Origin of the sequence: Burkholderia crassaminum (genome assembly GCF_964265005.1) — a bacterium.
Taxonomy (GTDB): domain Bacteria; phylum Pseudomonadota; class Gammaproteobacteria; order Burkholderiales; family Burkholderiaceae; genus Burkholderia.
In genome coordinates this window covers 2,170,504-2,225,667 of the sequence record NZ_OZ183799.1, presented here as the reverse complement: position 1 = coordinate 2,225,667, position 55,164 = coordinate 2,170,504, and the positions used below count along the sequence as shown (strand labels likewise).

Sequence of the window (55,164 nt, the reverse complement as noted above, 5' to 3'; positions counted from 1 at the left end):
CGCGCTGCTGACACCGCGGCCGCCGGCGCTGATGGTGCTGAACGAGCCGGAGACGAGCCTGCACCCCGATCTGCTGCCGGCGCTCGGCCGCCTGATCGCGCAGGCGGCGCAGCGTTCGCAGGTGCTCGTCGTGTCGCACGCGGCGCGGCTCATCGCGACGCTCGAGCGCGAGGCCGGCTGCGAATCGCTGGTGCTCGACAAGCAGCTCGGCGCGACGGGGCTCGTCGATGCGGACACGCGCGACCTGCCGGCATGGAAGTGGCCGTCGCGCTGACAGGCGGAGCGGCATGCGTCCGGGCACGCTCGTCGCATCGGGGGCCGTATCGGCCCGGCGGGCGGAATGTATCCAGCCTGTAACAACATCCATAAAATGCAAGACGGGCGGTTCCAGGTAACGGGATCGCGAATAATGAAGAGATATCCGGCTGGCGCTGCATGGGGGCAAGCAGGGCGCGAAAGCGCAAGGGCCCGCCGGCCGTGCCGCAACGGACAGGACACAGGAGACGTGGACCATGAGAATTGCCCAGATCGCGCCGCTGACCGAATCGGTACCGCCGAAGCTGTACGGCGGCACGGAGCGCGTCGTGTCCTACATCACCGAGGCGCTCGTCGAGCTCGGTCATGACGTGACGCTGTTCGCCAGCGGCGATTCGACGACGCGGGCGAAGCTCGAGCCGGTCTGGCCGCGTGCGCTGCGGCTCGATTCGTCGATCCGCGACCGGGTCGCGCCGCACATGCTGCTGATGGAGACGGTCGCGCGCCGCGCGAAGGACTTCGACGTGCTCCATTTCCACATGGACTACTACTCGTTCTCGGTCTTCAACCGGCAGGAAACGCCTTACGTGACGACGCTGCACGGCCGGCTCGACCTGCCCGAGCAGCAGCCGGTGTTCGACACGTTCAACACGGCGCCGGTGATCTCGATTTCGAACTCGCAGCGCCAGCCGTTGCCGCAGGCGAAATGGCTGACGACCGTCTACCACGGGCTGCCCGATACGCTGTACATGCCGCAGCCCGTCGAGCCGCGCTATCTCGCGTTCCTCGGCCGCATTTCGCCTGAAAAGCGCGTCGACACGGCGATCCGCATCGCCCGCCAGTGCGGGCTGCCGATCAAGATCGCCGCAAAGATCGACGCGGCCGACCAGGAATACTTCGAGCGCGAGATCAAGCCGCTCTTCGCGTTGCCGCATGTCGAATACATCGGCGAGATCGCCGATCACCAGAAGGCCGAATTCCTGTCGGGTGCACATGCGTTGCTGTTTCCGATCGACTGGCCGGAGCCGTTCGGCCTCGTGATGATCGAGGCGATGTCGTGCGGCACGCCGGTGATCGCGTTCAATCGCGGCGCGGTGCCCGAAGTGGTGGACGAGGGTGTGTCGGGTTTCATCGTCGAGGATGAAATCAGTGCGGTGGCGGCCGTGAACCGGCTGCACCTGCTGCCGCGCGCGCGCGTGCGGCAGCGTTTCGAGGCGCGCTTCACGTCGCGCCGCATGGCGCAGCAGTATGTCGACGTCTACCAGTCGGTGATCCGCGCGCAGAAACGCTCGCGCTTCAAGGTCATCGATTCGACGACCTGACGCGCGTCGCGTGCGGATATAAAAAACGGCGATGTCCGCAAGGACATCGCCGTTTGTGCATGGCCCGCGCGCAATCCGCACGGGCCGCGTCAGCGTCAGATCTTCAGCTTCGAGACCTTCGTGCCGTTGATCGACACGTCGCCCATCAGGCCCGCGTTCGTCAGCACGACGACCTGGACCGGTGCGGTGGCCGTGGTCGTGTCGACCGCGCCGTTCGCGCCCATCTTCACGAGCGCGACCGACGCGCCGGCGCCGGCGGCCCAGCCGTCCGAGCCGCGGAATTCGTCGAGCGCTTCCTGCGTCATGAACAGGAACACGATCGCCTTCGACTGGGCACCGGCCTGCAGGCCGACCGACAGCGACGACGTGTTGTAGTAGCCGACCGTGCTGCCGCCGACGCGCAGTGCGCCGTTGCCGGACTGGCCGCCGACGATGAAGCCGGCCTGGATCACGTCCGGGAAGACGAGCACGCCGCGCGATTTCGCGACGAGTTCACGCGAACCCTTGACCGTGGAGTACATGCGCGACAGCGTGGCGTCGACGCTCGAGTCGATGGCCTGGCGCTTCGACGCGTTGGTTGCGGCGTTGTCCGGCTTGTCCGGGGTGGTGGTGCAACCGGTGAGCGCGAGGCTACCGACGATGAGTGCCGCGGCGGCTTTCAGCACAAGATTCCGTTTTTGCATCGTTCTTCTCCATCGGATGACGTTCGGAGTGAGTCTCGCTCAGGGAGCGGATCACGTCGGCAGTTATATCACAGCGGATTACAGCCTCTTTTCGTCGCGGCGTGAAAAAGCGTCAAATCGCTTGGGGATGTCGCGGCGTGCCAACGGACGAACCGGCGCCCGCACGCCGAGGCCGGGTCGGCATGCGGGAAACCGGCGGTCGATCGGATGGCCGCGCCTGCCGCGCGCATCAATGCGTGACGGGCGGAACAGGCGGCTTGATCGGTGGGCGGCGCAGCGCGCGGCGGATCAGCGCGATCACGACGCCGAAGGCGAACAGGAACGCGGCCGGCACGACCCAGTAGCCGACGAACGCATGCCACAGGTAGCCCGCGAGCGTATTGCGGCGCAGCACGTATTCGTCTCTCGCCGCCTGCTGGCGCGACGCATTGGCGGCGAGCACGTCGGCCGGGCAGCCGGCCGCGCGCGCCTCGTCAGGATCCCCGTGGCACTTCGCGGCGGCGCCGGCTGCCTGCTGCGCGTCGGTGAGCTGCCAGGTGGTCAGCGCGAGTTGCAGGTCCGCCTTGTTGTAGGCCATTTCCTCGCGGATCTCGCGGACGGCGACGATCGCGACGGGCACGGCCCAGAACACGATCACGATCAGCCAGCGGCGGAACCAGCGGTGTTGTCTCCATGCCATCCATGCCTCCGTTTGACGCGCGTGCGCGTCCGTCTCGAGGGCGGCCCGATGGCGCTTCTTGTACTTGGATGGGCCGCGTTGCAGCCATCATAGAAGAAAACGCGGCGAATTGCCGCACCATGTGGCGGCGGCCGGTACGGTGGGCCGGGAAAGCGGGGCGGGAAAGGTCGGGGCGCGTCGATGCACGTGCAACGAAAACAAAAATGCCGCGCCCGCCGAAGCGGTGCGCGGCATTCGATACGGGAGCGCCGGAACTCAGGCGGCCGGCTGGCTGCTCAGGCAGCTCTTCATGAACGCCTTGCGGTCGTCGCCCTTCTTGCCGGTGGCTTGCGTGTTGCAGGCCTTCATCTTGTCCTGCTGCGACATCGCCTTCGCGGGCTTCGCCGACAGGCAGTCCTTCATGAACGCCTTGCGTTCGTCGCCCGTCTTGCCGGCTGCCTGGGTGTTACAGGCCTTCATCTTGTCCTGCTGGCTGTTCGCCGCGAACGCGGGGGAAGCCAGCATGCCGCCGAGAAGCACTGCGGCTACGAGCGATTGGATTTTCATTTCGACACTCCCATGGGGTGAATTGCGTTTTATCGACGCCGTCACGAAGCACCGCGCGATGAGGATAGGGCCGCATCGCACGACGCGCTCCGATTATGGCAAATCAATGTGAAAACACCAAAACGGCACTTCCTATAACGTTGCGGATACCACGACCGTTGACGGCACACCCGGCCGGGCGATCGGGACAAACCATGAGGTGCGGCAGCCGGCCTCGGCCGCCGAGCCGGAACCTGCCGGATCCCGCCCGCAAGCCTTTACAATCGCGGCCATGAATACTCCGAATTCCGCATCTCCTTCGTCCGCGGCGGCCCTGCCGCGCATCGCCGTGCTCGCCACCGGCGGCACGATTGCCGGTGCCGCGCCCGACGCGGCCAGCACGGCCGGCTACCAGGCCGGCGCGCTCGGCGTCAATTTCCTGGTCGACGCGGTGCCGGCGCTCACGTCCGTCGCGCGCATCGACGCCGAGCAGATCGCCAGCATCGACAGCAAGGATCTCGCGCTGCCGCTGTGGAACACGCTCGCCGCGCGGATCGACGCGCTGATGGCCGACCCGGCGATCGACGGTATCGTGATCACCCACGGCACCGACACGCTCGAGGAAACCGCGTATGCGCTGCACCTGGTCGTCAAGGGCGACAAGCCGGTCGTGCTGACGGCCGCGATGCGGCCGGCGACCGCGCTGTCGTCCGACGGCCCGCTGAACCTGTTGAATGCGGTGACAGTAGCCGCGCATCCGTCCGCGCGCGGGCAGGGCGTGCTGGTCGCGTTCAACAACCGGATCCACGGCGCGCGCGACGTCGTGAAGACGAGCACCTATGCGGTCGACGCGTTCCAGTCGCCGGAACTCGGCGCACTCGGCTGGGTGCAGGACGGCCGGGTCGAATTCGCACGCCGCGTCACGCGTTCGCGCGACACGCAACTGGCGATCGCCGCAGCGTGGCCGCCCGTCGAAGTCGTCGCCAGCTATGCGGGCGTGACGCGTACGGCCGTCGACGCGCTCGTCGCAGCCGGCGTGCGCGGCCTCGTCGTCGCGGGCACGGGCAACGGCTCGATCCATGCGACGCTGCAGGCGGCGCTGGCCGATGCGGTGAACGCAGGCGTTGCGGTGGTGCGCGCGTCGCGCGTCGGGTCGGGGCACGTGATGCGCAACGGCGCCGCGAACGACGATGCGCTCGGCTTCGTGAGCGCGGGGTCGCTGGGCCCGTACAAGGCGCGGGTGCTGCTGATGCTTGCGCTCGCGAACGGCATTCATGGCCGCGACGAACTGCAACGCAGGTTCGATACGCTGTGAACGGCTGACCGATACGCGCGGCTCGGGCCGAGCGCGTCACCATGAAAAAAGGCAGGCCATCGGCCTGCCTTTTTTGCGTCGGTCAGTCCGGCACGAATGCTCAGGACTGCGGCGGAATCACGAGCTTCTGGCCCGGGTAGATCCGGTCCGGGCTCGACAGCATCGGCTTGTTCGCCTCGAAGATCGCCGGGTACTTGTTCGCGTCGCCATAGACTTCCTTGGCGATCGCCGACAGCGTGTCGCCCGGCTTCACGTCGTGGTATTGCACTTCCGGATCGTCCGGTTGCAGATCGTCGTCGTTGACGCCCGCGACGCCCTGCACGTTGCCGGCCGCAACCTTGACCTTCGCCTTCGTGTCGAGGTCGGCGACGCTGCCCGACAGCGTCACGGTGCGCGATGCGCCGTCGAACGCCACGGTCAGGTTCGACGTATCGAGACCCTGCGTGCTGATGTAGTTCTTGATGGCATCGGCCGCGGTCTGGTTCGCGGCATTGGGATCTTCCGCCGCTTGCGCGTCGGCATGACCCAGCAGTTTTTCACCCGCCTCTTTGATAAACGAAAGAAGACCCATCGTTGCACTCCTTAGGTGGTTGAAAAGAAAACGCGCCGTGAAGTGGCGAAAAAACACCGCGCTGGGCGCGGTCACCGGAGGTGAGCGCAAGCGCGGCGGTTTTCTCGAAAGGCGTGGCGAAAGTGTAGGCGTTCATGACGACGATTGCATGAAAAATCGCACGCTTGAACGTAAAGAAATGTAATACGCGAAATCCGACAGGCGGACACCCGACGACGACGTCTGACCGACCAAGGCTTCCCCGGCGTCGCCGGGTGCCGCTGCGGACCCCACCACGCCGCTCTCAGCCCAGAGCGGCGTTTTTCGCCCCGTCCCGCATGCCGTCGGCAGTGCAGGGCGGGGCGCCCCACCGTGATGCGCGCGTGTCTCGCGCATCGAAGCGACCGGCCGTGCCGGTCACGTGTGTCGTTCGCGTGTCCGTCATCGCGACGGACCACGCGTTACTGCATCTACTCAAGGCAGCCGCTTGCGGCGGCATGCGTTCAGCCTGCCGTCTTCTCGATCTCGAAGTTCGACATGATCTCGAGCGCGCGCACGAGTGCCGAGTGATCCCAGGCCTTGCCGCCGTGCGCGGCACACACGCTGAACAACTGCTGCGCGCTCGCGGTGTGCGGCAGCGCGAGGCCGAGCTTGCGTGCGCCGTCGAGCGCGAGGTTCAGGTCCTTCTGGTGCAGCTCGATGCGGAAGCCCGGATCGAACGTGCGCTTCGTCATCCGCGCGCCGTGCACTTCGAGGATGCGCGACGCGGCGAAACCGCCCATCAGCGCCTGGCGCACGCGCTCCGGATCCGCGCCCGAACGTGCGGCGAACAACAGCGCTTCGCCGACGGCTTCAATGTTCAGCGCGACGATGATCTGGTTCGCGACCTTGCAGGTCTGGCCCGCGCCGTTGTCGCCGACGAGCGTGATGTTCTTGCCCATCTTCTCGAACAGCGGCTTCGCGCGCTCGAATGCCGCCTCCGGGCCGCCGACCATGATCGTCAGCGTCGCTTCGCGTGCGCCGACTTCGCCGCCGGACACCGGCGCGTCGAGGTAGTCGCAACCGAGTGCGTTGATCTGCTTCGCGAATTCCTGCGTGTCGAGCGGCGAGATCGAGCTCATGTCGATCACGAGCTTGCCGGCCGTCAGGCCCTTCGCGACACCGTCGTCGGCGAACAGCACGTTACGCACGTCGGGCGTGTCCGGCACCATCACGACGATGACGTCCGCGTTCTGCGCGACTTCGGTCGAGTTCGCGACGACCTTGGCGCTTGCGCGCAGGTCGTCCGGAATCGGGAACGCGCCGTTCACGACGAGCTGGTGGTCGCCCTTGAGCAGGTTGCGCGCCATGTGCGCGCCCATGATGCCGAGGCCGATGAAACCGATGGTTGCCATGTGAAAGTCTCCTATAGGGGCGTATGCGGAAAGGGCGGATCTCAGGCGGCGCGACGCGCCGAACCCGGTGCGCAGCCGGCGACGCTTTGCAGCCAGCCGAGGCCTTCCGTCGTGGTGGTGCGGGGCTTGTACTCGCAGCCGACGTAGCCGGCATAGCCGAGCCGGTCGAGCAGCGCGAACAGGAACGCGTAGTTGATCTCGCCGGTGCCCGGCTCGTTGCGGCCCGGGTTGTCCGCGAGCTGGACGTGCCCGATCGACGCGAGGTTGCGTTCAATCGTCGCGGCCAGTTCGCCTTCCATGCGCTGCATGTGATAGATGTCGTACTGCAGGAACAGGTTGTCCGAGCCGACCGCGCGGATCACGTCGAGCCCTTCCGACGAGCGGTTCAGCGCGAAGCCCGGGATGTCGAAGCTGTTGCACGGCTCGACGAGCAGGCGGATGCCTTCGCGCTTCAGCGCATCGGCGGCAAAGCGCAGGTTGTCGACGATCGTGACGAACGTCTTGTCGCGCGCCGTGCTCGCCGACGGAATCCCGACGAGGCAGTTCAGCTGCGGCACCTTCAGCGCCTTCGCGTACTCGATCGCACGGCCGACACCTTCCTGGAATTCGCCGACGCGATCGGGTAGGCACGCGATGCCGCGTTCGCCCTGATCCCAGTTGCCGGCCGGCAGGTTGTGCAGCACGAGGCGCAGGCGATGCGTTTCGAGCCGCTCGGCGAGTTCCTCTTTCGCGTACGGGTACGGGAACAGGAACTCGACGGCGTCGAAGCCCGCATCGGCGGCCGCCTTGAAGCGGTCGAGGAACGGCACTTCGTTGAACAGCATGGTCAGGTTTGCAGCAAACTTCGGCATGAGCTAAGCCTCTTCGGTCGGTCAGTCAAAAATGTCGTGCGGTTCAGTCGAGCATCGAGATCGCGGTCGGCGCGTGCTCGGCCTTTTCGGCGAGATCCTCGAATTCGTTGATCGCGTCGATTTCGGTGCCCATCGAGATGTTCGTCACACGCTCGAGGATCACTTCGACGACCACCGGCACGCTGAACTCTTCCGCGAGCGTTTGCGCCTGGCGCAGCGCCGGCTCGATCTCTTCCGGCTTGAACACGCGCAGCGCCTTGCAGCCGAGGCCTTCCGCGACGGCCACGTGGTCGACGCCATAGCCGTTCAGTTCCGGCGCGTTCACGTTGTCGAACGCGAGCTGCACGCAGTAGTCCATGTCGAACGCACGCTGCGCCTGGCGGATCAGCCCGAGGTACGAGTTGTTCACGACGACGTGCACGTACGGCAGCTTGAATTGCGCGCCGGCTGCCAGCTCTTCAATCATGAACTGGAAGTCGTAGTCGCCGGACAGCGCGACGATCGGGCGGCTCGGATCGGCTGCGCGCACGCCGAGCGCGGCGGGGATCGTCCAGCCGAGCGGGCCGGCCTGGCCGCAGTTGATCCAGTTACGTGCCTTGAACACGTGCAGGAACTGCGCGGCGGCGATCTGCGACAGGCCGATCGTGCTGACGTAGCACGTATCGCGGCCGAACACCTTGTTCATCTCTTCGTACACGCGCTGCGGCTTGACCGGCACGTTGTCGAAGTGCGTCTTGCGCTGCAGCGTGCGCTTGCGTGCCTGGCAATCGGCGACCCATGCGCTGCGATCCTTCAGCTTGCCGGCGGCCTTCCATTCCTGCGCAACCGCGACGAACAGTTCCAGCGCGGCCTTGGCGTCCGACACGATGCCGAGATCCGGGCCGAACACGCGGCCGATCTGCGTCGGCTCGATGTCGACGTGCACGAACTTGCGGCCCTTTGTATAAACCTCGACGCTGCCCGTGTGACGGTTCGCCCAGCGGTTGCCGATGCCGAGCACGAAGTCGGACGCGAGCATCGTCGCGTTGCCGTAGCGGTGCGACGTCTGCAGGCCGACCATGCCGGCCATCAGCGGGTGGTCGTCCGGAATCGCGCCCCACGACATCAGCGTCGGGATCACCGGCACGCCGATCGTTTCGGCGAACTGGACGAGCAGGTCTTCGGCCGCTGCGTTGAGCACGCCGCCGCCCGACACGATCAGCGGCTTGTCCGCGTCGTTGAGCATCGTGAGCGCCTTCTCGATCTGCGCGCGGCTCGCCGCGGGCTTGTAGATCGGCAGCGGTTCATACGTGTCGATATCGAATTCGATTTCGGCGAGCTGCACGTCGATCGGCAGGTCGACCAGCACCGGGCCCGGGCGGCCCGAGCGCATCAGGTGGAATGCCTGCTGGAACACGCGCGGCACGAGCGCCGGTTCGCGCACGGTGACGGCCCACTTCGTGACGGGCTTCGCGATCGATTCGATGTCGACGGCCTGGAAGTCTTCCTTGTACAGGCGGGCACGCGGTGCCTGGCCCGTGATCGCGAGGATCGGAATCGAGTCGGCCGAGGCGGAGTAGAGACCGGTGATCATGTCGGTACCGGCGGGACCCGACGTGCCGATGCACACGCCGATGTTGCCCGGGGCCGCACGCGTGAAGCCTTCGGCCATGTGCGATGCGCCTTCGACGTGGCGGGCCAGCACGTGGCTGATGCCCCCCGACTTGCGCATCGCGGAGTAGAACGGGTTGATTGCTGCGCCCGGCACGCCGAACGCGGTCTGGATGCCTTCCTTCTCGAGCACGAGCACAGCTGCGTCGACGGCTCTCATCTTGGCCATGAATGTCTCCTTGAATGTGGCGGATTCTTGCGAATGGGTCTGTTGGGAACACTTTAGGGATGCGTGAAAGGTTTGATAAGATCAGCCGAAGTCGCTTTTTTCGAAACTAAAAGTATGGAATGACGGCCGGACGGGGCTTTCCGCCGGTGCTGGAACAGAGACGGAGACAGGAGATGGACCGCTTCAAGCAGATCGAGACGTTCGTGCGGGTGGCCGATGCCGGCAGCCTCGCGGCGGCGGCGCTCGAGGAGGGCGTGTCGCCGGTGGTGCTCGGGCGGCGCATCGACGCGCTGGAGAAGCGCCTCGGCGTGAAGCTGATGTACCGCTCGACGCGGCGGCTGGTGGTCAGCGAGGAGGGCGCTGCGTTCCTCGAGCGCTGCCGCGGGCTGCTGTCCGAATGGGACCAGGCCGAGAACGAGCTGGCCGCCGGGCGGCGCGCGGTCAGCGGGCACCTGATCGTGTCGGCGCCGGCCGCGTTCGGGCGCAAGCACGTCGCGCCGCACGCGCCGGGCTTTCTGGCCGACAAGCCCGAGATGCAGCTGTCGTTCAACCTGACCGACCGCGTCGTCGATCTCGTGCGCGAAGGTTACGACCTGTCGATCCGGATCGGCGGTGCCGTCGATCCGAACTTCGTCGCGGTGAAGCTCGCGTCGAACCGGCGCGTCGTGTGCGGTACGCCCGCGTATTTCCGCAAGCACGGCCGGCCGAAGTCGCTCGACGACCTGCTCAAGCACAACTGCCTTGCGTTCAACCTGCAGGGCGGGCAGAACCGCGGCTGGTATTTCCAGCGCCACGGCAAGATCGCGACGATGCGCGTAGCCGGCAACCTCGACTGCAACGACGGCGAATTGCTGCACCGCTGGGTGGCCGAAGGCCTCGGGCTCGGCTGGCGCTCCACGTGGGAAATCGCCGCGCAGCTCGAGACGGGCGAGCTCGAGACCGTGCTCGACGAGTATGCGCTGCCCGACTACGACATCCTCGCGGTCTACCCGCAACAGCGCTACGTACCGGCGCGCGTGCGCTACTTCATCGACTACCTGCGCGCCGCTTACGCCAGCCCCGGCTACTGGAGCACCACGCCGTAACCGGCGTGGGCCGCCCGGCCGGGGCTGCTGGGCCACAGGGGCATCCGGAGTTTTTTTTACGCTTCAGGCGCGTGGCGCGGGAATAAACTCGACGCAACGACGGTAAGGTCATCAAGCGTGCACGTTGCCGGTCTGTCCGGGCATCGTGCGCGGAACGGGCGCGGCATCGGCCGCCGGGACCAGGGAGGTCATGTGGCGCAAGCCGGACAGGCGGTCGATGAACGGGTGGCAGACGACGCGGTCGCGCGCGGCGAGCGGTTTCGCGTGCTCGTGCTGCCGCATCTCGACGCCGCGTACAACCTCGCACGCTGGCTGAGCGGTAACCCCGGCGACGCGGACGACGTCGTCCAGGATGCGTGCATGCGCGCGCTGCGCTTCGTCGATTCGTGCCGCGGCGACAACGCGCGGCCGTGGCTGCTGACGATCGTGCGCCACACCTGGTACACGGAGTGGCGGCGCCGCACGCATGCGCACGAGGTCGCGCTGCCCGACACGCTGGACGACACCGACGTGCCCGACGACTGGCAGCCCGCCACCGAGGATCCGCTCGCGCACTTGCTGCGCGGGGAGAACGTGCGGCTCGTGAACGCGGCGCTCGCGAAGCTGCCGCCCGAATACCGCGAGGTGCTCGTGCTGCGCGAGATGGAGGACCTGAGCTACCGCGAGATCGCGGCGATCGCGGACGTGCCGGTCGGCACGGTGATGTCGCGGCTCGCACGTGGCCGGCGCAAGCTCGCCGCGCTGCTGGGCGACCCGCCGGCACCGGCGACCGAAGGCAGGCCGGGCCGTACGCCGGCAGGCGGAACCGCATCGGAGGCTATCGATGGACTGTAACGAAGTGCGAGCGTTGCTGGACGCGGACGTCGACCGCGAGCTGTCGGCGCCCGACGCGTTGCGGGTCCAGCAGCATGTCGAAGGGTGTGAAGCGTGCCGCCATGAGCGCGCGCGGATCGTCACGCTGGTGCAGGCGGTGCGTCAGGCCGACTATCACCGTGCGCCGGATGCGTTGCGGGCCAGCATTCTCGCGAGCCTGCCGGCAGCGGTCGACGCGCCGGTGCGCGAGCCGGCGCGGGTGGAGCCGCAGTCCGAGCCAGGATCACAGCCACAGCGGCAACCGCAGCCGCGCCCGCGTGGCCGCCGCTGGTTCTCGTGGCTGACGGATCAAGGCGGGTCGGCACGTCCGGCGTCTGCCGGCACGGGGCCGCGCGTCGCCGCGCTGCCCGGCCTCGGTTGGGGCGTCGCGCTGCTGGTGGCGCTTGCCGCGGCGGGCGGGATGGCGTTGTCGGCGCGCCACGCCGACACCGACCGCACGGTCGACGAGCTCGTGTCGAGCCACGTGCGTGCCGACCTGTCGGCGCGCGACATCGACGTGATCTCGACCGACCGGCACACGGTCAAGCCGTGGTTCAACGGCCGGCTCGACTATGCACCGCCGGTCGAGGACCTCGCGGCGAACGGTTTCGCGCTGGTCGGCGGCCGGCTCGACTACGTCGGGCGACGCCGTGTCGCGGTGCTCGTCTACCGTTACCGGCAGCACGTGATCGACGTCTATGTGCGGCCGGCCGGGGAAGGGCCGGGGGCGCCGTACGCGACCGTGTCGCAGGGCTATGCACTCGACCGCTGGGACGCGGCCGGGATGACGTGGTGGGCCGTGACCGACGCCGAGCCGTCGGCACTTGCGGCGTTCAGGGCCGCGCTCGACGCGCGGCTTGGCGGCACGCGCAGCGAGTGACGTCGCGACGGCGGGCCGAGGGTCCGCCGCACGCTTCCGTTCCGACCCTGACCGGGAAAAGGCCGAAGGGCGCCCGCTTGCCCGGGCCCGCCCCTTCAAGTCTTTGAAAACATGGCCGAATCCGCGCGGGAATCGGCGAATGGTCTTGCATGCGCCCCGTATCCAGGTTAGAATCTTCGGCTTCTCACTTGCCACACCGGTTCAGACGCCCGGGTGGCTTTAATCCACAAGGAGTGTGTAATGCGTCATTACGAAATCGTATTCATCGTGCACCCCGATCAGAGCGAGCAAGTGCCCGCGATGATCGAGCGTTACAAGACCACGATCACGTCGCACGGCGGTCAGATCCACCGTGTCGAAGACTGGGGCCGTCGCCAACTGGCCTACATGATCGAGAAACTCGCGAAGGCTCACTACGTCTGCATGAACATCGAGTGCGACCAGACGACGCTCGACGAACTCGAACACGCGTTCAAGTTCAACGACGCCGTGCTGCGTCACCTCATCGTCAAGATGAAGAAGGCCGAAACCGGCCCGTCGCCGATGATGAAGGAAGTTCAGCGCGAAGAAGCCAAGAAGGCGGCTGCAGCTCAGCCGACCGAAGCGCAGGCTTAAGTTCGTCATTCATTAAGCCATCAAGGAGCGCGCCACTCACGTGAACAGGTTGCAATTGACGGCAAGCGTCGTCGAACGCGCACCGGTGCGATATACGCCGGCGGGTGTTCCGATCGCAAGCGCCACGTTGCATCACCGCACGGAAGTCGTCGAAGCAGGCATTCCCCGTCAGGTCGAAATGACGATCGAGGCGGTGGCGGCCGGTGAGGCGAGCGGCAGGCTGGAAAGCCGTGAAATGGGCGTCGAAACGCTGTTCACGGGCTTCCTGGCAAAGAAAAGCCGCAACGCGAGAACCTTGGTGTTTCACATCACAGCATTGCAGGACATTGGAAAGGACTGAAATCATGCCCCGCCCGACTGGTAAGAAATTCGACAAGCGTCGTCAGCAACAAAACCCGCTCTTCAAGCGCAAGAAGTTCTGCCGTTTCACGGCTGCAGGCGTCGAGCAGATCGACTACAAGGACACGGAAACGCTGAAGGACTTCATCGGCGAAAACGGCAAGATCACGCCGGCGCGTCTGACGGGTACGAAGGCGCACTATCAGCGTCAGCTCGACACGGCAATCAAGCGTGCGCGTTTCCTCGCGCTGCTGCCGTACACCGATCAGCACAAGGCGTAACTCGGCGACGCCATAAGGAGAATTCGAATGCAAATCATTCTGTTGGAAAAAGTCGCCAATCTGGGCAACCTCGGCGACATCGTCAAGGTCAAGGACGGTTACGCTCGCAACTTCCTGATCCCGAACCGCAAGGCTCGCCGTGCAACGAAGGAAGCGATCGCTGAATTCGAAGTGCGCCGCGCTGAACTCGAAAAGATCGCCGCTGAAAAGCTGGTGGCATCGCAGGCAGTCGGCGAAAAGCTGAACGGCCAGTCGTTCGAAATCACGCAGAAGTCGGGCGTTGACGGCCGTCTGTTCGGCTCGGTCACGAACGGCGACGTCGCGGAACTGCTGAAGAAGGCAGGTTTCGAAGTCGAGAAGCTGCAAGTTCGCATGCCGGAAGGCCCGCTGAAGATGATCGGCGAGCACAGCGTCCAGGTCGCGCTGCACACGGACGTCGTCGTCGACGTCACGATCAACGTGATCGGCGACCACGCGTAAGCGTACGCAAGCTTTCCGGGCGGCTTCCGTCGTCCGGACAAGGGCAGGCGCCCGGGCAACCGGGGCCTGCCTTTTTTATTGCCCGATCGCCGGAGCGGTAGCGCTACTGCGATCTATTCGCGATAATCCCAACCCATGAACGCGCCGCAAGATCCCCAAATCGAATCGCTGAAAGTCCCGCCGCATTCGGTCGAAGCCGAACAGTCGGTGCTCGGCGGCCTGTTGCTCGACAACGCGGCATGGGACCGGATTGCCGACTTCCTGTCGCAGGGCGATTTCTATCGCTACGACCACCGGATCATCTACGAGCACATCGGCCGCCTGATCGCGTCGACGCGCCCGGCCGACGTCGTGACCGTGTACGAAGCGATGGTCACGTCGGGCAAGGCCGACGACGTCGGCGGGCTCGCGTACCTGAACGCCCTTGCGCAGAACACGCCGAGCGCGGCGAACATCCGCCGCTATGCGGAAATCGTGCGCGACCGTGCGGTGCTGCGCCGGCTCGTGTCGGTCGCCGACGAAATCTCGGCAGACGCGTTCAATCCGCAGGGCAAGGAAGTCCGCCAGCTGCTCGACGAAGCCGAATCGAAGGTGTTCTCGATCGCCGAAGAGGGCGCGCGCGGCAACCAGGGCTTCCTCGAGGTCGGCCCGCTGCTCACGCAGGTCGTCGAGCGCATCGACACGCTGTACCACACCGCGAACCCGAGCGACGTCACGGGCACGCCGACGGGCTTCGTCGACCTCGACCGGATGACGTCCGGGATGCACGGCGGTGAGCTGATCATCGTCGCCGGGCGTCCGTCGATGGGCAAGACCGCGCTGTCGATGAACATCGGCGAGTACGTCGCGGTCGAGTACGGACTGCCCGTTGCGGTGTTCTCGATGGAAATGCCGGGTACCCAGCTCGTGATGCGTATGCTCGGCTCGATTGGCCGGCTCGACCAGCACCGGATGCGTACGGGTCGCCTGACCGACGAGGACTGGCCGAAGCTGACCCACGCGGTGCAGAAGATGAGCGAGGCGCAACTCTTCATCGACGAGACGGGCGGCCTGAACCCGATGGAATTGCGCTCGCGCGCGCGGCGTCTCGCGCGGCAATGCGGCAAGCTCGGTCTGATCATCGTCGACTACCTGCAGCTGATGTCGGGTTCGTCGCAAGGCGAGAACCGCGCAACCGAAATTTCGGAAATTTCACGTTCGCTGAAGAGTCTCGCCAAGGAGCTCGACGTGCCGGTGATCGCGCTGTCGCAGCTGAACCGTGGCCTCGAGCAGCGACCGAACAAGCGGCCGGTGATGTCCGATTTGCGTGAATCGGGCGCAATCGAGCAGGATGCGGACGTGATCCTGTTCATTTACCGCGACGAAGTTTACAATCCGGACAGCCCCGACAAGGGAACGGCCGAAATCATCATCGGCAAGCAGCGTAACGGTCCGATCGGCCCTGTTCGGCTCACGTTCCTGGGGCAATACACGAAGTTCGATAATTTTGCCGGGGCGCAGAACTTCCACGGCGAGTAGCGCCGGAAGTAAACCCTTATTTCGCCAAGCGTTGTATTCAATCCCGGCGCGCGCATATGCGCGCGCCGTGTCGCGATCGGAAACGGTACAATGTCGCCCGTTTTCGTGACAGTAGTTTGACAATCTCCCAGGAATCCCATGTTCGGTCGATTCATGCCCACCGAGGGCAAGTTCTTTGAACTCTTCAATGCGCACGCGAAGTACATCGTTTCCGGTGGCCGCGAGCTCGAACTGCTGATCGACAATCTCGCCGACGCCGAGATTCACAAGCAAAACGTGCAGACCGCCGAGAAGGCCGCCGACAAGCTCACGCACGAAGCGATCGATCTGCTGCACAAGACTTTCATCACGCCGCTCGATCGCGACGAGATCCACAAGCTGATCACGACGATGGACGACATCCTCGACCTGATGGAGGACGTCGCGACCGCCGTGTCGCTGTACGACGTGCAGTCGGTCACGTCCGAGGCGAGCCAACTCGCGCATATCGTCACGCAGTCGGCCCAGCACGTGCAGCAGGCAGTCGGGATGCTGTCCGACATGAAGCAGTCGGCGCAGATCCTCAAGCAATGCGAGGAGATCGACCGCTGGGAGTCGGAGGCCGATCGCGTACTGCGCGCGGCGATGTCGAAGCTGTTCCGCGAAGAAGACGACGTGAAGACGCTCATCAAGCTGAAGGCGATCTACGAGCTGCTCGAAGAGATCACCGACAAGTGCGAGGACGTCGCGAACATCATCGAAGGCATCGTGCTGGAAAACGCCTGAGCGGACCACGATGCATTCGATACAACTCGCCCTCTGGATGGTCGCGACGCTGGTGCTCGTCGCGCTCGTATTCGATTTCATGAACGGCTTTCACGACGCGGCGAACTCGATCGCCACCGTCGTGTCCACCGGGGTGCTGAAGCCCCAGCAAGCCGTGGTGTTCGCGGCGGCGTTCAACGTCATCGCGTACTTCATCTTCCACCTGAAAGTCGCGCAGACCGTCGGTAAAGGCACGATCGATCCCGAGATCGTCGACCACTACGTCGTGTTCGGCGCGCTGGTCGGTGCGATCGGCTGGAACGTAATCACGTGGTACTACGGGATTCCGTCGAGCTCGTCGCATGCGCTGATCGGCGGCCTCGTCGGCGCAGCGCTCGCCAAGTCGGGCTGGGGTTCGCTGAACATCGACGGGCTGCTGAAGACCGTCGCGTTCATCTTCATTTCGCCGCTGCTCGGCTTCATCCTCGGTTCGCTGTTCATGCTCGGCGTGTCATGGCTGTATTTCCGCACCGCGCCCAGCAAGGTCGACCGGCGCTTCCGCCGGCTGCAGCTGCTGTCGGCCGGGCTGTACAGCCTCGGCCACGGCGGCAACGACGCGCAAAAGACGATCGGCATCATCTGGATGCTGCTGATCGCGTCGGGCTACGCGTCGGCGACCGCCGATGCGCCGCCGGCGTGGGTGATCGGCGCGTGCTACCTGTCGATGGGCCTCGGCACGCTGTTCGGCGGCTGGCGCATCGTGCGCACGATGGGCCAGAAGATCACGAAGCTCAAGCCGGTCGGTGGTTTCTGTGCGGAAACCGGTGGCGCGATGACGCTGTTCCTCGCGTCGTTCCTCGGCATTCCGGTGTCGACCACGCACACGATCACCGGCGCGATCGTCGGCGTCGGCGCGACGCAGAAGCTGTCGGCCGTGCGCTGGGGTGTGGCCGGCAACATCGTATGGGCGTGGGTGCTCACGCTGCCGGCCTCCGCGCTGTTCGCGGCCGGTGGATGGTGGCTCGGGCACCAGATCTTCTGATCGACAGCACTGTCGAACGGACATGAAATGCGCCGCAAGCCGAAAGGCTGCGGCGCATTTTCTTTTGGGGCGCGGGAATGTGCGGCGAACGGCAGGTGCAGTCGCGGGTGGCCGCAGGCGAGGGCGGAACGGGCTAGTAACTTCCGTTCGCGAACCGGGCAATCGGATCGTCTGTGGTGGCGGTGCGCGGGCTGACGGGCGCGGATTGCGTCGATGCGCGCAATACCTGCACGGGGGCTGGCTCGGCGCTGCGCGGTGACGTCGCCGCGACAGCGGGCGGCGGCTCCGCATCGAATGCGGCAGCCTGGGCAGCCGTCAGCGCCGTGGTCGGAATCCGTGTGCCGACCTCGGCCGGGCCGACTGGCGCTGCATTCGCCGTCATGGCGGCGGCGCTCGTGCCGTCATTCACGGACGTTGCCTGCTGCTCAGGCGCCTGCATGCGCGGCGGCGGTTCATACGGGTCGGCCGACGCGGCCGCGGGGGCAACTGCTGCGGTCGATACGGCCTGCGCGGCCGGCATGACCGGTGCAGTTGCCTGGGTCGCGGCAGCTTGCGACGACGCATAGGCCGGCTGCCGCGGCGCGGAGGCCGTCACGACGACAGGGGCGGGCGCAACGACCGGCGCGCTGCGCGGCTCGTCGCGCTTCGCCTCGTAGGTCGGCGCATCGAACGGCGTTGGCGCCCCGCGCGGCGGCGCGACACGGCGAATGCCGTCGAAACGCTTGGCCCAGTACGGGTTCGTCAGGTAGTCGAGCCGCACGGTGCCGCCCGTCGACGGTGCGTTGACGAAGCGCAGCTTGCCGACATAGATGCCGACGTGCGAATGCGGCCGCCCGGTCGTGTTGAAGAAGATCAGGTCGCCCGGCGCCACCTGATCGGGTTCGATCGACACGCCGCGGCCGCTCATGTCGGCGGTCGTGCGCGGCAGGTTCACGTCGGCCGCACGACCGATCACGTAGCGCACGAGCCCGCTGCAGTCGAAGCCGCTCGTCGGCGTGTTGCCGCCCCAGCGATACGGGACCCCGACGAGGCTCATCGCCTGGATCGAAATTTCTTCCTGGCCGACGCTGTGATCGACGAACTTCGGGAAATTGGCGGGGGCGGGGAACGCACGCGGTGTCGTGATCTTCATGCCCGAGGCGGGGCGCGATGCCGACTGCGGCGGCACGCTGGAGCAGGCCGCAAGCAGTGAAACGACAGCAACGGGAACCCAGATTCGAAGCATGGCAAGGCGGGCGAGCGCGGTACGCTCGCGAATCGTATGACAACAGACAGACCCGATGGTAGACGCTCCGGCGGGGCTTAAGCAACCGTTCTTGAGAATTTACTTGAAGTTTCGCGCGTAAACCGGGTTGTTGCGTGACGATGTGTTACTTGTGTTTTCGACCCCAAATAAAAACGGCGCTCCGGAAACGGAGCGCCGTGTGGCGTCGACAGCCGGCCGATCGGCCGGCTTGCGGTGTTACAGGATGTCCGACGCGTAGTCGGCAAGCCGCGAGCGTTCGCCGCGCGCGAGCGTCACGTGGCCGCTGTGGCCCCAGCCCTTGAAGCGGTCGACGACGTACGTGAGCCCCGAGCTGCCTTCGGTCAGGTAAGGCGTATCGATCTGCGCGATGTTGCCGAGGCACACGATCTTCGTGCCCGGGCCCGCACGCGTGACGAGCGTCTTCATCTGCTTCGGCGTCAGGTTCTGCGCCTCGTCGATGATCAGGTACTTGTCGACGAACGTGCGCCCGCGCATGAAGTTCATGCTCTTCACCTTCAGGCGCGAACGGATCAGCTCCTGCGTCGCGGCACGCCCCCATTCGCCGGCAGCGTCGTCGGTCTTCTGCAGCACTTCGAGGTTGTCGTCGAATGCCCCCATCCACGGCTGCATCTTCTCTTCCTCGGTACCGGGCAGGAAGCCGATGTCCTCGCCGACGGGCACGGTCGCGCGCGTCACGATGATCTCGTTGTAGCGCTTGTCGTCGAGCACCTGCGCGAGGCCGGCCGCGAGCGCGACGAGCGTCTTGCCGGTACCGGCCTGGCCGAGCAGCGTGACGAAGTCGATCTCGGGGTTCATCAGCAGGTTCAGCGCGAAGTTCTGCTCGCGGTTGCGCGCGGTGATGCCCCACACGTTGTTCTTGTGGTGGCTGTAGTCGCGCAGCGTCTGCAGCAACGCCGTCTTGCCGTTCAGTTCGCGGACGATCGCATGGAACGTCGGCTCGCCGTTCTGCGGCTCGAGATAGACGAACTCGTTGACGAGCATCGACGCGACGAGCGGGCCCGTCACGCGGTAGTACGTGGTGCCCGTCTTCGTGTCCTGCCAGCTCTCCATGCCCTTCGCATGCTTGGTCCAGAAATCCTGCGGCAGTTCGCGCACGCCGTTGTACAGGAGATCCGAATCCTCGAGCACCTGGTCGTTGAAGTAGTCTTCAGCGGGCAGGCCGAGCGCATGCGCCTTGATCCGCATGTTGATGTCTTTCGACACCAGCACGACCTGGCGGTCCGGCCGGTCGCGCTGCAGCGCACGCACGACGCCGAGGATCTGGTTGTCGGCCTTGCCTTGGGGCAAGCCTTCGACAGGCGCGATGTCGGTGAGCTTCGTCTGGAAGTACAGGCGGCCGACCGCCTCGCGGCTGCCGAGGCGCGACAGCGGAATGCCGGCCGTGATCGGGCCTGCATCGGCGACCAGCGCGTCGAGCGTGCGGCTGACCTGGCGTGCGTTGCGCGCGACTTCGGACATCCCCTTCTTGTGGTTGTCGAGTTCCTCGAGCGTCATCATCGGCAGATAGACGTCGTGTTCCTCGAAGCGGAAGAGGCTGCTCGGGTCGTGCATCAGCACGTTGGTGTCGAGCACGAACAGTTTCTGCTGTTCGGCTTCGGCGGGCTTGCGGTTGCGCGACTTCGTCGCGGCGCCTGTGTCGCGCGCGGGAGCCGCGGCCGGTTTGTCGGCGGCCGGCTTGTCGTTGCGCGCGACGACCGGCGTCGCGGGTTCGGCGGGCGCCGGCATCGGCTGCAACAGTGCGGCCGTCTGTTTGGTCTTGCGACCGCGTGCGGGTGCGCTCGCGGTTTCCTGCGCCGAAGACGCGACGGCGCGCAGCGGCGCGGCCGTGTTCGCGGCTTCGATCATCGGTTGGGCCACGCTCGCCGGACCGTAGTCACCGGCTGTGGATGCGTCCCCTTCGGCGGATTTCTTCGCGGCTTTCGCGGGCCGCGCTTTCGCCTTGTATTCGTCGGGCGGCAGCAGGCTGCCGAGCTTGCTGGGGGGAGTAGGCAAAGGCATGGTGTCCCTCGGGAGGAATCGTGTCGCATGGCGTGCGCCGCTGATCGCATCCTGCGTGACGTAGACGCATGCAGTTTGCGCGCGGTGGCGCACAGGAATTTCGTCTAGCCGGTTCGCCTAAGTGTCGATCAGCTCCTTGACGGGGTGAGGGCCGGACCGAGGGCCGGCGCGCAATCCATAAAAAAAGCCGCTGCCCCGTCGACAGGGACATGCGGCTCGGCTGATACGGTCGTGATGCGCGTCAAGTGCCGGAAAGCATCGCATCGAGCACCGGCGCAGCTACGAGAAATATGGGGCGAACTGGCATTCATTGCGGCCCAATATAACGCGCCTCAAAGCGCTTGTACAGCACTTAGCACGTCGTCGACATGCCCCGGTACCTTGATGCCGCGCCATGCCTGACGGAGCACGCCGTCGGCGTCGATCAGGAACGTCGAGCGCTCGATTCCGCGTACTTCCTTGCCATACATTTTCTTCATCTTGATGACATCGAACAGCGCGCACAGCGCTTCGTCGGCATCGGAGATCAGCGGGAACGGCAGTTCGAGCTTTGCCTTGAAATTGTCATGCGAGCGCAGGCTGTCGCGCGACACGCCGATGACTTCCGCACCGGCTTTCTTGAACTTCGGATAGAGATCGCGGAACTGCAGCCCTTCGGTCGTGCAGCCCGGCGTGTTGTCCTTCGGATAGAAGTACAGCACGAGCTTCTTGCCTTTCAGGTCGGACAGCGAAATGTCGCCGCCCGTGGCCGGTGCGGTGAAATCGGGAACTTGACGGTCAACTTCGACAGACACGTGTTTCTCCTGTTGTTATGGAAAGGCGCCGCTGCGGCGGCGCGGTGCGGCGAGGCGTCGCGGCACCGCGTGGCAACGGCGCTGCGGGCGACGCCGGCTCGCGCGCGAACTCAGTCGGGCTGGACGATCAGTTCGCCGGAGCGGCCGGGGATTTCGCCCCACGTGACAGGGTACGATGGCAGCGAGTCGCGGTCCAGCGTCGCGTGGTAGTCGCCCATCGTCGCAAACGTGTGGCCTTGCGCGCGCCAGCCGGCGAGCAGTTGCTCGAACACGGGCGCGAGCTTCTGGCCTTCCAGTTCCGCATGCAGCGTGAACACCTGGTCGTGCGGATTGGTTTCGGTGAACTTGAGGATATGCGCGGCGACGTTGTGCGTGTCGACGCCGTCGATGCCGAGCACTTCGTCGAGCGTCGGCAGTGTGGTCGGCATCTGCACGTGCGACAGCGTGCGGCCATCGACGACGGGCAGGTACGGCGAATGGCCGCGCCCGTCGGATGCGTAGCGCATCCCCCATGCGTCGATCTGCTCGAACGCGGAATCGTTCATCTGCCAGCCGGCCGCGCCGTGCGTGACGGGCGGCGCGCCGAAGATCTCGATGAAGCGCGCGTGGCTTTTCTGCATTTCACGCGCGGTCCAGTCGCGATCGCGCGCGCGGACGTTGTCCTGCCAGTACACGTGATCCCACGTGTGGATCCCGCATTCGAAGCCGGCCTCGTGGATCGCGCGCATGTCGCTGACCGCACGGCGGCCGATGTCGGGGCCCGGCAGCAGCACGCCGTACATCAGCTGCTTCACGCCGTAGTGTTCGACCACCGACGTGCGCGACACCTTCTTCAGGAAGCCCGGGCGAAACACGCGCCGCAGCGCCCAGCCCGTGTGATCGGGCCCGAGGCTGAAGAGGAAGGTCGCGCGCGCACTGAAGCGGTCGAAGATGCGCGCGAGGTTCGGCACGCCTTCGCGCGTGCCGCGCAGCGTGTCGACGTCGATCTTGAGAACGATGCGAGCCAAGCGAACGTCCCGGTCAGCCTTGCTGTTCGACGAGCGCGCGCGCGTCGGCGACGTGGCCGCGATACGCTTCGAAGATGTTGCGCAGCGCGTCGTCGAACGTTGCCTGCGGCGCCCAGCCGAGCTCCTGCATCGTGTTGTCGATCTTCGGCACGCGGTTCTGCACGTCCTGGTAGCCGTTGCCGTAGTACGCGCCGGAGGTCGTCTCGACGAGCTTCACCTGCTTGGCCGAATCGGCGTACTCGGGGAATTCCGCCGCCAGTTCGAGCATCTTGTGCGCGAGCTCGCGAACCGAGAAGTTGTTCTTCGGATTCCCGATGTTGTAGATCTTGCCCGATGCGACGCCGTTCGCGTTGTCGATGATCTTCATCAGCGCGCTGATGCCGTCGCCGATGTCGGTGAACGCGCGTTTCTGCGAGCCGCCGTCGACGAGGCTGATGTTCTCGCCGCGCACGATGTGGCCGAGGAACTGCGTGACCACGCGCGAGCTGCCTTCCTTCGGCGTGTAGATCGAGTCGAGGCCCGGGCCGATCCAGTTGAACGGGCGGAACAGCGTGAAGTTCAGGCCTTCCATCCCGTAGCCCCAGATCACGCGGTCCATCAACTGCTTCGAGCACGCGTAGATCCAGCGCGGCTTGTTGATCGGGCCGTAGGTGAGCGCCGACGCATCCGGGTCGAACTGCTCGTCCGAGCACATGCCGTAGACCTCGGAGGTCGACGGGAACACGAGGTGCTTGCCGTACTTGACGGCCGAACGCACGATCGGCAGGTTCGCCTCGAAGTCGAGTTCGAATACGCGCAGCGGCTGCTGGACGTAGGTGGCAGGCGTCGCGATCGCGACGAGCGGCAGGATCACGTCGCACTTCTTCACGTGATACTCGACCCACTCCTTGTTGATCGTGATGTCGCCTTCGAAGAAATGCATCCGTTCGTGGTTGACGAGATCGCCAAGCCGGTCGGTCTGCATGTCCATGCCGAACACTTCCCAATCGGTGGTTTCAAGAATGCGCTTCGACAGGTGATGGCCGATGAAGCCGTTCACACCCAGGATCAGGACTTTTTTTGCTTTCATGAATGACGGGAAGAATGAATGAACTGCGCGAATTCCGCGGGCGTCACGACGGTTTCGCTGCCGTCGCGCTGCTGCCACAGCTCGAGAATGGATAGGGCGCGGCTGTCGCCGCAGACGCCGAATAGCGCATTATCGCTTACGTGCAGGCCGGGCGGCAAATCTGCCGCGGCCGCCGCCGCCGCGCTGCCGGGCGCCGCGAGGCGCGCGCGCGCGATCACGAAACGCGTGCCGTCGACGTCCGTGAACGCGCCCGGATACGGGGGCGCGACCGCGCGCACCAGGTTGTAGACCTGCGCGGCCGGCTTCGACCAGTCGATCCGGCCGTCTTCGGGCTTGCGCCCGCCGTAGTAGCTGCCGGTCGCGAGATCATTCGGCAGGTGCGGCGCTTCGCCCGCGAGCAGCGCGGGCAGGACGCGCCAGAGCGTCTGCTCGGCGGCCACCGTGACCTTGTCGAACACCTGCGTGGCCGTGTCGTCCGGCAGGATCGGCACCGCGGTCTGGCCGATGATCGCGCCCGCGTCGGGTTTCGCCGCCATCTCGTGCAGCGTCGCGCCGGTTTCGGTTTCACCGTTCAGCACGGCCCAGTTGGTCGGTACCCGACCCCGGTATTTTGGCAGCAGCGAACCATGCATGTTAAACGCGCCGCGCGGTGCGATCGCGAGCAGGTCCACCGGCAGCATGTGCCGGTAGTAGAACGAGAAGATGAAGTCCGGCTGCGCGTCGGATACCGCGCGGCGCAGCGCCGGATCGGCGGGGTCGGCCGGTGTGACGACCGGAATGCCGTGCTCGGCCGCAATCGACGCGACGCTGCCGAACCAGATGTTCTCGTTCGGGTTGTCCTCGTGCGTGACGACGAGCGCGACGTCGACGCCGCGCGCGAGCAGTACCTGCAGGCATCGCACGCCGACGTTGTGATACGCGAAGACGACCGCGCGCGGCTTCATTGCCCGGCTCCCGCGCGGTTCGCGCCGGCCGGCACCGGCGGCACGCCGTCGTGCTGCTCGAGCACGGCCTGGATCAGGTAGCGCGGCCGTGCGCGCACCTGCTGGTAGATGCGGCCGACGTATTCGCCGAGCAGGCCGAGCGCGAAGATGATCACGCCGAGCAGGAAGAACGTGATGGCGAACAGCGTGAACACGCCTTGCACTTCCGCGCCGACGATGAAGCGGCGCACGAGCAGCAGCACGAACAGCGCGGCGGAGCCGAGCGACAGGATCACGCCGATGAACGACAGCCATTGCAGCGGCACGACCGAGAAGCCGGTCACGAGGTCGAAGTTCAGCCGGATCAGGCTGTACAGCGAGTACTTCGATTCGCCGGCGAAGCGCTCTTCGTGCGCGACCTCGATTTCGGTCGGTTTCTGCGCGAACGTATAGGCGAGCGCGGGGATGAACGTGTTGACTTCGCCGCACACGTTGATTGTGTCGATGATGCGGCGGCTGTACGCGCGCAGCATGCAGCCCTGGTCGGTCATCTTGATGCGCGTGATGCGCTCGCGCAGCCGGTTCATCATCTGCGACGCCTTGCGCCGCCACAGGCTGTCCTGGCGCTGCTTGCGGATCGAGCCGACGTAGTCGTAGCCCTCGCGCATCTTCGCGATCAGCTTGCCGATTTCCTCGGGCGGGTTCTGCAGGTCGGCGTCGAGCGTGATGACGATCTCGCCGCGCGACTGCGCGAAGCCCGCGAGGATGGCCATGTGCTGGCCGTAGTTGCCGTTGAGCAGCACGACGCGCGTCGTGTCGGGCCGTACGTGGAACTGATCGGCGAGCATGGCCGCCGAGCGGTCGCGGCTGCCGTCGTTGATCAGGATCACTTCGTATGACGTGTCGAGTGCGTCGAGCGCCGGATACAGCCGCGCGAACAGCGCGGCGAGGCCGTCTTCCTCGTTGTACACGGGGATGATGATCGATACTTCGGGCCGGCCGGCGTCCAGGTGCCCGGCGCCCGGATGCCCGGCGCGTGCTTCAAGGTGACTCATGTACGCTTATTTTCCGTATTGTTCGCAAATCTGGTTGATGGCGTCGACCACGCGACGCACGTCGCCTTCCGTCATCTGCGTGAAGAGCGGCAGCGTGACGGTCGACGCGCCGTACCGTTCGGCGTGGGGGAACATGCCCTCCTTGAAGCCGCGCGCCCGGTACAGCGTGAAAAGATGGATCGCCGGGTAGTGGATGCCCGTGCCGATGCCGCGTTCCTTCAGTTGCGCCATGAACTCGGCGCGCGTGATCGTCAGCCGCTCGAGCGGCAGCGTGATCAGGAACATGTGCCAGTTGCTGTTCTCGAAGTCGGCAACCGGCAGGCCGACGCCGAGCTTCACGGCCGCGCTGCCGTCGAACGCGTCGAAATACGCACGGGCGAGCGTGCGGCGCTGCGCAGTGAAGCGGTCGAGGTGCGGCAGCTGGCCGAGGCCGACGCGGGCGGCGACGTCGGTCAGGTTGTACTTGCCGCCGAGCACGTCGCAGTCCATCCCGTCGAAGCCGGTGCGCGTGATGCCCTGCAACCGGTACTTCTGCGCGAGCGTCGCTTCGTCCTCGTTGTTCAGCACGAGCGCGCCGCCTTCGATCGTCGTCAGGTTCTTGTTCGCGTGGAAGCTGAACGACACGATGTCGCCGATCGCGCCGATGCGCTTGCCGTTCCACGTCGAACCGAACGCCTGCGCGGCGTCTTCGATCACGCGCAGCTTGTGTGCGCGCGCGATCGCGTACAGGCGGTCCATGTCGACCGGCAGGCCGGACAGGAACACGGGGATGATCGCCTTCGTGCGCGGCGTGATCGCCTGCTCGAGCTTGTCGAGGTCGATGTTGCGCGTGACGGGATCGATGTCGGCGAACACGGGCGTCGCGCCCGTTTCGATGATCACGTTGCTGGTCGAGACCCACGACGCCGGCGTCGTGATGACCTCGTCACCGGCACCGACACCCGCGATGCGCAGGCCGATCTCGAGCGTGCAGGTGCCCGAATTGAACGCGCGGACCGGACGGCCGCCGCAGTACTCGGACAGCGCCGCTTCGAATTTCTGGCTCTGCGGACCGGTGGTGATCCAGCCCGAGCGCAGCACTTCGACGACGCCCTGGATGGTTTCCTCATCGATCTCAGGGCGGGTGAACGGCAGAAACGGAGCGGTAGTCTGGCTCATGAACGCGTTGGCCTGTAATGGCGTGTAATAAAAGGGTCGGGCGATCCCGCCCGAAACCGGCATTAAACACCGGTTGGCGGATTCGCACCGTGATTTTTTGTAGGCAGCCGCTTAACGCGGCGAGGCGTGCTCAGCTTCGCGCGAGCACCAGCACCCCGATCAGGATGATGCCGATGCCGATGAGCCGCTGGACCGACAGCACCTCGCCGAACAGGTACCAGGCCGCGAACGCGTTGACGACGTAGCCGAGCGACAGCATCGGGTACGCGATCGACACATCGACCCGCGACAGCCCGAGAATCCAGACCACGACGCTCAGCACGTAGCAGCCGAGGCCGCCGATGATCGGCAACTGGGTCGCGATCTTCAGGCCGACCGGAATGATGTTCGCACGGCTGAATTCGAAGTGCCCGACGGCGTTGACGCCGGCTTTCAGCAGAAGTTGCGCAACGGCGTTGAGCATCACGCCGGTGATGATGCAGACGAGTGAAACGGGATTCATGCGGCAGGCGTCCTTACGATTGCGGTTTCTCGACGATCACGCGACGGTTGTCGCGCGCAATCACGCGCATCGGCACGTCTTGCTTGACCAGGGTGTCGTACTGGCCGGGCGACATGATCGCGAGCGCATGGGTTTCCTGCTTCCAGCGCGTGATCCATTCGTCGACGGTCGGAATCCACTTGTTCGGCTCCATCGAGATCCCGAACCCGAGCTCGTCCTGGCGCTGGACCATGATCGTCGTGTGACCCATATAGAACGGGAACGTGTGATCGAGCATCTCGACCGAGTAGAACGGCGTGTCGGGCGGCAGTTTCGCCAGTTCGGCGCGCACCGCCGGCGCGAGCAGCGCGCCCGAGCTGTAGCGGCCGAATTCGTCGTGCCCGGTGCCGCCGATCGTGCCGAAGGCGAGCCACGCGGCGCCGAACGCCGCGATTGCGGCCGCGACGCCCATGCGGCGATTCAGCCATGCGGCCGCGAGCGTCAGCGCGGCCGAGACCGCGAGGCCCGCGTACAGCCACATCTGGAACGCGCGGTACAGCGCGTTCGGCGTGCGTGCGTCGCCCAGGTACGCGAGGGAGATGAGCCCGAACGCCGCGACGACGAAGAACACGAGGTAGCCGAGCAGGTGGCGACGGAACCGGTCGGCGGTCATCAGCGGCAGGTACGCGCCGATGATCAGCGCGAGCGCCGGCGCGACCGGCAGCACGTACGAGATCAGCTTCGAATGCGACGCGCTGAAGAACAGGAAGATGAATGCGCTCCAGATCAGCAGCACGAGCATCGGCGAGAAGCCGTTCGGCTGGCGCGGCATCCGCAGCGCATGGCGGATGCTCTGCCACGCGATCGACAGCCACGGCAGGAAGCCGACCAGCAGCACGGGCACGAAGTAGTAGAGCGGGCCCGGGCGGTTCTGTTCCGGGGTCAGGTACCGGCGGAACTGCTGGACGATGAAGAAGAAGTTGAAGAATTCGGGGTTGCGCTGCTGGACGAGCACGAACCACGGCGTGACGATCGCGAAGAAGATCACGAGGCCGCTCACCAGGTACAGGCGCTTCCAGAGCGCCCAGTCGCGCGCGATCAGCGTATAGAGCACGAGCACGGCGCCGGGGAGGATCAGGCCGACGAGGCCCTTGGACAGCACCGCGAACGCCATCGCGGCCCAGCACGCCCACATCCAGCCGCGCACCGCGGCCGGACGCAGCCCGGGCCGTTGCGCGAGCAGCAGCGAGCAGAGCGACAGCGCCATCCAGAACGCGAGCCCCATGTCGAGCGCGTTGAAGTGGCCCATCAGGTTCCAGTACGGCGAACACGCGAGCACGACGGCCGCGAGGAAGCCCGACAGCGGGTTGAACAGGCGCGCGCCGGTGTAGCCGACGAGCAGCACGCCGGCGAAGCTCGCAACAGCCGTGTAGAGGCGCGCCTGCCATTCGCCGATGCCGAACCACGCGAACGTGAGCGCGTTCAGCCAGGTCTGCAGCGGCGGCTTCTCGAAGTATTTGTAGCCGTTGTAGCGCGGCGTGATCCAGTCGCCGGTGACGAACATCTCGCGCGCCATTTCCGCGTAGCGGCCTTCGTCGCTCGGGATCAGGTGGCGCAGCCCGAGCGGCGCGAACCAGACGATCGCGAGCGCGACGACGAGGAGGACGAGCGTGATGCGATTGAGCGGTAGCCTCGACGGCGTATCGTTCATGGATTTTCAGCCTGTTGGTTGTTGTGACGGGCCGCCGGCGGGTTGCGCCGGGGGCGGGCGGCCTGGCCGGGCCGATCGGGGGGGATCGACCCGCTGCGCCGGCCCGAGTTTTACCGCATCGGGGATTAACGTTCAATTAAGAGCGCGGCGGCGACCTTGCGACCCTCGGCCATCAGGATGTTGTAGGTGCGGCAGGCGGCCTGGAAATCCATCGTCTCGACGCCGATCCGCTTGGCCGTGAGCGCCGCGACGAGCCGTGGGTGCGGGAAGCGCAGCCGCGCGCCGCTGCCGAAGATCACGAGTTCGGGCGTCGGGTCGAGCAGCATCGCGAAGTGCTCGGGCGCGAGCGCGTCGAACGACGACACGGGCCACGGCTGGACCGGCACGCCGGGCAGCACGATGACGCTCGTTTCATGGCGTTCGAGATTGACGTCGACATAATCGGGGCCGTAGCCGGTGACGGTGTTGAGCGCGCCGCTCGCGTCCTGGTGCAGTTTCAAATCGGTATTCCGCGGTTCCGTAGGGGGAATGTGTCGCAGGGCCACACGGGCCCGGATGGCCGGTTTCGCTCGCCTGCGCACGCGGGACGCCTGACGGCGTGGGCCCGGCGCGGCTATGGTGCATTGCGAAAGTCGGCCAAAATCCGCTAAATTATAACTTTTTGGTCGCCCCCGGGCGCCACTTGCGTCGCGCGTCGCCACAAGCCGCGCCCGACCGCCCGCTTTTTCCCAGTCTAGACAGCGCGCACAGACCGGCCGCTTTCCAGTTTTGATCCCGTCCCCCCCGGCCGCAAGGCCAACCCAGGAACCGTGTCGTCGTGAAACCGATTCAGAAGTCGAACAAGCTGCTCAACGTCTGCTACGACATCCGTGGCCCGGTGCTCGAGCACGCGAAGCGCCTCGAGGAAGAAGGCCACCGCATCATCAAGCTGAACATCGGCAACCTCGCGCCGTTCGGTTTCGACGCGCCGGACGAGATCATCCAGGACATGATCCGCAACCTGCCGACGTCGTCCGGCTATTCGGATTCGAAGGGCGTGTTCTCGGCGCGCAAGGCTGTGATGCACTACACGCAGGAAAAGGGCGTCGTGGGCGTCGGCCTCGACGACATCTACATCGGCAACGGCGCGTCCGAGCTGATCGTGATGGCGACCCAGGCGCTCTTGAACGACGGCGACGAAGTGCTGCTGCCCGCGCCCGACTACCCGCTGTGGACGGCGGCGGTCAGCCTGTCGGGCGGCACGCCGGTGCATTACATCTGCGACGAGCAGAACGCCTGGATGCCCGATCTCGACGACATCCGCCGCAAGATCACGCCGAACACGAAGGCGATCGTCGTGATCAACCCGAACAACCCGACGGGTGCGCTTTATTCAGACGAATTGCTGCTCGAACTGCTCGAGATCGCGCGCCAGCACGGGCTGATCGTCTTCGCCGACGAGGTGTACGACAAGATCGTCTACGACGGCCTCGAGCACACGGCGCTGGGTTCGCTGTCAGAGGACGTGATTACCGTCACGTTCAACAGCCTGTCGAAGAGCTATCGCTCGTGCGGCTACCGGGCGGGCTGGATGGCCGTGTCGGGCCTGGGCGGCGACAACCGCCGGCGCGCGAACGACTACCTCGAGGGGCTCGGCATCCTGTCGTCGATGCGCCTGTGCGCGAACGTGCCCGGGCAGTTCGCGATCCAGACGGCGCTCGGCGGCTACCAGAGCATCAACGAGCTGATCGTGCCGAGCGGGCGCCTGTACAAGCAGCGCGAGCTCGCGTACGACATGCTCACGTCGATCCCGGGCGTGACCTGCGTGAAGCCGCAGGCCGCGCTGTACATGTTCCCGCGCCTCGACCCGAAGCTTTATCCGATCCAGAACGACCAGCAGTTCATTCTCGACCTGTTGCTCGAGGAGCGCGTACTGCTCGTGCAGGGCACGGGCTTCAACTGGACGACGCCGGACCACTTCCGCGTGGTCTTCCTGCCGAACCTCGACGACCTGACCGATTCGATCAACCGGATCGCACGCTTCCTCGACGGCTACCGCAAGCGCCATTCGGCCTGAGCGGCGAGACCACACGGCACTCACTACTTCTTACTCATCGATCACACGCAGCATGGAACCGATCAAAGTTGGCCTGTTGGGCTTCGGCACGGTGGGCAGCGGCACCTTCACGGTGCTGGGCCGCAACCAGGAAGAAATCAAGCGACGCGCGGGGCGCGGTATCGAGGTGACGCGCATTGCAGTGCGCAACCCGGCCAAGGCGCTGGCTGCGCTCGGCGGCGATGCCGGCGCCGCGCAGATCACCGACGACTTCAACGCGGTCGTCGACGATCCGTCGATCGCGATCATCGCCGAGATGATCGGCGGCACGGGCGTCGCGCGCGACCTCGTGCTGCGCGCGATCGCGAACGGCAAGCATGTCGTGACCGCGAACAAGGCGCTGCTCGCGGTGCACGGCACCGAGATCTTCGAGGCCGCGCGCGCGAAGGGCGTGATGGTCGCATTCGAGGCGGCCGTCGCCGGCGGCATCCCGATCATCAAGGCGTTGCGCGAAGGCCTGACCGCGAACCGCATCCAGTACATCGCGGGCATCATCAACGGCACGACCAACTACATCCTGTCGGAAATGCGCGATCGCGGGCTCGACTTCGCGACCGCGCTGAAGGCCGCGCAGGAGCTCGGCTACGCGGAAGCCGATCCGACCTTCGACATCGAAGGCGTCGACGCTGCGCACAAGGCGACGATCATGAGCGCGATCGCGTTCGGCGTGCCGGTGCAGTTCGACCGCGCGTACGTCGAAGGCATCAGCAAGCTCGACGCGACCGACATCCGCTACGCGGAAGAGCTCGGCTACCGGATCAAGCTGCTCGGCATCACGCGCCGCGCCGAAAACGGCATCGAGCTGCGCGTGCACCCGACGCTGATCCCGGAGAAGCGCCTGCTCGCGAACGTCGAGGGCGCGATGAACGCGGTCGTCGTGCATGGCGACGCGGTCGGCACGACGCTGTACTACGGCAAGGGCGCGGGCGCGGAGCCGACCGCATCGGCCGTGGTCGCGGATCTCGTCGACGTCACGCGCCTGCACACGGCGGATCCCGAGCATCGCGTGCCGCATCTCGCGTTCCAGCCCGACAGCCTGTCGAACACGCCGATCCTGCCGATCGAAGAAGTGACGAGCGGCTACTACCTGCGCCTGCGCGTCGCCGACCAGACCGGCGTGCTGGCCGACATCACGCGCATCCTCGCCGCATCGGGCATCTCGATCGACGCGCTGCTGCAGAAGGAATCGGAGCAGGTGGACGACGCGAACGGCGAGACCGACATCATCCTGATCACGCACGTCACGGTCGAGAAGAACGTGAATGCAGCGATCGCGCAAATCGAGAGCCTCTCGACGGTGGTATCGAAGGTGACGAAGCTGCGCATGGAAGCGCTGAACTGAGCTGAGGACGACATGAACTACATCTCCACGCGCGGCGCCGGCATCGGCGAGCGCCACACGTTCTCCGACATCCTGCTGGGTGGTCTCGCGAAGGACGGCGGGCTCTACCTGCCGGCCGAGTATCCGAAGGTGTCCGCCGACGAGCTCGCGCGCTGGCGCACGCTGTCGTATGCGGATCTCGCGTTCGAGATCCTGGCGAAGTTCTGCGACGACGTGCCGGCCGACGACCTGCGCGCGATCACGCGCCGCACGTACACGGCCGACGTGTACCGCAACACGCGCCATGGCGAGAATGCGTCCGACATCACGCCGCTGAAGACGCTCGGCACCGAGAACGGTGCGGCGCTGTCGCTGCTCGAACTGTCGAACGGCCCGACGCTCGCGTTCAAGGACATGGCGATGCAGCTGCTCGGCAACCTGTTCGAGTACACGCTCGCGAAGCACGGGCAGACGCTGAACATTCTCGGCGCGACGTCCGGCGACACGGGCAGCGCGGCCGAATACGCGATGCGCGGCAAGGCCGGCGTGCGCGTGTTCATGCTGTCGCCGCACAAGAAGATGAGCGCGTTCCAGACGGCCCAGATGTTCAGCCTGCAGGATCCGAACATCTTCAATCTCGCGGTCGAAGGCGTGTTCGACGACTGCCAGGACATCGTGAAGGCGGTCTCGAACGATCACGCGTTCAAGGCGCAGCAGAAGATCGGCACGGTCAACTCGATCAACTGGGCGCGCGTCGTCGCGCAGGTCGTGTACTACTTCAAGGGCTATTTCGCGGCGACGCAGTCCAACGACGAGCGCGTGTCGTTCACGGTGCCGTCGGGCAACTTCGGCAACGTGTGCGCGGGCCACATCGCGCGGATGATGGGGCTGCCGATCGCGAAGCTGGTGGTTGCGACCAACGAGAACGACGTGCTCGACGAGTTCTTCCGCACGGGCGCGTATCGCGTGCGTAGCGCCGAGAACACCTATCACACGAGCAGCCCGAGCATGGACATCTCGAAGGCGTCGAACTTCGAGCGTTTCGTGTTCGACCTGCTCGGCCGCGATCCGGCGCGTGTGATGCAGCTGTTCCGCGACGTCGAGGAGAAGGGCGGCTTCGATCTCGCGGCGAGCGGCGATTTCGCGCGCGTCGCCGAGTTCGGTTTCGTGTCGGGCCGCAGCGGCCACACGGACCGCATCGCGACGATCCGCGACGTGTTCTCGCGTTACGACACGATGATCGATACGCACACGGCCGACGGCGTGAAGGTCGCGCGCGAGCATCTCGACGCGGGCGTGCCGATGGTCGTGCTCGAGACGGCGCAGCCGATCAAGTTCGGCGAGACGATCCGCGAAGCACTCGATCGCGAAGCCGAGCGTCCGGCCGCATTCGACGGGCTCGAGGCGCTGCCGCAGCGTTTCGAGGTCGTGAACGCCGACGCGCAGCAGGTGAAGGACTTCATCGCCGCTCATACGGGCGCATGACGCACGGCCGGGCCGCGGGCCCGGCTGCGCAGGACGGCCGGAATGCCGATTCGTCGAACGGATCGGGGTTCCGGCCGTTTCGTTTGGCGGTGGCGCGCGGCGCAGGTGTTCGCAGCGCGCCGCGCGGCTGCCGCCGCATCGCGTGCGAAACAAGTGCCAGACCCGCGCGTTCGCGCGAATCACAGTTTCCGCATGTCCGCCATATCGCGCGCCCGCGCGACGGCGTCGCTACAATGACGTATTGAATCCAACGATCCCCGATTCCATCGATGTCGAACCCGAATCCCGCGGCGCCGCGCGCGCCGATGCTGTCGACCGCCGAGGCACTTGCCGCGCTGCTCGATGCCGCGAAGCCGCTGCCCGGCGTCGAAACCGTCGCCACGCTCGATGCGCTCGGCCGCGTGCTGGCGGCCGACGTAAGCTCGCCGCTCGACGTGCCGCCGATGCATACGAGCGCGATGGACGGCTATGCGGTGCGCGTCGCCGACCTGCTGCATGGCGATCGGCGTTTGCCGGTGTCGCAGCGCATTCCGGCCGGTCATCCGGCCGAACCGCTCGCGGCCGGCACGGCCGCGCGGATCTTCACCGGTGCGACGGTGCCGCCCGGCGCCGACGCCGTCGTGATGCAGGAGCAGGCGTCGGCCGACGGCGATGCGGTGGAGATCCTGCACACGCCGAAGGCCGGCGAATGGATCACCGCGCAGGGCGCGGATATTCGGCAGGGCTCGGTGATCCTGCCGGCCGGCACGCGGCTCACGCCGCAGGCGCTCGGTCTCGCCGCATCGGTCGGCTGCGCGCAGTTGCCGGTCGCGCGGCGGATTCGCGTCGCGGTGTTCTTCACCGGTGACGAGCTGACGATGCCGGGCGAGCCGTTGAAGCCCGGCGCGATCTACAACTCGAACCGCTTCACGCTGCGCGGGCTGCTGGAGCGGCTCGGCTGCCACGTGACCGACTACGGGATCGTGCCCGATTCGCTCACCGCCACGCGCGATACGCTGCGCGCAGCCGCGCGCGACCACGACGTGATCCTGACGAGCGGCGGCGTGTCGGTCGGCGAAGAGGATCACGTGAAGCCGGCCGTCGAGGCCGAAGGGCGGCTCGCGCTGTGGCAGATCGCGATGAAGCCCGGCAAGCCGCTTGCCTATGGCGCGGTGCGCCGTGGCGACGATCGCCCCGATGCGCACTTCATCGGGCTGCCCGGCAACCCGGTGTCGAGTTTCGTCACGTTCCTGCTGTTCGTGCGGCCGTTCCTGCTGCGCCTGTCCGGCGTGCGTGACGTCGCGCCGCGCGCGCTGTCGCTGCGTGCCGATTTCTCGCAAGGCAAGGGCGACCGGCGCAACGAATTCCTGCGTGCGCGCGTGAACGCGGCCGGCGGGCTCGACCTGTTCCCGAACCAGAGCTCGGCGGTGCTGACGTCGACGGTGTGGGGCGACGGCCTGATCGACAACCCGCCGCAGCACGCGATCAGCGCCGGCGAGACCGTGCGTTTCATTCCGTTTTCCGAACTGCTGTCGTAACGCGACGGCTTCCCGAACCATGAAGATTCAGCTGAAATTTTTTGCAAGCGTACGCGAGGCACTGGGTGTCGCCGACGAGCAGGCCGACGTGCCGGACAGCGTCACGACCGTGGGCGACGTGCGCGCATGGCTGCGCGTGCGCGGCGGGGCGTGGGCCGAGACGCTCGCGGAAGGGCGCGCACTGCGCATGGCGTGCAACCACGAGATGACCGATCCCGACACGAGGCTGACCGAAGGCTGCGAAGTCGCATTCTTTCCGCCGGTGACGGGCGGTTGAGGCACTGGCGATGGCAACGGTACGAATCCAGACCGACGACTTCGATCTGAACGCCGAGGTCGCGGCATTGCGCGCGCGCAATCCGAAGATCGGCGCGGTTGCGTGCTTCGTCGGCACCGTGCGCGATTTGAACGAAGGCGATGCGGTTGCCGCGATGGAGCTCGAGCACTATCCGGGAATGACCGAGAAGGCGCTTGAGAAGATCGCCGCCGAGGCCGGCCGGCGTTGGCCGGGCATCGACGTCGCGATCGTGCATCGCGTCGGCAAGCTGCTGCCGCTCGACCAGATCGTGATGGTCGCAACGGTTGCGTCGCACCGCGGCGATGCGTTCGCGTCGTGCGAGTTCGTGATGGACTACCTGAAGACCGAAGCGCCGTTCTGGAAGAAGGAAACCACACCGGAGGGCGAGCGCTGGGTCGATGCGCGCAGCACCGACGATGCCGCGCTTGCCCGCTGGGGAATCGAATCGGGTAATACGCGGCGCTGAGCGCGCCGTCAGGATCGTGCGACAAGGTGCCGCATGCGCGCAAGCGCCGAGCGTGACGGCTGCCCGTTACGCGTCCGGATCGACGCTGCGCCCGATGATCTTCGTCGGAAACGGCTCGCCGCGGGCACGCGACGGCAACGCGTGCGGATCGTCGCCCCCGTCGTCCCCGCTGCGCCGGCGCGGCGCGATCGCGTCGAGCAGCGCCTGCTGCTCGGGCGGAATCTGGTAATCCCAGCCGAACCGGCTCAACTGCAGGCTCTGCGCAATCCGCAGCGCGGGTTCCATGAAGCGGATCGCCGCGCTCGGCGCGTAGCGCGCCTCGACGGTCTTCAGGAACAGCGACAGCCAGCGGCTGAAATGAGCCGGCTCGATCCCGTCGAGCGGCTGGTGCGCTTGCTGCACGTTGCCGCGATAGCCCTTGGTGCCGAGCACGAGGCTCGACCAGAAGGTGACCATCTTCGGCAGGTGATCGTCCCAACGGCCGGCCAGCTTCGCGTCGAACACGGGCCCGAGCAGCGGATCGGCGCGCACGCGGTCGTAGAACGCGTAGACGAGATCGCGGATGTTCTCTTCGGTCGGCTCGGTGTCGCGAGGGCGGGCCGGTGCGGTATCGGGCGAGGCGGGCAGGACGGTCATGGCAAAAAGGGCCGGGAGAGAGAGGCGGCAACGGGGCGGCGGCGCGGGCATCGTGCAGGACGCCGGCCGGATTTTGACGCAAAATAGCGTCCAACAACCCCTGACAAACGTGTAGATGTCACGCATCTTATTGCGCACGCGCCATCCCGGCAACCCGGGGCCGCGGAACAGGGCTGTCAACCGGCCCCGTGCGCATCCCGATCGGCCCGGCTCACGTAATTGGGACACGACCGATCTTTTCCGTATTCACCCATGAGACTCACCGACTACACCGACTATTCGCTGCGCGTGATGCTGTACCTTGCCGTGCGCGGCGAGGGACTCGCGACGATCCAGGAGATTTCGGACGCCTACGGCATCTCGAAGAACCATCTGATGAAAGTCGTGCAGCAGCTCGGCGAGCTGGGGTGGGTCGACACCGTTCGCGGCCGCAATGGCGGGCTGCGCCTGTTCCCCGAATCGCTGCAACTGACCGTCGGCCAGGTCGTGCGCGCGACCGAGAGCGATTTCGCGCTGGTCGGCTGCTTTTCGGCCGAGGGCGAGTCGCGCGGCTGCGTGATCGAGCCGCAATGCCGCCTGAAGGGCGTGCTGGCGGCTGCGCGCGATGCGTTCTTTGCCGAACTCGACCGTCACACGCTCGGCGAACTGGTCGAACCCGCTTCGCCGCTCGCGGCGTTGCTCGGCATTCGCCCGGTCGTGCGTGTGCATGTTGCGCCGTCGCCGGAAGACGTGCCTGCATCCGTCGAGCCGCCGTCGGCGGCCGGCTGATACGCGATCGCCGCGCGCCGCGATCCGGCGGTGGCCCGTCCCGGGGCCGCTTCGAGGATATCCATCGATTTTTGCGCTGAATCAACCCGAATTTCGCTTGAAAGCCGCATAACCATCCTCATCTTGGTGTTAATCGAAAATTGGAGGTCTCGACTAAATGAGAATCGACAAGCTCACCACCAAGTTCCAGGAAGCACTCTCTGACGCGCAAAGCCTCGCGGCTGGCCGCGACAATCAATACATCGAACCCGTTCACGTGCTGGCCGCACTGGTTGCGCAGCAGGACGGTTCCGCCCGCTCGCTGATGTCGCGCGCGGGTGTTCACATCCAGGCGCTGCAAGGCGCGCTGAACGAAGCGATCTCGCGCCTGCCGCAAGTGACGGGCACGGGCGGCGACATCCAGATCGGCCGCGAACTGGCCGGGCTGCTGAACCAGGCCGACAAGGAAGCGCAGAAGCTCAACGATACGTTCATCGCGAGCGAGATGTTCCTGCTCGCCGTGTCCGACGACAAGGGCGAAGCTGGCAAGCTCGCGCGCCAGCACGGCCTCACGCGCAAGTCGCTCGAAGCCGCGATCGCCGCGGTGCGCGGCGGCTCGCAGGTGCACAGCCAGGACGCGGAAAGCCAGCGCGAGGCACTGAAGAAGTACACGGTCGACCTGACCGAGCGCGCCCGTGCGGGCAAGCTCGATCCGGTGATCGGCCGTGACGACGAAATCCGCCGTTCGATCCAGATCCTGCAGCGCCGCACCAAGAACAACCCGGTGCTGATCGGCGAGCCGGGCGTCGGCAAGACGGCGATCGTCGAAGGGCTCGCGCAGCGGATCGTCAACGGCGAAGTGCCCGAGACGCTGAAGGGCAAGCGCGTGCTGTCGCTCGACATGGCCGCGCTGCTCGCCGGCGCGAAGTATCGCGGTGAATTCGAGGAGCGCCTGAAGGCCGTGCTCAGCGACATCGCGAAGGACGAAGGCCAGACGATCGTCTTCATCGACGAAATCCACACGATGGTCGGCGCGGGCAAGGCCGAGGGCGCGATGGATGCAGGCAACATGCTGAAGCCGGCGCTGTCGCGCGGCGAACTGCACTGCATCGGCGCGACCACGCTCGACGAATACCGCAAGTACATCGAGAAGGATGCCGCGCTCGAGCGCCGCTTCCAGAAGGTGCTCGTCGACGAGCCGAGCGTCGAGGCGACGATCGCGATCCTGCGCGGGCTGCAGGAGAAGTACGAACTGCACCACGGTGTCGACATTACCGACCCGGCGATCGTCGCCGCGGCCGAGCTGTCGCACCGCTACATCACCGATCGCTTCCTGCCCGACAAGGCCATCGACCTGATCGACGAAGCCGCTTCGAAGATCAAGATGGAAATCGATTCGAAGCCCGAAGAGATGGACAAGCTCGACCGCCGGCTGATCCAGCTGAAGATCGAGCGCGAAGCCGTGAAGAAGGAGCAGGACGAAGCGTCGCAGAAGCGCCTGCAGCTGATCGAGGAAGAGATCGACCGCCTCGGCCGCGAATATGCGGACCTGGACGAGATCTGGACCGCCGAGAAGGCCGCGGTGCAGGGCAGCGCACAGCTCAAGGAAGAGATCGAGAAGGTGCGTGCGGACATCGCGCGTCTGCAGCGTGACGGCAAGCTGGAGAAGGTCGCCGAACTGCAGTACGGCAAGCTGCCGCAACTCGAGGCGCAACTGAAGCAGGTCACGCAGGCTGAAGAGCAGGAGCAGCACAACCCGACGCGTCCGCGCCTGCTGCGCACGCAGGTCGGCGCCGAGGAAATCGCGGAAGTCGTGTCGCGTTCGACCGGGATTCCGGTGTCGCGGATGATGCAGGGCGAACGCGAGAAGCTGCTGCACATCGAGGAAAAGCTGCACGAGCGCGTGGTCGGCCAGCATGAGGCGATCAGTGCGGTGGCCGACGCGATCCGCCGTTCGCGTGCGGGTCTCGCCGATCCGAACCGTCCGTACGGCTCGTTCCTGTTCCTCGGCCCGACGGGGGTCGGCAAGACCGAGCTGTGCAAGGCGCTCGCGTCGTTCCTGTTCGATTCGGAAGAGCACCTGATCCGCATCGACATGAGCGAGTTCATGGAGAAGCACAGCGTCGCGCGGCTGATCGGCGCGCCGCCGGGCTATGTCGGTTACGAGGAAGGCGGTTACCTGACCGAAGCCGTGCGCCGCAAGCCGTACAGCGTGATCCTGCTCGACGAGATCGAGAAAGCGCATCCGGACGTGTTCAACGTGCTGCTGCAGGTGCTCGACGACGGCCGCATGACGGACGGGCAGGGGCGCACGGTCGACTTCAAGAACACGGTGATCGTGATGACGTCGAACCTCGGCTCGCAGGTGATCCAGGCGATGACGGGTGCGCCGCAGGAAGAGATCAAGGACGCGGTGTGGCTCGAGGTGAAGCAGCATTTCCGCCCCGAGTTCCTGAACCGGATCGACGACGTCGTCGTGTTCCATGCGCTCGACCGCAGCAACATCGAGTCGATCGCGAAGATCCAGCTCGCGCGCCTGCACGATCGGCTTGCGAAGCTCGACATGGCGCTCGAGGTGTCGGAAGCGGCGCTCGAACAGATCGGGAAGGTCGGTTACGATCCGCTGTTCGGTGCGCGGCCGCTGAAGCGCGCGATCCAGCAAGAGATCGAGAACCCGGTCGCGAAGCTCATCCTCGCGGGCCGCTTCGGTCCGAAGGACGTGATTCCGGTCGACATCCACGACGGCAAGTTCGTGTTCGACCGCGTCGTGCACTGATCGTCTGCCTTGGCCGCCCACCCGGTTCGCGCCGGGCGCGCAAAAACAAACACCCCGCCTCGGCGGGGTGTTTGCTTATGGAGCGTCGCAACGACGCAGGGCTTCAGCCCTGCTTGTTGCCGCCGAACATGCCGGCGATCTGCGACAGCGAGCCGAGCACGTTCGACGGGTCGACCTGGGCCTGGCCGTCAGCCGGTACTGCGCCGTCCGGCGTCGCGTGATTGACGACGTGCGGCAGCACCTGCGCGAGGACGGTCGAGGCCATCGACGGGTCGACGCCGAACTTGCTCGCGAGCGCACCGATCGCGTCCGAGCCCAGCACGTTTTGCAGCGCGTCCGGCGAGATCGGCTGGTTCTGGCCGGTGCCGACCCACGAGCCGATGACGTCGCCGGCGCCGCCCGCCTTGAACTTCTCGATCAGGCCATTCAGGCCGCCTGGCTGGTTGTTGATGAATTCGAGCGCGGTCGTGATCAGCGCGCTTTGCGAGTTGCCGCCGGCCTGGCCGCCGAGCAGACCGCCAACGATGTCGAGGAGACCCATGGTTCTTCACCTTTACCGATAAGGGCGCCACGCTGTGGGCGCCCGTTGAACGAATGCCGCGCGCACGCCGTCGCGCGCGCGGCGCACATCAGGCGCCCGACGCCGCGGCGGCGGAGGCTGCCTTGTCCTTCTTGCTTTTCTTCTTCGAACCCTTCGTCGCTTTTGCCGACGACGCTGCGGCCGATGCGCTCGCACCTGCGTCGGCGGATGCCGCCGCTGCGGCCGCTGCTTTTTCCTTCTTCGACGCGCGCTTCGCCTTGGCCGGTTTCGCCGCCGCATCCGGTGCGCTTGCCGCCGGGGCCGGCGTCGCAGCCGTCGTGCCGGCCGTCGCGGTCGTGGACGTCGATGCAGTGCCTGCCGACGTCGTTGCCGACGTGGTAGCCGATGTCGTCGCGGCCGGTTTCGACAGCTTCACGCCCTTCGGCGGGGTCGACGAGCCGCCGATCGTCAGGCCGTTCTCTTCGAGATGCCCGACCGACTTCGTGCCGAGGCCCTTGACGCGGTTCGCGAGATCGTCCGCATCCTTGAACGGGCCGTTCTTGGTGCGTTCGTCGATGATCGCCTTCGACTTCACGGGCCCGAGACCCTTCACGGATTCGAGCGTGGCCTGGTCAGCCGAGTTGACTTCGACGGCCGCGGCAAGGCCTGCGGCGAGCGACAGCGATAGCGCGACGAACAGCATCAGCAGCTTTTTCAGCATGGCAAAGGCTCCCTGGTTCTGACGGATGAATGGCTGTTGCAACGGACGGTGGGGCGAGACCCGGCCGGGCGTCGCCGTTAAGCATAGGACAAATGCGTGCCCTTTTTAAGACAGGCTGACCGAATCTTGCTGAAGGCTTGCGGCGCTGTAAAGACCGAAACCCGTGCCGGGCGGCGATTTTGACCATTCTTTACGGTGTCGCGGGTTGTCGTCGCGCTGGCCGTTCGAAAGCGCTTGACTTAGAGTTGGCTCTAACTCCTAACCTTGTTCCTGCCATGTCCAAAACCGTATCCCAACCTTCCTCCGCCGGCCCGCTGACGATCGGCCAGGTCGCCGAAATGACCGGCCTGTCGACGCATACGCTGCGGTACTACGAGCAGGCCGGCCTGCTGCGCGCGATTTCGCGCACGGCGGCCGGGCACCGGCTCTATGCGCCGGCCGACCTTGACTGGCTGGCCTTCGTGATGCGCCTGAAGGCGACCGGCATGCCGATCGCGCAGATGCAGGCATTCGCGGCGCTGCGCGCGCAGGGCGAGCCGACCTTCGGTGCGCGGCGCAGCCTGCTGGTCGCGCATCGCGATGCGGTGCGCGCGCATCTCGCGGAGCTGCAGGCGAGCCTCGACGTGATCAGCGACAAGATCGCGTACTACGAGGCACAGGAGCGCGATACGGCACGACGGGCAAAACCAACTCACTCTCCATCGGAACAGGACGGACACAATGGAACGACTCGTTGAAGACCGCTACACGCGCGGCTGGAACAAACTGAAGGAAATCGACGGCGAAGTCGGTGAGCGGGTGATCGCAGCCCTCGCACCGATCGCGCCGGACTTCGGGCGGCTCCTGGTCGAGTTCGGTTTCGGCGATATCTACAGCCGGCCGCAGCTCGACCTGAGGGCGCGCGAGATCGCGACGATCGCGGCGTTGGCCGCGCTCGGCAACGCGCAGCCGCAACTGAAGGTGCATATCGAGGCCGCGCTGAACGTGGGCTGCACGCGCGACGAGATTGTCGAGGTGTTCATGCAGATGGCCGTCTACGCGGGTTTTCCGGCCGCGCTCAACGCGCTGTTCGCCGCACACGAGGTGTTCGTGCGCCGCGACGAAGCGGCCGTGCAGGCCGCATGAGGGCAGACGCGCCGGTGCGTCACGCGCGGTGCGGCGCGACGATCCGGTGCTTCGCGATGCGCCGGTACAACGTCGCGCGCGAGATGCCGAGCGCCTGCGCAGCCGCGTCGGGCCGCCAGCGGTGCGCGGTGAGCGCCGCGACGATGCGGCCGCGTTCGTCGTCAGGCAGGGTGCCGGTCGACGCGCCGCCAAGCTGCGCGGCGATATCGGCCGGCAGGTCATGCCGCGTCACGCGCGCGGCGTCGCACACCGCGCACGCATAGCGTAGTACGTTGCGCAACTGCCGCACGTTGCCGGGCCACGGGTACGCGGCGAGCTGTTCGGCGAGCGTTGCATCGAGCGTCAGCACGTGGCCGGTTGCCTGTGCCTCCTCGGCGAACACGGTGGCAATCACGTCGCGCACGTCCGCGCGCTCGCGCAGCGGCGGCAGTTCGAACGTCGCGCCGCTCAGCCGGTAATACAGATCCTCGCGGAACGTGCCGTCGGCCACCATCCGCGCGAGATCGCGGTGCGTCGCGCAGATCACGTCGAGGTCGACACGTACGGGCGTATCGCTGCCGAGCGGCACGACCTCGCCATCGGCGAGCACGCGCAACAGGCGCGTCTGCAGCGCGAGCGGCATGTCGCCGATTTCGTCGAGGAACAGCGTGCCGCCGTCGGCGAGCGCGATCTTGCCGCGCGCACCGTGCTTGCGTGCGCCGGTAAACGCGCCGGCCGCATAGCCGAACAATTCGCTCTCGATCAGGGCTTCCGGCAGCGCGCCGCAATTGACGGCGACGAACGACCGCGTGCGCCGCGCGCCGGCGTCGTGGATCGCGCGCGCGAACACTTCCTTCCCCGCACCGGTTTCGCCGAGCACGAGAATCGGCAGGCGCTTGCTCGCGACACGCAGCGCGAGTTCGGCCTGTTGCGCGATCTGCACGTCATTGCTGTGCAGGAACGGCGTCAGCGCGCCGACGTGACGTTGCGCGGCGCCTGGGCGGCGCGACGCCGTGCCGGGTTCGCGGCCGGTGCGCCGTAGCGGCGCACGCAGCCGCGCATAGAGCGGCGCGCCGGTCGCGCGCAGCCGCAGTGCGACGATCGCATCGAGCCGCGCGGCATCGCGCAGCGGCATCTCGGTCGCATCGAAGATCTCGTCGATATGGCGCGGTTCGCGCAGCGCCGGCAGCGCGTCGCGCGCCTGCCGGTTCGCGGCGACGATATTGCCGCATTCGTCGAACGCGATCAGCCACTCGGGTTGTGCTTCGACGTAATGACGATTCGGATGCCCGAACAGGATCCAGTGCTGCGCGGTGCTGTGCACGAAGTAGCCGTCCTCGATCAGCGCCGCGCTCTGCCGCACGAGCTGATAGACGAGACGCTGGCTGTCGCGGCCGTCGGGTGAATGAACGGCCGACGCGTCGAGCACACCGATCAGCTCGCCGCCCGGCGAGAAGATCGGCGCCGCGCTGCAGGTGAGCGTCGTGAATGCCGCGCGAAAGTGATCGGTCTTGTGCACGGTGATCGGCGCGAGATCGGTCAGCACGTTCGCGACACCGCATGTGCCTTCCTCGCTTTCCGACCAGCACGAGCCGATGTGCAGCCCCGCATGGCGGAAGTCGTTGCGGCGCTCGCGGTCGATCCGGTAGTCGATCGTCACGCCGTGCGCGTCGGTCAGCATCACGCAGTAGTCGGCGACGCGGATCATGTCGTGCAGCCGCGTCAGGCACTGGCCCGACGCGCGCAGGAAGGCCTCCTCCTTGTCGCGCACTTCGCGCAGCTCGGCCGCGGTCAGCACGCGCGGGCCGATCGACGAAGCGGGGTCGAGACGGTAGCGCTCCAGCGACCGTTGCCACGAGGACACGAGGCGCGTGGATTCGGCCGGCGCGGGCAGGCGTCCGGCGAGCGCGCCGAGCACACGGTCGGCGTGCTGGGCCTGGGGGACGGCGTAGGGCATGGTCGGCTCCGGTTCCGTACGGCGGGGAATGCGATGTTCTTGTAGCACATCCCGTTCGACGGATCACATTGCATCGCAGCACGCGGAGGGCGTGAGACGTTCGTCTCACCGGTATCGCGGGCTGTCTCGTGTCGCTGAGACGCGTTCGTGTGCGACATGCGGAGGTCGGCCGGCATGACGCGGCACGCGCGGTGCCGCGATGCCGCGGGGTTCGCGGGCGCCACGGCGCGCTTGCACCGACGTCGCGATGGCCGTTTCGTCGCATCGACGCGGTGAGACGAACGGGCCGGATTGCCGCGTGCATCGTGCTTCCGGCAGCGGATCGGAGGCGCCGCCACGAGCGCCGCGCCAGCGTGTACACGGGTTTCACTGTCATCGCATGCACGATGGCACGCCGCTTGCAGAGATCACGGACAGGTCGGCGCGGTCGCGTCGGCGATGAGGATCCGCCGCCCGGCGATGGCAGCGGACGAAACAGGCAGGGCCGCGGCGTACGTCAATGCGCCGGGGCCGGCCAACTGGATGGAGACGAACCCGTGACAACGCCCGTTACCGTCGGCGTGATTGCGAACCCCGCATCGGGGCGCGATATCCGCCGCCTCACGACGCATGCCTCTGTGTTTCCGACCGCGGAGAAGGCGAACATGATCGTGCGCCTGCTGGCCGGCCTCGGCGCGATGGGCGTCGAGCGCGTGCTGACGTTGCGCGACCGGACGGGCATCGCGACGTTGCTGCTGCGCGCGCTCGACACGCATCGTGCGGTCGCGCCGCACGAGCGCTGGCCCGAGGTCGAGTTCGTCGACCTGCCGATCACCGACACCGTTGCCGACACACAGGCCGGTGCCGCGTACCTGCACCGGATGGAAGTCGCGTCGATCGTCGTGCTCGGCGGCGACGGTACGCATCGCGCCGTGGCCGCGCACTGCGGCGCGACGCCGCTCGTCGCGCTGTCCACCGGCACCAACAACGCGTTTCCCGAACATCGCGAAGCAACCGTCGCCGGCGTCGCGGCAGGACTCGCCGCGACGGGCGCGGTGCCGGCCGAAGTCGCGTTCACGCGCAACAAGCGGCTCGTCGTGCGCTGCGTCGCGGGCGCGCAGCCGGGGCGCGAGGAGATCGCGCTCGTCGACGTGTGCGCCGCGCGACAGCGTTTCATCGGCGCCCGCGCGATCTCGGGATCCGACGACATCGAATCGCTCTACCTGACGTTTGCGGAACCGGACGGGATCGGCCTGTCCGCGCTCGGCGGCGCGTGGGCGCCGCTAGAACGCAGCGCGCCGCACGGGCTTGCGATGCGTTTCGCGGCCGACGGCAAGACGGCGGGCACGCCGCTCGTCGCGCCGATCGCACCGGGCCGCGTCGACCGCGTGGTGATGCGCAGCTGCGAGCGGCTCGAACCGGGTGCATGGCAGGCGATCCCGTTCGAGCGCGGCACGCTCGCGTTCGACGGTGAGCGCGAGATCGAGGTCGCGCGCGGCGATCGCTACGAGATTTCGCTCGACTGGCGCGGGCCGCTGACGGTCGACGTCGGCCGCACGCTGCGCTACGCGTCGTCGCGGCAATTGCTGCGCGATGCCGGTGCGTGGCACGACTGAGTACCTGGGTCCCTGAACGACATTTCGACTTCCATAACGATTATCAAGGAGACATCGCCATGACACCCCCACTCGAAGGACAGGTCGCCATCGTCACGGGCGGCGCGCGCGGCATCGGCCGCGGCATTGCGCTGACGCTTGCCGGCGCGGGCGCCGACATCCTGCTGGCCGACCTGCTCGACGACGCACTCGACGCCACCGCGCGCGAGGTACGCGCGCTTGGCCGCCGCGTGGCGGTCGCGAAGGTCGACGTCACGCAGGCCGCGCAGGTCGACGCGATGGTCGCGCAGGCGCTCGCCGAATTCGGCCGGCTCGACATCCTCGTGAATTGCGCGGGCGTGATCAGCATTCATCCGGTCGGCGAGCTGACCGAACGCGACTGGGATTTCGTGATGGACGTGAACGCGAAAGGCACGTTCCTCGGCTGCCGCGCGGCGCTCGCGCATCTGAAGGCGCAGGGGCGCGGCCGGATCATCAACGTCGCGTCGATCGCGGGCAAGGAAGGCTTTCCGAATCTCGCGCACTACAGCGCATCGAAATTCGCGGTCGTCGGCTTCACGAACGCGCTCGCAAAGGAGCTCGCGCGCGACGGCGTGACCGTCAACGCGATCTGCCCCGGCATCGTCCGTACCGACATGTGGGACCGGCTGTCCGACGCATGGAAGACCGGCGGCGAAACGGTCGAGGAATCGTGGCAGCGGCACCAGTTGACGCTGATTCCGCAGGGCCGCGCGCAGACGCCGGAAGACATGGGCCGGCTCGCGCTGTTCTTCGCGACGATGGACAACGTGACGGGCCAGGCCGTGAACGTCGACGGCGGCTTCACGTTCCACTGACGGCCGCAGGCCGTGCAATCCGTCGCCGCGGCCCGGCCGCGGCGGCATTCGCAGTCAGACCTACCCAGGAGACACACATGACCGTTTCGACCCAGCTCAGCAGGGAAAAACTGCTGGACGCCTACCGGCTGATGCGCACGATCCGCGAATTCGAGGAGCGCCTGCACGTCGAGTTCGCGACCGGCGAGATTCCGGGTTTCGTTCACCTGTACGCGGGCGAGGAGGCGTCCGCGGTCGGCACGATCCTGCATCTCGGCCTCGACGACTACGTTGCGACCACGCACCGCGGCCACGGCCATTGCATCGCGAAGGGCGTGGACGTGCACGGGATGATGGCCGAGATCTACGGCAAGAAAACCGGCGTCTGCCACGGCAAGGGCGGCTCGATGCATATCGCCGACCTGTCGATGGGGATGCTCGGCGCGAACGGGATCGTCGGCGCGGGCGGCCCGCTCGTGTGCGGCGCGGCGCTCGCGGCGAAGCACAAGAAGACGGGCGGCGTCGGCGTGTGCTTCTTCGGTGACGGCGCGTCGAACCAGGGCGTGATCTTCGAATCGATGAACCTCGCGTCGGTGTGGCGGCTGCCTGCGATCTTCGTGGCCGAGAACAACGGCTATGCGGAAGCGACGTCGTCGAGCTGGTCGGTCGCGACCGACAACATCGCCGATCGCGCGAACGGGTTCGGGATGCCGGGCGTGATCGTCGATGGCTTCGACTTCTTCGCGGTGCACGAAGCGCTCGGCGAGGCGGTCGAACGCGCGCGCAACGGCGGCGGGCCGACGCTCGTCGAGGTGAAGTTCACGCGCTATTTCGGCCACTTCGAAGGCGATGCGCAGACCTACCGCGCGCCCGGCGAAGTGCAGAAGCTGCGCGACGAGAAGGATTGCCTGAAGCATTTCGAGACGCGCGTCGTGCGTGCCGAAGCGCTGACGAGCGCCGATCTGCGCACGGTCGACGCGCAGGTGAAGGCGCTGATCGACGACGCGGTCGCGCAGGCCAAGGCCGCGCCGGTGCCGGATGCCGCCGACCTGCTGACCGACGTCTACGTGTCGTACCCGTGAGCGCGGCCTGACACCGAGGCAGGCACGGCGAACCGAACATTCCAGGAGACAGACATGGCAAGGAAGATCACTTATTCGCAGGCGATCAACGAGGCGCTCGCGCAGGAAATGGCGCGCGACGACAGCGTGATCGTGATGGGCGAGGACAATGCAGGCGGCGCGGGCGCGCCGGGCGAGGACGACGCGTGGGGCGGCGTGCTCGGCGTGACGAAGGGGCTGTTCCACAAGTTTCCGGGCCGCGTGCTCGATACGCCGCTGTCCGAGGGCGGCTACATCGGCGCGGCGGTCGGGGCGGCCGCATGCGGGATGCGGCCCGTCGCGGAGCTGATGTTCATCGATTTCATGGGTGTGTGCTTCGACCAGATCTTCAACCAGGCCGCCAAGTTCCGCTACATGTTCGGCGGCAAGGCCGTGACGCCGGTCGTGATCCGCGCGATGTACGGCGCCGGGCTGCGCGCGGCCGCGCAGCACTCGCAGATGCTCACGTCGCTGTTCACGCACATCCCGGGGCTGAAGGTCGTGTGCCCGTCGACGCCGTACGACGCGAAGGGGCTGCTGATCCAGGCGATCCGCGACAACGATCCCGTGATCTTCCTCGAACACAAGTTGCTCTATACCCGAGAAGGCGATGTGCCGGAGGAGTCCTATGCAATTCCGTTCGGCGAAGCGAACGTGATGCGCGACGGCGACGACGCGACGATCGTCACGTACGGCCGGATGGTGCATCTCGCGATGGACGCGGCCGCGAAGCTCGCGAAGGACGGCATCCAGGTCGACGTGATCGATCTGCGCACGACGTCGCCGCTTGACGAGGAAACGATCCTCGAAAGCGCGGAGCGCACCGGGCGCGTGGTGGTCGTCGACGAAGCGAATCCACGCTGCTCGATCGCGACCGACATCGCCGCGCTCGTCGCGCAACGCGCGTTCCATGCGCTGAAGGCGCCGATCGGGCTCGTGACCGCACCGCATACGCCCGCGCCGTTCGCGAGCGTGCTGGAAGACCTGTATATCCCGTCCGCCGATGCGATTGCGCAGGCGGTCCTGAAGACGAGGAGCTGACACGATGTCGATTCACATGATCACGATGCCCAAGTGGGGGCTGTCGATGGAGCAGGGGCAGGTCAACGGCTGGCTGAAGGCGCTCGGCGAACGCGTGACCAAGGGCGACGAAGTACTCGACGTCGAGACCGACAAGATCTCGTCGGGCGTCGAATGCGCGTTCGACGGCACGCTGCGCCGGCAGGTCGCGCAGGAAGGCGAGACGCTGCCGGTCGGCGCGCTGCTCGGCGTCGTCGCGGCCGCCGACGCGAGCGATGCGGACATCGATGCGGCGATCGCCGATTTCCAGCGTGATTTCGTGCCGAGCGCGGCCTCGGATGAAGCCGCGGGCCCGCAGCCCGAAAAGGCGCAGATCGGCGGCCGGACGGTGCGCTTCCTGACGCTCGGCGAAGGCACCGGCACGCCCGCCGTGCTGATCCACGGCTTCGGCGGCGACCTGAACAACTGGCTGTTCAATCACGCGGATCTCGCCGCGCACCGGCCCGTGTGGGCACTCGACCTGCCCGGTCATGGCGAATCGGGCAAGGCGGTCGAGACGGGCAGCCTCGACGAACTGGCCGACACGGTGCTCGCGCTCCTCGATGCGAAGGGCATCGACCACGCCCACCTGATCGGCCATTCGATGGGCGGCGCGGTGGCGATGGCGGCAGCCGAGCGCGCGCCGCAACGCGTCGCGTCGCTGACGCTGATTGCGAGCGCGGGGCTCGGCACCGACATCAACCGCGCTTACATCGACGGTTTCGTCGCCGGCAACAGCCGCAACACGCTGAAGCCGCACCTCGGCGCGCTGTTCGCGGACAACGCGCTGGTCACGCGGCAACTCGTCGAGGATCTCGTCAAGTACAAGCGGCTCGAAGGCGTGCAGGCCGCGCTCGAGAAGATCGCGAATGCCGCGTTCGACGGCGCCGCCCAGCGGCGTGTGTTCCGCGACCGGCTCACGACGCTTGCGCCGCGCACGCTCGTGATCTGGGGCGAGCGCGACCAGGTGATCCCGGCGCAGCACGCGCAGGGTTTGCCTGAAGGCGTGCGTGCCGAGGTGATCGCCGGCCGCGGGCACATGGTGCAGATGGAGGCGGCCGCCGACGTGAACCGCCTGATCGTCGCGTTTCTCGGAGACTGACGATGGCCGCCGCGCTCGAACGACCCAGCCTCACGGCGCTCGGCCAGCCGGGCGCGAGAAGCCGTGACAAGCTCGCGCGCATTCCGGTGCGCGTCGAGCCCGCGGCAGGCGCGGCGCTGCCGAAGCCGCCGTGGCTGCGCGCGCGGCCGATGATGAGCGCGGCGGTGGCCGACATGGCCGCCGTGCTGCGCGACCATCGGCTGCATTCCGTCTGCGAGGAGGCGATGTGCCCGAATATCGGCGAATGCTTCGCGCAGCGCACCGCGACCTTCATGATCATGGGCGGGCTGTGCACGCGGCGCTGCCCGTTCTGCGATGTCGCGCACGGCCGCCCCGAGCCGCTCGATCCCGACGAGCCGGCGCGGCTGGCCGACGCGGCCGCGGCGCTCGGGCTGCGCTACGTCGTGATCACGTCGGTCGACCGCGACGACCTGCGCGATGGCGGCGCCGCGCATTTCGCCGCGTGTATCGCGGCGGTGCGCGCGAGCGTGCCGGGCATCGGCGTCGAAGTGCTGACGCCGGACTTCCGCGGCCGCGTGGCCCGTGCGCTCGATGCGCTGTCGACGGCCTGGCCCGACGTGTTCAACCACAACATCGAGACGGTGCCGTCGTTGTATCGCGCGGCACGCCCCGGCGCCGACTATCGCGGCTCGCTCGAATTGCTCGCGCAGGCGAAGCGGGCGCGACCGGGGCTGGTGACGAAATCGGGGTTGATGCTCGGGCTGGGCGAGTGCGACAACGAAGTGCGCGACACGCTGCGTGACCTGCGCGCGCACGACGTCGATGTGGTGACGCTCGGCCAGTATCTCGCGCCGTCGGAACACCATCTGCCGGTGCGGCGCTACGTGAGCCCGGAGGCGTTCGCTGCGTGGCGCGACGAGGCGCTCGAACTCGGTTTCAGGGAAGTCGTCGCCGGCCCGCTCGTGCGGTCGTCATATCATGCGGCCGATGTGCTGGAGGACGCGTAGCGGGCCTTGTGTCAGGCGGCGGAGGCGGCAGAGGCGTGCGCACGACTCACGCGCCGCAGGTACAGCATGAGCCCGGCGCCCGCGAGCATCAGGCTGATCGTGTTCGCGAACCAGAAGCCGCGCGCGCCCGTCAGCCACACGGGCGCGATCCCGCCCACGTCGAAGCCGAGCGCGTAGCCGCCGCTGAGCCCGACGCCCCACAGTGCGACCGCATAGATCACGGTCGGCACGATCGCGACCTTGTACGCACGCAGCACGAACGCCGACGTGACCTGCAGCGCATCGAAGACGTGGTAGCACGCAACGATCGCGACGAGCGGCATCGCGGCCGCGGCGACGGCCGGGTTCGGCGTATAGCCGCCGATGATCAGCGGTCGCAGCACGAACACGAGCAGGCCGTATGTCGCGGCAATGCCGCAGGCGAAGATCACGCTGTGCCGGCCGAGCAGCCGCGCTTCTTCCGGGCGTCCGGCACCAAGCGCACGCGCGACCAGCGTCGACGCCGCCACGCCGATCGACAGCGGCGTCATGTACAGCACCGCGCCGATGTTGCCGGCGATCTGGTGGCCGGCAAGCGTCGTCGTGCCGAATTGCGCGATGAACAGCGCCATGCACGTGTACGACGTGACCTCGATCAGGTACGACAGGCCCATCGGCACGCCGAGCTTCAGGATCGCCTTCTGGCGTTCCCAGACCGGCCAGCAGAAGCGCGAGAAGATCGCGAGCGGCGCGAACACGTCGAGCTTCGCGAGCAGCGTGTAGCCGATCAGTGCAAGCGCCCAGTTGATCAGCGTGCTCGCGAGCCCGCAGCCCGGGCCGCCGAGGGCCGGTACGCCGAACCCGCCGAAGATGAACCACACGTTGAGCGGAAACTTGAGCAGCAGCGCGCCGATCTGCAGGATCATCGCGAGGCGCGGCTTGCCGGCCGCATTGGTCAGCGCGTTGTAGATGCGGAACACGAGGCTGGCGGGCAGCCCGTACGACAGGATGCGCAGGTAGTCGACGGTGCGGTCGTGCAGCGCGGCGGGCGTGTGCGCGACGTGCAGCAGCGGTTCGGGAAAATGCAGCAGCAGAAAGCCGGGCACCGCGAGCAGCAGCGCGAGCCACAGTGCCTGGCGCACTTCCTCGCCGATTTCGGCATAGCGCCGCGCACCGTACAGTTGTCCGGTGATCGGCTGCAGCGCGGACAGGATGCCCGTCAGGCCGATATAGATCGATATGTAGATCGACGAGCCGAGCCCGAGCGCGGCCAGGTCGACGGCCGAGTAACGCCCGACCATCGCGGTGTCGATCACGCCGAACGCGATGATCGCGAGCTGGCCGACGAGCACCGGCCACGCGAGACCGACGATCCGGCGGATGTCGCCGAACATCGTCAATCGGCCGGCTGACGGCGCGGCGGACGCCGCTTGACGGGCGCCTTCGGCCGTTCGATGCGCTCGTACAGGCGGAAGCGCTCGTCGCGATCGGCGACGCGGCGGCCTTCCCACACGAGACGCCACACGTATTGCGACATCGAGCTCGGCTCGCCGAAGTCCGCGTGGTCCTGGCGCAGGATCACGTCGCAGTCGCCGGAGAAATCGAAGCGCATGTTGCCGAAATACGCGAAGGTCGCGATCTGTGCGTCACCGAGCCGCACGGGCGAGATGCACTCGTAGTCGGACGGCAGGTGCACGGCGATCTGCTGCGCGACATCGCGATAGGTCCGGCCGTAGTTGACGATCGGCAGCCACAGCGTCATCAGCAGCACCCACATCAGCGTGGTGCCTGCACCCGACAGCACGACGCTGCGCCACAGGACCTTCGGCTGTCGCGAGATGCGCCAGCGCACGAGGAAGCACCAGCACACCGTGGCGATCACCGCGCAGATGAACGACAGGATCTTGAAATGCGGCTCGTAGCCGGGCACGAGGCGCGCGAGGTTGCGTGCGAGCGGATGCGGGAAGCCCGTGAGCGATGCGAGCCACACGAGCCACACGAAGGTGCCGAGGATCGTGAAGCTCAGTACCGCGAACCAGTCGATCGCGTTGATCGCGCCGCGCTTGAGGGTCGGCAGCGCGAACGTCGCGAGCACCGCGAGCGGCGGCAGCAGCAGCATGTACATGCGGTTCGACTGCTGACTCTGCAGGATCACGAGCGCGACGAGCGGCACGGCGACCGACAGCGGGATCGCGACGTGCGCACGGCGGCGCATGCCGGCCCAGCTCCACCATGCCCAGATCGCGAGCGGCCACGCGGGCCAGGTGAACAGCGGCAGGTTCTTTGCCGCATAGCCGAGCACCGCGGTCGGCGGGCCCGAAAAGCGCATCAGGCTGCCGTGGATCCACTGGTTGAAGAACCAGGCGGCATCGTCGGGCGCCGCGACGAACGCGGCAAGCGGCCACAGCGCGAAGATCGCGGCCGCGAGCGGCACGCCGACCAGCGGCAGGTGCAGGTTGCGCATCTCGGGCGTGACGAGCCACAGCACGGCCGTGCCGGCAAGCAGGGCGACGACCAGCACCGGGTTGCCGGACAGTGCGACGAGGCCGATCGCGAGCCCCCACCACAGCGCGCCCTGCATCGGCTTGTCGATGCCGCGCACGAGCCCGTAGACGAGCATCGCGATCCACGCGAACTGCGCGAGCTGCGGCGTCGTTTCGTGCCCGCGCTCCGCGAGGCCGAAGCAGGCGACGAGAACCAGCAGCGCGCCGTCAGCGAGCGTGCGGCCGTAGTCGCGCGGCTCGGGCTCGCCGCCGAACGCATATTTGAACGGCTGGACCTCGGCACGCCGGCCGAGCAGGTAGGCGGCGTACCAGACGAATGCGCACGCGACGCAGAACAGCACGCCGGAATCGACTCGCGACGCGTTGCTCGCATCGACCCAGGGGCCGAGGCCGCGGATCGACAGCGCGCCGAGCCAGTAGCCGAGCGGCCCGTCAGTCGTGATGTACTTGCCGACGAGGTTCGGCAGCAGCCAGTCGTGCCAGCCGCCCTTGGCCATCGTCCACATCACGCCGAAGCCCGCCGCGTCCTCGTTTTTCCACGGGTCGCGGCCGAACAGGCCGAACGCCGCATAGACGAAGCAAAGCGTGAGCAGCAGCCAGCGCGGCAGCGCACGCGTGGCGGAGGCGGTGAGACGGACGACAGGCTTCATGCAGATGAGCGTTTTGTTATGGGCGGGCGTCCGGCGCGGTCGCGCACGGCCGAGCCGGTTTCGAGCATCCGGCATTGTAGACGCGCCGGCTTTTGCGCGTCAGGTCATTGCCCGGACGCCGGCTGGCGCTTTCCAGGCGAGCAGAGACAAAAAAGGGCAGCCTGGGCTGCCCTTTTGTGCGATACCGGTGCGTTGCAACCACCGGATGCGGTGCGAAGCTTACTTCGCCTTGCCGCTGGCGCGAACGCCGAACTTGTTCTTGAACTTCTCGACACGGCCTGCCGTGTCCATGATCTTTTGCTGACCCGTGTAGAACGAGTGCGATTCCGACGACACTTCGATCTTGGCGAGCGGGTAGGTCTTGCCGTCGAGTTCGATGTTTTCGCGCGTCTGGATCGTCGAGCGCGTGATGAACTTGAAGCCGTTCGACATGTCTTGGAAGACGACTTCGCGGTAATTCGGGTGGATGCCTTCTTTCATGGTCTTTCCTTGGTGAGAGCGGTAGCCAACCCGCCGCTTGCCGTGCCGGATCGCGTGAATGACGCGTACCAGCCGACGCCAAGCTCGGCGCGAGCCACTTGCCTAAGGTCGAAAAACGGCGATTATGCCAGAAAATCAGATGGTTGACGAATAATTTTCACGGTGCGTCGAGTGCGCCGGTGCCCGCCGGATCCTGCCGGTAGTAGCGCGCGAGCAGCCGGTACAACTCCGGAAATTCGGACTCGAACGCTTTCGGCCGCACGAACAGCGCTTCGCTGCACACCGCGAAGAATTCCGACGGGTGGTCGGCGGCATAGGGATCGATCAGCGATTCCCGCTCGAAGCGCGCCCACGCGCGGTCCGGCACCGCGTCGACACGCGCGCAGAACTGGTCGTACGCGTGTTCGAACACATCGGCCCACGCCTGCGCGTCGAGGTGCGGCGCGTGCCAGCGGCGAAAAAGGGGCGGATAGCCGTCGGCCGCGCCGTTCACCATGTCGATCTTGTGCGCGAACTCGTGAATCACGACGTTGTACGCGTCGCGGCCGTCCGTCATCTGCGCGTCTTCCCAGGACAG

At 66.6% G+C, this 55,164-nt stretch carries 56 protein-coding genes and 1 pseudogene (2 of these 57 cut by a window edge); 31 read left to right on the top strand and 26 right to left on the bottom strand.

The annotated features are described in order from the left end of the window. Together ACPTTF_RS10260 and ACPTTF_RS10255 are read left to right on the top strand one after the other, a co-directional pair. Positions 1–274: the 3' end of an AAA family ATPase gene (locus ACPTTF_RS10260; protein ID WP_423371107.1), read on the top strand. Its footprint begins 905 nt before the window's first position; the window shows 274 of its 1,179 coding nt (coding positions 906–1,179); its start codon lies off the left edge, out of view; the stop codon is at positions 272–274. A 238-nt stretch (positions 275–512) separates the two neighbouring features. Further along, positions 513–1,577, top strand: coding sequence for a glycosyltransferase family 4 protein (locus ACPTTF_RS10255; RefSeq protein ID WP_423371106.1), 1,065 nt, complete (start codon positions 513–515; stop codon positions 1,575–1,577). 95 nt (positions 1,578–1,672) lie between these two features. Here ACPTTF_RS10255 and ACPTTF_RS10250 read toward each other — a convergent pair whose 3' ends face one another. The 3 genes from ACPTTF_RS10250 to ACPTTF_RS10240 all read right to left on the bottom strand — a co-directional run bounded on the left by ACPTTF_RS10250 (position 1,673) and on the right by ACPTTF_RS10240 (position 3,485). Then, complete coding sequence (locus ACPTTF_RS10250) at positions 1,673–2,260, bottom strand: BPSL1445 family SYLF domain-containing lipoprotein (protein WP_011352325.1); 588 nt, start codon at positions 2,258–2,260, stop codon at positions 1,673–1,675. A gap of 229 nt (positions 2,261–2,489) precedes the next feature. After that, complete coding sequence (locus ACPTTF_RS10245; RefSeq protein WP_166965839.1) at positions 2,490–2,939, bottom strand: hypothetical protein; 450 nt, start codon at positions 2,937–2,939, stop codon at positions 2,490–2,492. Positions 2,940–3,194: 255 nt separating this feature from the next. Beyond that, positions 3,195–3,485 carry a PsiF family protein gene (locus tag ACPTTF_RS10240; protein WP_166965838.1) on the bottom strand — a complete coding sequence of 97 codons (291 nt, stop codon included), beginning with the start codon at positions 3,483–3,485 and terminating at the stop codon, positions 3,195–3,197. A 271-nt stretch (positions 3,486–3,756) separates the two neighbouring features. Between ACPTTF_RS10240 and ACPTTF_RS10235 the strand changes: the two genes are divergently transcribed. After that, positions 3,757–4,779 (top strand): asparaginase, encoded by a 1,023-nt coding sequence (locus ACPTTF_RS10235; RefSeq protein WP_423371105.1) that lies wholly within the window; start codon positions 3,757–3,759, stop codon positions 4,777–4,779. Positions 4,780–4,879: 100 nt separating this feature from the next. Here the strand turns inward: ACPTTF_RS10235 and lysM are convergent, their stop codons facing one another. After that, positions 4,880–5,350 carry a peptidoglycan-binding protein LysM gene (gene lysM / locus ACPTTF_RS10230; protein ID WP_034181228.1) on the bottom strand — a complete coding sequence of 157 codons (471 nt, stop codon included), beginning with the start codon at positions 5,348–5,350 and terminating at the stop codon, positions 4,880–4,882. A 37-nt stretch (positions 5,351–5,387) separates the two neighbouring features. Here lysM and ACPTTF_RS10225 point away from each other — a divergent pair, with 37 nt between their 5' ends. After that, positions 5,388–5,534 (top strand): hypothetical protein, encoded by a 147-nt coding sequence (locus ACPTTF_RS10225; RefSeq protein WP_423371104.1) that lies wholly within the window; start codon positions 5,388–5,390, stop codon positions 5,532–5,534. A gap of 298 nt (positions 5,535–5,832) precedes the next feature. Here the strand turns inward: ACPTTF_RS10225 and ACPTTF_RS10220 are convergent, their stop codons facing one another. The 3 genes from ACPTTF_RS10220 to gcl are packed head-to-tail and all read right to left on the bottom strand — an operon-like array spanning position 5,833 to position 9,393. Beyond that, entirely contained in the window at positions 5,833–6,738 is a 906-nt protein-coding gene (locus ACPTTF_RS10220) for a 2-hydroxy-3-oxopropionate reductase (RefSeq protein ID WP_347814800.1), read from the bottom strand. A 26-nt stretch (positions 6,739–6,764) separates the two neighbouring features. Beyond that, positions 6,765–7,574, bottom strand: coding sequence for a hydroxypyruvate isomerase (hyi, locus tag ACPTTF_RS10215; protein ID WP_011657073.1), 810 nt, complete (start codon positions 7,572–7,574; stop codon positions 6,765–6,767). A gap of 43 nt (positions 7,575–7,617) precedes the next feature. Then, positions 7,618–9,393, bottom strand: coding sequence for a glyoxylate carboligase (gcl, locus tag ACPTTF_RS10210; RefSeq protein ID WP_166965835.1), 1,776 nt, complete (start codon positions 9,391–9,393; stop codon positions 7,618–7,620). A gap of 173 nt (positions 9,394–9,566) precedes the next feature. On the opposite strand from gcl, the gene ACPTTF_RS10205 reads away from it, so the two are divergent. The 10 genes from ACPTTF_RS10205 (at position 9,567) to ACPTTF_RS10160 (ending at position 17,229) form a co-directional block, all read left to right on the top strand. Beyond that, positions 9,567–10,478 (top strand): LysR family transcriptional regulator, encoded by a 912-nt coding sequence (locus ACPTTF_RS10205; RefSeq protein WP_166965834.1) that lies wholly within the window; start codon positions 9,567–9,569, stop codon positions 10,476–10,478. A gap of 192 nt (positions 10,479–10,670) precedes the next feature. Then, positions 10,671–11,312, top strand: a complete 642-nt coding sequence (locus ACPTTF_RS10200; RefSeq protein ID WP_423371103.1) for an RNA polymerase sigma factor — start codon at positions 10,671–10,673, stop codon at positions 11,310–11,312. After that, positions 11,302–12,210, top strand: a complete 909-nt coding sequence (locus tag ACPTTF_RS10195) for an anti-sigma factor family protein (protein ID WP_423371102.1) — start codon at positions 11,302–11,304, stop codon at positions 12,208–12,210. Before ACPTTF_RS10200 ends, ACPTTF_RS10195 begins: the two co-directional genes overlap by 11 nt. A 240-nt stretch (positions 12,211–12,450) precedes the next feature. Further along, the gene (rpsF, locus tag ACPTTF_RS10190; RefSeq protein ID WP_006402295.1) at positions 12,451–12,825 is read left to right on the top strand and encodes a 30S ribosomal protein S6; all 375 of its coding nucleotides are present in this window, start codon (positions 12,451–12,453) and stop codon (positions 12,823–12,825) included. A gap of 40 nt (positions 12,826–12,865) precedes the next feature. Beyond that, on the top strand, positions 12,866–13,165 hold the full coding sequence (gene priB, locus ACPTTF_RS10185) for a primosomal replication protein N (RefSeq protein ID WP_011657069.1): 300 nt from the start codon (positions 12,866–12,868) through the stop codon (positions 13,163–13,165). Positions 13,166–13,169: 4 nt separating this feature from the next. Then, entirely contained in the window at positions 13,170–13,445 is a 276-nt protein-coding gene (gene rpsR / locus ACPTTF_RS10180) for a 30S ribosomal protein S18 (protein ID WP_006486248.1), read from the top strand. Positions 13,446–13,472: 27 nt separating this feature from the next. Then, on the top strand, positions 13,473–13,925 hold the full coding sequence (gene rplI / locus ACPTTF_RS10175; protein WP_166965830.1) for a 50S ribosomal protein L9: 453 nt from the start codon (positions 13,473–13,475) through the stop codon (positions 13,923–13,925). A 135-nt stretch (positions 13,926–14,060) separates the two neighbouring features. Beyond that, on the top strand, positions 14,061–15,443 hold the full coding sequence (locus ACPTTF_RS10170; protein WP_048246838.1) for a replicative DNA helicase: 1,383 nt from the start codon (positions 14,061–14,063) through the stop codon (positions 15,441–15,443). Between the two features lie 138 nt (positions 15,444–15,581). Then, complete coding sequence (locus ACPTTF_RS10165; RefSeq protein ID WP_166965829.1) at positions 15,582–16,208, top strand: DUF47 domain-containing protein; 627 nt, start codon at positions 15,582–15,584, stop codon at positions 16,206–16,208. 10 nt (positions 16,209–16,218) lie between these two features. Next, complete coding sequence (locus ACPTTF_RS10160) at positions 16,219–17,229, top strand: inorganic phosphate transporter (protein WP_423371101.1); 1,011 nt, start codon at positions 16,219–16,221, stop codon at positions 17,227–17,229. Between the two features lie 133 nt (positions 17,230–17,362). Here the strand turns inward: ACPTTF_RS10160 and ACPTTF_RS10155 are convergent, their stop codons facing one another. Together ACPTTF_RS10155 and ACPTTF_RS10150 are read right to left on the bottom strand one after the other, a co-directional pair. Then, entirely contained in the window at positions 17,363–18,454 is a 1,092-nt protein-coding gene (locus ACPTTF_RS10155) for an NlpC/P60 family protein (protein ID WP_423371100.1), read from the bottom strand. 237 nt (positions 18,455–18,691) lie between these two features. Next, positions 18,692–20,494: a PhoH family protein gene (locus ACPTTF_RS10150; protein WP_166965825.1), complete on the bottom strand. Its 1,803-nt coding sequence runs from the start codon at positions 20,492–20,494 to the stop codon at positions 18,692–18,694. Here ACPTTF_RS10150 and ACPTTF_RS10145 point away from each other — a divergent pair. Continuing rightward, positions 20,390–20,634: pseudogene (locus ACPTTF_RS10145) on the top strand (hypothetical protein); the annotation flags it as partial. The gene ACPTTF_RS10150 and the pseudogene ACPTTF_RS10145 overlap by 105 nt on opposite strands. Before the next feature lie 192 nt (positions 20,635–20,826). Here ACPTTF_RS10145 and ACPTTF_RS10140 read toward each other — a convergent pair. The 9 genes from ACPTTF_RS10140 to ACPTTF_RS10100 form a co-directional block, all read right to left on the bottom strand. Beyond that, positions 20,827–21,288 carry a peroxiredoxin gene (locus ACPTTF_RS10140; RefSeq protein ID WP_006756046.1) on the bottom strand — a complete coding sequence of 154 codons (462 nt, stop codon included), beginning with the start codon at positions 21,286–21,288 and terminating at the stop codon, positions 20,827–20,829. Positions 21,289–21,398: 110 nt separating this feature from the next. Further along, the gene (locus tag ACPTTF_RS10135; protein WP_166965823.1) at positions 21,399–22,295 is read right to left on the bottom strand and encodes a polysaccharide deacetylase family protein; all 897 of its coding nucleotides are present in this window, start codon (positions 22,293–22,295) and stop codon (positions 21,399–21,401) included. A 13-nt stretch (positions 22,296–22,308) separates the two neighbouring features. Continuing rightward, positions 22,309–23,364 (bottom strand): bifunctional UDP-4-keto-pentose/UDP-xylose synthase, encoded by a 1,056-nt coding sequence (locus ACPTTF_RS10130; protein ID WP_166965822.1) that lies wholly within the window; start codon positions 23,362–23,364, stop codon positions 22,309–22,311. After that, positions 23,361–24,308, bottom strand: a complete 948-nt coding sequence (locus ACPTTF_RS10125; protein WP_423371099.1) for a formyltransferase — start codon at positions 24,306–24,308, stop codon at positions 23,361–23,363. The genes ACPTTF_RS10130 and ACPTTF_RS10125 overlap by 4 nt, the downstream gene beginning before the upstream one ends. Beyond that, positions 24,305–25,342 (bottom strand): glycosyltransferase, encoded by a 1,038-nt coding sequence (locus tag ACPTTF_RS10120; protein ID WP_423371098.1) that lies wholly within the window; start codon positions 25,340–25,342, stop codon positions 24,305–24,307. The genes ACPTTF_RS10125 and ACPTTF_RS10120 overlap by 4 nt, the downstream gene beginning before the upstream one ends. A 6-nt stretch (positions 25,343–25,348) precedes the next feature. Then, positions 25,349–26,500: a DegT/DnrJ/EryC1/StrS family aminotransferase gene (locus ACPTTF_RS10115; protein WP_423371097.1), complete on the bottom strand. Its 1,152-nt coding sequence runs from the start codon at positions 26,498–26,500 to the stop codon at positions 25,349–25,351. Between the two features lie 130 nt (positions 26,501–26,630). Further along, complete coding sequence (locus ACPTTF_RS10110) at positions 26,631–27,002, bottom strand: SMR family transporter (RefSeq protein WP_166965816.1); 372 nt, start codon at positions 27,000–27,002, stop codon at positions 26,631–26,633. Positions 27,003–27,015: 13 nt separating this feature from the next. Next, on the bottom strand, positions 27,016–28,692 hold the full coding sequence (locus ACPTTF_RS10105) for a glycosyltransferase family 39 protein (RefSeq protein WP_166965814.1): 1,677 nt from the start codon (positions 28,690–28,692) through the stop codon (positions 27,016–27,018). Between the two features lie 125 nt (positions 28,693–28,817). After that, positions 28,818–29,192 (bottom strand): Mth938-like domain-containing protein, encoded by a 375-nt coding sequence (locus tag ACPTTF_RS10100; protein ID WP_166965812.1) that lies wholly within the window; start codon positions 29,190–29,192, stop codon positions 28,818–28,820. A 317-nt stretch (positions 29,193–29,509) separates the two neighbouring features. On the opposite strand from ACPTTF_RS10100, the gene ACPTTF_RS10095 reads away from it, so the two are divergent. The 6 genes from ACPTTF_RS10095 (at position 29,510) to ACPTTF_RS10070 (ending at position 35,874) form a co-directional block, all read left to right on the top strand. After that, positions 29,510–30,748 carry a pyridoxal phosphate-dependent aminotransferase gene (locus ACPTTF_RS10095; protein WP_423371096.1) on the top strand — a complete coding sequence of 413 codons (1,239 nt, stop codon included), beginning with the start codon at positions 29,510–29,512 and terminating at the stop codon, positions 30,746–30,748. 52 nt (positions 30,749–30,800) lie between these two features. After that, complete coding sequence (locus ACPTTF_RS10090; protein WP_423371095.1) at positions 30,801–32,129, top strand: homoserine dehydrogenase; 1,329 nt, start codon at positions 30,801–30,803, stop codon at positions 32,127–32,129. Positions 32,130–32,141: 12 nt separating this feature from the next. Beyond that, positions 32,142–33,593 (top strand): threonine synthase, encoded by a 1,452-nt coding sequence (thrC, locus tag ACPTTF_RS10085; protein WP_423371094.1) that lies wholly within the window; start codon positions 32,142–32,144, stop codon positions 33,591–33,593. A 269-nt stretch (positions 33,594–33,862) separates the two neighbouring features. Then, on the top strand, positions 33,863–35,110 hold the full coding sequence (gene glp / locus ACPTTF_RS10080) for a gephyrin-like molybdotransferase Glp (RefSeq protein WP_423371093.1): 1,248 nt from the start codon (positions 33,863–33,865) through the stop codon (positions 35,108–35,110). Positions 35,111–35,129: 19 nt separating this feature from the next. Beyond that, complete coding sequence (gene moaD / locus ACPTTF_RS10075; protein WP_011352296.1) at positions 35,130–35,387, top strand: molybdopterin converting factor subunit 1; 258 nt, start codon at positions 35,130–35,132, stop codon at positions 35,385–35,387. Between the two features lie 10 nt (positions 35,388–35,397). Further along, positions 35,398–35,874, top strand: coding sequence for a molybdenum cofactor biosynthesis protein MoaE (locus tag ACPTTF_RS10070; RefSeq protein ID WP_166965802.1), 477 nt, complete (start codon positions 35,398–35,400; stop codon positions 35,872–35,874). 66 nt (positions 35,875–35,940) lie between these two features. Here ACPTTF_RS10070 and ACPTTF_RS10065 read toward each other — a convergent pair whose 3' ends face one another. Further along, positions 35,941–36,510, bottom strand: coding sequence for a group III truncated hemoglobin (locus ACPTTF_RS10065; protein WP_166965800.1), 570 nt, complete (start codon positions 36,508–36,510; stop codon positions 35,941–35,943). A 252-nt stretch (positions 36,511–36,762) separates the two neighbouring features. Between ACPTTF_RS10065 and ACPTTF_RS10060 the strand changes: the two genes are divergently transcribed. Together ACPTTF_RS10060 and clpB are read left to right on the top strand one after the other, a co-directional pair. Beyond that, complete coding sequence (locus ACPTTF_RS10060) at positions 36,763–37,278, top strand: Rrf2 family transcriptional regulator (RefSeq protein WP_423371092.1); 516 nt, start codon at positions 36,763–36,765, stop codon at positions 37,276–37,278. Between the two features lie 157 nt (positions 37,279–37,435). Beyond that, complete coding sequence (clpB, locus tag ACPTTF_RS10055) at positions 37,436–40,033, top strand: ATP-dependent chaperone ClpB (protein ID WP_423371091.1); 2,598 nt, start codon at positions 37,436–37,438, stop codon at positions 40,031–40,033. A 103-nt stretch (positions 40,034–40,136) separates the two neighbouring features. Here clpB and ACPTTF_RS10050 read toward each other — a convergent pair whose 3' ends face one another. Beyond that, the gene (locus ACPTTF_RS10050) at positions 40,137–40,574 is read right to left on the bottom strand and encodes a YidB family protein (RefSeq protein ID WP_011352291.1); all 438 of its coding nucleotides are present in this window, start codon (positions 40,572–40,574) and stop codon (positions 40,137–40,139) included. Between the two features lie 88 nt (positions 40,575–40,662). Next, the gene (locus tag ACPTTF_RS10045) at positions 40,663–41,274 is read right to left on the bottom strand and encodes a ComEA family DNA-binding protein (protein WP_423371090.1); all 612 of its coding nucleotides are present in this window, start codon (positions 41,272–41,274) and stop codon (positions 40,663–40,665) included. Positions 41,275–41,549: 275 nt separating this feature from the next. Between ACPTTF_RS10045 and ACPTTF_RS10040 the strand changes: the two genes are divergently transcribed. Together ACPTTF_RS10040 and ACPTTF_RS10035 are read left to right on the top strand one after the other, a co-directional pair. Then, a complete protein-coding gene (locus ACPTTF_RS10040) occupies positions 41,550–42,011 on the top strand; it encodes a MerR family transcriptional regulator (protein ID WP_423371089.1) in 462 nt (153 codons plus the stop codon). Continuing rightward, positions 41,995–42,399, top strand: a complete 405-nt coding sequence (locus tag ACPTTF_RS10035; protein WP_423371088.1) for a carboxymuconolactone decarboxylase family protein — start codon at positions 41,995–41,997, stop codon at positions 42,397–42,399. Before ACPTTF_RS10040 ends, ACPTTF_RS10035 begins: the two co-directional genes overlap by 17 nt. 19 nt (positions 42,400–42,418) lie before the next feature. Here ACPTTF_RS10035 and ACPTTF_RS10030 read toward each other — a convergent pair whose 3' ends face one another. After that, entirely contained in the window at positions 42,419–44,335 is a 1,917-nt protein-coding gene (locus ACPTTF_RS10030) for a sigma-54-dependent Fis family transcriptional regulator (protein WP_423371087.1), read from the bottom strand. A gap of 536 nt (positions 44,336–44,871) precedes the next feature. Here ACPTTF_RS10030 and ACPTTF_RS10025 point away from each other — a divergent pair. From ACPTTF_RS10025 to lipA, 6 genes are all read left to right on the top strand, one after another. Continuing rightward, positions 44,872–45,930, top strand: coding sequence for an ATP-NAD kinase family protein (locus ACPTTF_RS10025; RefSeq protein ID WP_423371086.1), 1,059 nt, complete (start codon positions 44,872–44,874; stop codon positions 45,928–45,930). 59 nt (positions 45,931–45,989) lie between these two features. Next, positions 45,990–46,766, top strand: a complete 777-nt coding sequence (locus tag ACPTTF_RS10020) for an SDR family NAD(P)-dependent oxidoreductase (RefSeq protein WP_423371085.1) — start codon at positions 45,990–45,992, stop codon at positions 46,764–46,766. A 77-nt stretch (positions 46,767–46,843) separates the two neighbouring features. Continuing rightward, entirely contained in the window at positions 46,844–47,827 is a 984-nt protein-coding gene (locus ACPTTF_RS10015; RefSeq protein ID WP_423371084.1) for a thiamine pyrophosphate-dependent dehydrogenase E1 component subunit alpha, read from the top strand. A gap of 54 nt (positions 47,828–47,881) precedes the next feature. Further along, positions 47,882–48,886, top strand: coding sequence for an alpha-ketoacid dehydrogenase subunit beta (locus ACPTTF_RS10010; RefSeq protein WP_060372406.1), 1,005 nt, complete (start codon positions 47,882–47,884; stop codon positions 48,884–48,886). Positions 48,887–48,890: 4 nt separating this feature from the next. Then, complete coding sequence (locus ACPTTF_RS10005) at positions 48,891–50,006, top strand: acetoin dehydrogenase dihydrolipoyllysine-residue acetyltransferase subunit (RefSeq protein ID WP_423371083.1); 1,116 nt, start codon at positions 48,891–48,893, stop codon at positions 50,004–50,006. A gap of 2 nt (positions 50,007–50,008) precedes the next feature. Then, positions 50,009–50,974 (top strand): lipoyl synthase, encoded by a 966-nt coding sequence (gene lipA, locus ACPTTF_RS10000; protein ID WP_423371082.1) that lies wholly within the window; start codon positions 50,009–50,011, stop codon positions 50,972–50,974. Positions 50,975–50,985: 11 nt separating this feature from the next. On the opposite strand, the gene ACPTTF_RS09995 is transcribed toward lipA, so the two are convergent. The 4 genes from ACPTTF_RS09995 to ACPTTF_RS09980 all read right to left on the bottom strand — a co-directional run. Further along, positions 50,986–52,347 carry an MATE family efflux transporter gene (locus ACPTTF_RS09995; RefSeq protein ID WP_423371081.1) on the bottom strand — a complete coding sequence of 454 codons (1,362 nt, stop codon included), beginning with the start codon at positions 52,345–52,347 and terminating at the stop codon, positions 50,986–50,988. A 2-nt stretch (positions 52,348–52,349) separates the two neighbouring features. Next, on the bottom strand, positions 52,350–54,182 hold the full coding sequence (locus ACPTTF_RS09990) for an ArnT family glycosyltransferase (RefSeq protein WP_423371080.1): 1,833 nt from the start codon (positions 54,180–54,182) through the stop codon (positions 52,350–52,352). A gap of 144 nt (positions 54,183–54,326) precedes the next feature. Further along, positions 54,327–54,587 carry a type B 50S ribosomal protein L31 gene (locus tag ACPTTF_RS09985; RefSeq protein WP_006753671.1) on the bottom strand — a complete coding sequence of 87 codons (261 nt, stop codon included), beginning with the start codon at positions 54,585–54,587 and terminating at the stop codon, positions 54,327–54,329. 157 nt (positions 54,588–54,744) lie between these two features. Then, a protein-coding gene (locus ACPTTF_RS09980) for a zinc-dependent peptidase (RefSeq protein WP_423371079.1) crosses the window boundary here: on the bottom strand, positions 54,745–55,164 show its 3' portion. It continues 414 nt past the right edge of the window; the window shows 420 of its 834 coding nt (coding positions 415–834); its start codon lies off the right edge, out of view; its stop codon occupies positions 54,745–54,747.

What these genes read in the sequence shown, in the direction of transcription:
- ACPTTF_RS10255 (WP_423371106.1), top strand. Translation starts at nt 513, where the DNA reads ATGAGAATTGCCCAGATCGCGCCGCTGACCGAATCGGTACCGCCGAAG.
- ACPTTF_RS10250 (WP_011352325.1), bottom strand. Translation starts at nt 2,260, where the DNA reads ATGCAAAAACGGAATCTTGTGCTGAAAGCCGCCGCGGCACTCATCGTC.
- ACPTTF_RS10245 (WP_166965839.1), bottom strand. Translation starts at nt 2,939, where the DNA reads ATGGCATGGAGACAACACCGCTGGTTCCGCCGCTGGCTGATCGTGATC.
- ACPTTF_RS10240 (WP_166965838.1), bottom strand. Translation starts at nt 3,485, where the DNA reads ATGAAAATCCAATCGCTCGTAGCCGCAGTGCTTCTCGGCGGCATGCTG.
- ACPTTF_RS10235 (WP_423371105.1), top strand. Translation starts at nt 3,757, where the DNA reads ATGAATACTCCGAATTCCGCATCTCCTTCGTCCGCGGCGGCCCTGCCG.
- lysM (WP_034181228.1), bottom strand. Translation starts at nt 5,350, where the DNA reads ATGGGTCTTCTTTCGTTTATCAAAGAGGCGGGTGAAAAACTGCTGGGT.
- hyi (WP_011657073.1), bottom strand. Translation starts at nt 7,574, where the DNA reads ATGCCGAAGTTTGCTGCAAACCTGACCATGCTGTTCAACGAAGTGCCG.
- gcl (WP_166965835.1), bottom strand. Translation starts at nt 9,393, where the DNA reads ATGGCCAAGATGAGAGCCGTCGACGCAGCTGTGCTCGTGCTCGAGAAG.
- ACPTTF_RS10205 (WP_166965834.1), top strand. Translation starts at nt 9,567, where the DNA reads ATGGACCGCTTCAAGCAGATCGAGACGTTCGTGCGGGTGGCCGATGCC.
- ACPTTF_RS10195 (WP_423371102.1), top strand. Translation starts at nt 11,302, where the DNA reads ATGGACTGTAACGAAGTGCGAGCGTTGCTGGACGCGGACGTCGACCGC.
- rpsF (WP_006402295.1), top strand. Translation starts at nt 12,451, where the DNA reads ATGCGTCATTACGAAATCGTATTCATCGTGCACCCCGATCAGAGCGAG.
- rpsR (WP_006486248.1), top strand. Translation starts at nt 13,170, where the DNA reads ATGCCCCGCCCGACTGGTAAGAAATTCGACAAGCGTCGTCAGCAACAA.
- rplI (WP_166965830.1), top strand. Translation starts at nt 13,473, where the DNA reads ATGCAAATCATTCTGTTGGAAAAAGTCGCCAATCTGGGCAACCTCGGC.
- ACPTTF_RS10170 (WP_048246838.1), top strand. Translation starts at nt 14,061, where the DNA reads ATGAACGCGCCGCAAGATCCCCAAATCGAATCGCTGAAAGTCCCGCCG.
- ACPTTF_RS10165 (WP_166965829.1), top strand. Translation starts at nt 15,582, where the DNA reads ATGTTCGGTCGATTCATGCCCACCGAGGGCAAGTTCTTTGAACTCTTC.
- ACPTTF_RS10160 (WP_423371101.1), top strand. Translation starts at nt 16,219, where the DNA reads ATGCATTCGATACAACTCGCCCTCTGGATGGTCGCGACGCTGGTGCTC.
- ACPTTF_RS10155 (WP_423371100.1), bottom strand. Translation starts at nt 18,454, where the DNA reads ATGCTTCGAATCTGGGTTCCCGTTGCTGTCGTTTCACTGCTTGCGGCC.
- ACPTTF_RS10150 (WP_166965825.1), bottom strand. Translation starts at nt 20,494, where the DNA reads ATGCCTTTGCCTACTCCCCCCAGCAAGCTCGGCAGCCTGCTGCCGCCC.
- ACPTTF_RS10130 (WP_166965822.1), bottom strand. Translation starts at nt 23,364, where the DNA reads ATGAAAGCAAAAAAAGTCCTGATCCTGGGTGTGAACGGCTTCATCGGC.
- ACPTTF_RS10125 (WP_423371099.1), bottom strand. Translation starts at nt 24,308, where the DNA reads ATGAAGCCGCGCGCGGTCGTCTTCGCGTATCACAACGTCGGCGTGCGA.
- ACPTTF_RS10120 (WP_423371098.1), bottom strand. Translation starts at nt 25,342, where the DNA reads ATGAGTCACCTTGAAGCACGCGCCGGGCATCCGGGCGCCGGGCACCTG.
- ACPTTF_RS10115 (WP_423371097.1), bottom strand. Translation starts at nt 26,500, where the DNA reads ATGAGCCAGACTACCGCTCCGTTTCTGCCGTTCACCCGCCCTGAGATC.
- ACPTTF_RS10110 (WP_166965816.1), bottom strand. Translation starts at nt 27,002, where the DNA reads ATGAATCCCGTTTCACTCGTCTGCATCATCACCGGCGTGATGCTCAAC.
- ACPTTF_RS10105 (WP_166965814.1), bottom strand. Translation starts at nt 28,692, where the DNA reads ATGAACGATACGCCGTCGAGGCTACCGCTCAATCGCATCACGCTCGTC.
- ACPTTF_RS10090 (WP_423371095.1), top strand. Translation starts at nt 30,801, where the DNA reads ATGGAACCGATCAAAGTTGGCCTGTTGGGCTTCGGCACGGTGGGCAGC.
- thrC (WP_423371094.1), top strand. Translation starts at nt 32,142, where the DNA reads ATGAACTACATCTCCACGCGCGGCGCCGGCATCGGCGAGCGCCACACG.
- glp (WP_423371093.1), top strand. Translation starts at nt 33,863, where the DNA reads ATGTCGAACCCGAATCCCGCGGCGCCGCGCGCGCCGATGCTGTCGACC.
- moaD (WP_011352296.1), top strand. Translation starts at nt 35,130, where the DNA reads ATGAAGATTCAGCTGAAATTTTTTGCAAGCGTACGCGAGGCACTGGGT.
- ACPTTF_RS10070 (WP_166965802.1), top strand. Translation starts at nt 35,398, where the DNA reads ATGGCAACGGTACGAATCCAGACCGACGACTTCGATCTGAACGCCGAG.
- ACPTTF_RS10065 (WP_166965800.1), bottom strand. Translation starts at nt 36,510, where the DNA reads ATGACCGTCCTGCCCGCCTCGCCCGATACCGCACCGGCCCGCCCTCGC.
- ACPTTF_RS10060 (WP_423371092.1), top strand. Translation starts at nt 36,763, where the DNA reads ATGAGACTCACCGACTACACCGACTATTCGCTGCGCGTGATGCTGTAC.
- clpB (WP_423371091.1), top strand. Translation starts at nt 37,436, where the DNA reads ATGAGAATCGACAAGCTCACCACCAAGTTCCAGGAAGCACTCTCTGAC.
- ACPTTF_RS10050 (WP_011352291.1), bottom strand. Translation starts at nt 40,574, where the DNA reads ATGGGTCTCCTCGACATCGTTGGCGGTCTGCTCGGCGGCCAGGCCGGC.
- ACPTTF_RS10045 (WP_423371090.1), bottom strand. Translation starts at nt 41,274, where the DNA reads ATGCTGAAAAAGCTGCTGATGCTGTTCGTCGCGCTATCGCTGTCGCTC.
- ACPTTF_RS10040 (WP_423371089.1), top strand. Translation starts at nt 41,550, where the DNA reads ATGTCCAAAACCGTATCCCAACCTTCCTCCGCCGGCCCGCTGACGATC.
- ACPTTF_RS10035 (WP_423371088.1), top strand. Translation starts at nt 41,995, where the DNA reads ATGGAACGACTCGTTGAAGACCGCTACACGCGCGGCTGGAACAAACTG.
- ACPTTF_RS10030 (WP_423371087.1), bottom strand. Translation starts at nt 44,335, where the DNA reads ATGCCCTACGCCGTCCCCCAGGCCCAGCACGCCGACCGTGTGCTCGGC.
- ACPTTF_RS10020 (WP_423371085.1), top strand. Translation starts at nt 45,990, where the DNA reads ATGACACCCCCACTCGAAGGACAGGTCGCCATCGTCACGGGCGGCGCG.
- ACPTTF_RS10015 (WP_423371084.1), top strand. Translation starts at nt 46,844, where the DNA reads ATGACCGTTTCGACCCAGCTCAGCAGGGAAAAACTGCTGGACGCCTAC.
- ACPTTF_RS10010 (WP_060372406.1), top strand. Translation starts at nt 47,882, where the DNA reads ATGGCAAGGAAGATCACTTATTCGCAGGCGATCAACGAGGCGCTCGCG.
- ACPTTF_RS10005 (WP_423371083.1), top strand. Translation starts at nt 48,891, where the DNA reads ATGTCGATTCACATGATCACGATGCCCAAGTGGGGGCTGTCGATGGAG.
- lipA (WP_423371082.1), top strand. Translation starts at nt 50,009, where the DNA reads ATGGCCGCCGCGCTCGAACGACCCAGCCTCACGGCGCTCGGCCAGCCG.
- ACPTTF_RS09995 (WP_423371081.1), bottom strand. Translation starts at nt 52,347, where the DNA reads ATGTTCGGCGACATCCGCCGGATCGTCGGTCTCGCGTGGCCGGTGCTC.
- ACPTTF_RS09990 (WP_423371080.1), bottom strand. Translation starts at nt 54,182, where the DNA reads ATGCCGGATGCTCGAAACCGGCTCGGCCGTGCGCGACCGCGCCGGACG.
- ACPTTF_RS09985 (WP_006753671.1), bottom strand. Translation starts at nt 54,587, where the DNA reads ATGAAAGAAGGCATCCACCCGAATTACCGCGAAGTCGTCTTCCAAGAC.